Genomic DNA, 57,671 nt, shown 5'->3' on the forward strand with positions numbered 1-57,671 from the left:
GGGCGCTCGTGTACGGCCGCGGGCCGCACCGCGATCCGGTCTGCGGGGGCGACCGGATCGCCGGGGAACGGGCCCCTCGTCACGCCCTATGCGCCGCAGGGGGCTCGGTCAGGCCGCGCGGAGCTTCTTCAGCAGCTCGATGTCCTCGCGGTGCTTGACGGCCTTGCCGGGGGTCTCCACGCACAGCGGGACGCCCGCCGCGGCCGGGTGCCGCATGATCTCGCCGAACGCCTCGGCGCCGATGTGACCCGCGCCGATGTTCTCGTGGTGGTCGCGGTTGGAGCCCACCGGGTCCTTGGAGTCGTTGGCGTGGATCAGCTTCAGCCGCCCGGGCGCGATGGCGTGCAGCGCGTCGAAGGTCTCCCGCACGCCGTCCGGGCTCGCGAGGTCGTGGCCCGCGGCGAAGGCGTGGCAGGTGTCCAGGCAGACGCCGGCGCGCGGGTGGAAGTCGAGGGCGGCGAGGTAGGGGCCGAGGTCCTGGACGGCGGCGCAGAGCATCCGGCCCTGGCCCGCCATCGGCTCCAGGAGCAGATCGGGGCCGTCGGCCGGGATCTCGTCGAGCAGCGGGAGCAGGTGCTCGCGTACCTGGAGCAGGGCCTCCTCCTTGGACCGGCTCACCGCCGAGCCGGTGTGCACCACCACGCCCCTGGCCCCGATGGCGGCGGCCCTGGTCAGGGCGTGCCGCACGCTGTCCACCGACTTGGTGAGGGTGTCGGGGTTGGGCGAGCCGAGGTTGACCAGGTAGCAGGCGTGCACGAAGGTCACCGTGCCGGACTCGCGCAACCGGGCGTCTTCGGCCGGAACGCCCGGATTGAGCGCCCAGCCGCGCGGGTTGGACACGAAGACCTGGATCATCTCGGCGCCGATGTCTGCGGCGTAGGCGAGGCCGCCGGTGGCCAGGCCCCCCGCGACCATCACATGGCCGCCGATCAGTGGTGTCTCGCTCATGGTGGAAGCCAGTTTAGGGGCAGGTGGGCGAGGGCGGGCCGCCGGGCGGCACGAGAGGAAGCCGTTTGCCGTCACCGGTCCGTGATGTGCTGTGATGTAGGCCCCTACGCAACCGAGGAGCAGGTTCATTGGCCGAGGGTCATGTCATCATCGCGCCCGACAAGTTCAAGGGGTCGCTCTCCGCGGCGGAGGTCGCCGACCGGGTGGCGGCCGGTCTCGGGCCGGGCGTCGAAACGGTCCGCCTGCCGGTCGCCGACGGCGGCGACGGCACCGTGGACGCGGTCGTGGCCTGCGGGTTCACCCGGATCGAGACGGAGGTCACCGGCCCCGTCGGAGATCCCGTCAAGGCCGCGTACGCCTGGCACCCCGGCCCGCTCGGCGACGACGTGCCGACGGCGGTGGTGGAGCTGGCCGAGGCGTCGGGGCTGCGCCGCCTGCCCGCCGCCGACCCCGGCTCGGCGCGGCCCGAGGGCGCGCACGAGGGCGTGGCCCTCGCGCCGCTCACCGCGACCAGCAGAGGCACCGGCGAGCTGATCGCGCACGCCGTACGGCGGGGCGCCCGGCGCGTCGTCCTGGGGCTGGGCGGCAGCGCCTGCACCGACGGCGGCACCGGGATGATGGCCGGGCTCGGAGTGCGGTTCCTGGACGAACAGGGGGCCGAACTCGGGCCGGGCGGCGCCGCGCTCCGCGACCTCCACACCATCGACACCTCCGGTCTCATCGACGTCTCCGGTGTCGAGGTGATCGTCGCCAGTGACGTGGACAACCCGCTGCTCGGCCCGTACGGCGCGGCGGCGGTGTACGGCCCGCAGAAGGGCGCGACCCCCGCCGGCGTGGCCGTGCTCGAAGCGGGGCTCGCCCGGCTGGCCGCCGTCGCCGCGCACACCCACGGGGTGGTCGGCGCGGGCGAGCACGACGGCGTGGTCCGGCGGATGGGCGTGGCCGCCGAACCGGGCGCGGGCGCGGCCGGGGGAGTCGGCTTCGGCGCGCTCGCCTTCCTGGCCGCCGACCTGCGGCCCGGCATCTCCTACCTGCTGGACCTGCTCGGCTTCGCCCGCCACCTGGAGGGGGCCCGCCTGGTCGTCACCGGCGAGGGCGCGCTGGATGAGCAGACCCTGCGCGGCAAGGCCCCCGCGGGCGTCGCCGAGGCCGCGGCCAAGGCGGGCGTGCCCGTCGTCGCGGTGTGCGGACGCCGCTCGCTCGGCGAGAGCGAACTGCGCGCCGCGGGCATCGAGGCCGCCTACGCCCTCACCGACATCGAGTCCGACCCCGCCCGCTGCATCGCCGACGCCGGCCCGCTGCTGGAACGCCTCACCGCGGAGCGGCTGAGGGAAAGGGTCAGTACCAGATCGTGACGCGGCTGCCGCGGGGGGCGTGGCCCGACATCGGGAACTGACCGCGCACGATGCCGCCGCCCCGGCGCAGCTTGCGGGTCTTGACCGAGAAGCCCGCGGCCTGCAGCTCGCGCCGGGCGTCGCCGACGCTCTTGTTGAGCACGTTGGGGACGGCGAGGACGGCCCCGTCGCCGTCGATGTCGAAGCGCCCGCCGTCCCACGGCCACTGGAAGCCGGTGTTGCAGTTGGACAGCGTGAGCGTGACCTTCGTGTTGCGGTCGATCTCCGCCTTGGCGGCCGGGTCCTGGGCGATGACCGTACACGGCTGGGCGTCGTCGGCCTGCTCCCTGAACTCCACCTGGAAGCCCTGCTCGCGCAGCCAGGCGTCGGCCTGGTCGCGCGGGATGCCCTTCATGTCGGGCATCAGCAGCCCGGCGCTGAGCGTGATGTCGACCTTGCCGCCCTCGCGGACCTTGCCGCCCGCCTGCGGGGAGGTGGACAGGACCAGGCCGCGCGCGACCGTGTCGCTCTCGATGCGGTGCACGTCGTCGACCTTCAGGCCGAGCTTGGCCAGGCGCTCGCGCGCCGCGCCCTCGGTGCCGCCGGCCAGGTCGGGGACCGCGATCATCTTGGGGCCCAGCGAGGGGATCAGCGTGACCTTCGCGCCGTCGTCCACCTCGGTGCCGGCCACCGGGTCCATCCTGACCACGGTGTCCTTGGCCGCCTTGTCGTCGTGGACGCCCTGGCCGACCACCACGACGAACCCGCGGCCCTCCATCTGGGACCTGGCCAGGTCGATGTTCTTGCCGCGCACCTCGGGGACCTTGATCGGGTCGCTCTGCGCGAAGTACCAGCCGGTGAGGCCGATGGCCACCGCCATCACCGCGCCCAGCACGGTCAGGAAGCGCCCGGCGGGCGGCATGCCGCGCCACAGGCGCGAGGGGCCGCGGCCCTCGGGCATCTGCGGGCGCGGCTGGATCAGCGTGTGCCCTGGTGCGGCGGGGGCCGTCGCCGTGTTCGGGATCGAGACCGTGGCGTTCGGACCGGCCGCCCCTGGCGTGGACAGGCTCGCCACGGTCTCACCGGCGCGCGGGGCGGTGTCTCCGGCCAGCGCCCGGTGCGTCGCAACGGCCCGGATCAGCAGCGCGGTCGCGTCGGCGGGCCGCTCACCGGGGTCGCGGCAGGCCGCCGCGGCCACCAGCGCGTCGAGCGCGGGCGGCGCGTCCGGCACCACGGAGGACGGCGGCGGGACGTCCTCGTGGACGTGCTTGTAGGCGATCGTCATCGGCGCCTCGCCGGAGTAGGGCGGGCCGCCCGTGACCAGCTCGAACAGCATGATGCCCGCCGCGTAGACGTCGCTCCTGGCGTCGGTGCGGCCGGTGGTCACCTGCTCGGGCGACATGTAGCCGATCGTGCCGATCATGACGCCGGTGCGGGTCTGGTTGCTCGCCTCCACCGCGCGGGCCAGCCCGAAGTCGACCACCTTGACCCGGCCGTCGGCGGCCAGCAGCACGTTCTCCGGCTTCACGTCGCGGTGGATCAGGCCCTTCTGGTGGGCCGCCCCCAGCGCCGCGAGCACCGGGATCATGACCTCCAGCGCCTCCCGCGCGGTCAGCCTGCCCCGCTCGCGCAGCACGTCGCGCAGCGTGCGGCCCGGGACGTACTCCATCGACAGGAAGACGACATCGCCGTCGGTGCCCTGGTCGAACACCTGGACCACGTTGGGGTGGGACAGGCTGGCGGCCGACTTGGCCTCGCCGATGAACCTGCGCACGAACGCCGGGTCCTCGGCGAGGGACCGATGCATCACCTTCAGGGCGACGGTGCGGTCGAGCCGGATGTCCAGGGCGACATAGACCGTCGCCATGCCGCCCCTGGCGATCCGGGACTCGACGCGGTAGCGCCCGTCGAGAAGTCTCCCGATGAGGGGATCGGCAAGCGTCGTGTCCACAAGCCCGAGTTTACGGGCGTTTTGCGGCGGGCACCGCGTCTACGTCCCAAACCGATGCCGAGCCGTTCTCACAGGTTGGGCAAGAACGTTCAGGGGGTCATCGGCGAGGACGCCTCCGCGTACCTTCTGCGTGGAATGCGCCCCGCCCGGCGGGCCAGCCGCCCGGCCTCAACGGCCGACCGCATCGCCGCGGCCATCAGTTCAGGCCGCTGCGCGCGGGTGACCGCGGTGGCCAGCATGACCGCCTCGCAGCCGAGTTCCATGGCCAGGGCCGCGTCGCTGGCGGTGCCGACGCCCGCGTCCAGGATCACCGGCACCGAGACCGCCTCCACGATCAGCTCGATGCTGTGCGGGTTGCGGATGCCGAGGCCCGAGCCGATCGGCGAGCCCAGCGGCATCACGGCGGCGCACCCGGCCTGCTCCAGCCTCCTGGCCAGCGCCGGGTCGTCGCCGATGTAGGGCAGCACCACGAACCCGTCGGCGACCAGCCGTTCGGCGGCGTCGAAGGTCTCGATCGGGTCGGGCAGCAGGGTCCGCTCGTCGTTGATGACCTCGACCTTGACCCAGTCGGTGCCCAGCGCCTCGCGGGCCAGCCGGGCGGTCAGCACGGCCTCGCCCGCCGTGTAGCAGCCGGCGGTGTTCGGCAGGACCGCGATGCCGCGCCGCCGCAGTACGTCGAGCACGGACCCGGGCGCGGACGGGTCCACCCGCCGCATCGCCACCGTGGTCAGCTCGGTGCCCGAGGCGGCCAGCGCCCGATCCAGCACCTCCAGGGAGGGCGCGCCGCCGGTGCCCATGATCAGCCGGGAGCCGAACGTCCTCCCGGCGACGGTGAACCCGTCCTCCTCCGCCGCGCCGTTCACCGGCGGGGCGGTCACCTGCTCGATCATCTGGCCGGTCATCGTCATCCTCCCTGCACCGCGGTGAGCACTTCCACGCGGTCCCGCTCGGAGAGCGCGGTCGACTCCCACGCCCCCCTGGTGACGACCTCCTCGTTCAACGCGACCGCCACACCCGAGGTCGCGGTGGTGAGCGCGGTCACGGCGTTCGCGACGGTGGCCCCCTCGGGGAGGTCGTACGGGCTGCCGTTGATGGTCACTTTCATCTGCTGCTTTCCTCGAAACGCGATGGTGAACAGGGGTGGTCCACGATCGTCTCGCCCGCCAGCAGGCGGACGACCAGATCGGCGGTGAGGGGGGCGAGCAGCACGCCGCCCCGGTGGTGGCCCGAGGCGACCAGCAGCCCCGGCAGCGCGGTGGGGCCGATCGCCGGCAGGTTGTCGGGCGTCCCCGGCCGTAGTCCGGCCACGACGTCGGTGACCTCCCATTCGGTGACGCCCGGCACCAGTTCCCTGGCGTCGCGCAGGATCTCCCACAGGCCGCCCGCCGTGACGCGGGTGTCGAAGCCCATCTCCTCCTGAGTGGCCCCGAGCACCACCTCGCCGTCGCCGCGCGGCACCAGGTAGACGGGGGAGCCGTGGACGGTGCCGCGCACGCATCGGGTCAGCGCGGGGTAGGGGGTGCGCAGGCGCATGATCTGGCCCTTGACCGGGCGTACCGGGGGCAGCACGCCATCGGGCACCCCGGGCAGTGAGCCGGTCCACGCCCCGGCCGCCAGCACCACCTGCTCCGCCGGGATCGTCTCCGGGGCCTCGCCGGAGTCCTGTAGGAGGAGCGGGGCGCGGCCGGGCCGTACGCCGCCGGACGCGGGCCCGCCCGGCCCGCCGAGCCGTACGCCCTGGACCGTGCCACCGGCGACGACCACTTCGGCGACCCGGCGGCGCACCACCGGCACCCCGAGCCGGGACAGGGCGGTGAGCAGGGCACGGGTCACCCTGCGCGGGTTCACCCAGGAGTCGCCGGGGGCGAGGATGCCGCCGCGCACCGACGGGGCCAGCAGGGGCTCCAGGCGGCGGCACTCGCGGCCGGTGAGCCGTTCGACCGGCAGGTCCAGCTTGGCCATGAACTCCGCCAGCTCGCCCAGCGCCGCCAGGTCGTCCGCGCCGAAGGCGACGTCCAGCGTGCCCGCCGAACGCAGGTCGAGGTCGTCGCCACTGTCCTCGGTGAGTTCGGCGGCGAACCCCGGCCAGCGGGCGAGCGAGTCCACCCCCAGCCGCAGCAGCGACTCCTCGGTGTAGGTCACCTCGCTCACCGGCGCGAGCATCCCGGCCGCGGCGTACGACGCGCCGCCCCCGGGATCGGGGTCGATGACGGTGACGGCCGCGCCCTCCCTGGCCGCCCGCCAGGCGGCGCTCAGGCCCACGACGCCGCCTCCCACCACCACGACCCGCCCTCTGCGACCGGCGAGCCGCTTGGGGCGCTCCGCGGCCCTTTGCGGGCCGCCGTCAACCCCTGTTGAGGTGCTTCCGTGTCCGGCCGGTTTTTTCGGTCCCGGCGCGTCCGTGCCCGGGGGATCGGCGCGGCGCTCGCCGCCGGACGCCGACGGGCCTCCGGCCGCGCTCAGCGGCGGGGGAGCGGGGCCGCCCGGGGGCTCGCCGGCGGGTTTCGGGCCGTTCGCGGACCCGCCGGTGGACACGGCGTGCGGGTGATTCCCGGCTGCGGCCGGGAATTTCGGGCCGAACTCATCCCCGTCTGGGGGATCGACCCTCCGCATGCCTTCGCTTGGGGCCGCCGTCGGCGGGGTACCCCCTTCGTGGGTGGCTCCTTCCGAGCCGGTCTCCTCGGAGGCCCCTACCAGGTTCCTTCGCACTCGATCGACTGGTTGGTGGCGCTGTTGCTCGCTTCGGTGGTGCTCGCTTCGCTGTGGCCTCATGCGGCCGATCGCTCCCTTCGCCGGCATGACCCGGATCAGGTTCTGTTACGGTCGAGGGCCGTGGCAGCCCTCCTCTCAGCCCGGTTCGTCCGGACTCCCGTGCGTTTATCCCTTCTAGCGTAAGCGTCCGCAGAAGTGACCCCGCACGGGGTGCCTGCCGCGGGCCGTGTGCATTGGACTAGCGTTTTCGTCATCGAATCGCCATTGGCGCGCTTTCGATCGCGCCGACTTAGGGTCGTGGGTTGTGAATAGTGTCGTGGTGGTGGGAGCCGGGCTCGCCGGTGTGCGCAGCGTGGAGGCCCTTCGGGCCCACGGGTACGACGGCAGGATCACTCTGATCGGAGAGGAACGGCACCGGCCCTACGACCGCCCGCCGCTCTCCAAGGCCGTGCTGAACAGGGAGAAGGAGGTCGACTCGACCTACGTCGAACTCGACCTCGACGCCCTGGAGATCGACTGGCGTCAGGCCGTGGCCGCCAAGGGACTGCGGCCCGGAGTGGTCGAGACGACCGAGGGCGAGCTGCCGTACGACGGGCTGGTGATCGCGACCGGCGCCACGCCGATCCGGCTGCGCGGCGAGGGCCCCCAACACGTGCTGCGGACCATTGACGACGCCCTGGAGCTGCGCGACAAGCTCGCGCCCGGGGTCCGGGTGGCGGTCATCGGCGCGGGCTGGATCGGCGCGGAGGTCACCACCGCGGCGGCCCGCGCCGGGTGCGAGGTGGTCGTCGTGGAGGCGGGTCCGGCCCCGCTGAGCGCGGCCCTTGGCGACGACGCGGGCGCGTGGACCGTCCCATGGTACGCCGAGACCGGGGTCGAGCTGCGCCTTTCCACACGGGTCGCCTCGGTCGACCATGACGGGCTCACCCTCGCCGACGGCTCACGGATCGAGGCCGACGTCGTCGTCACCGGCGTGGGCGTCCGCCCGGCGGTCGGCTGGCTGTCCGGCTCCGGCATCGAGCTGGCCGACGGGGTCGTGACCGACGAGCACCTGCGCACCTCGCTGCCCGGCGTCGTCGCGGTCGGCGACTGCGCCGCCTGGTGGTCGCGCCGCTTCGCGCGGCGGCTGCGGGTCGAGCACTGGGACACCGCGCTCGGCGCGCCCGACGTCGCCGCCGCGGCCATCCTCGGCGAGGACGCCGTCTACGACCCGGTGCCCTACTTCTGGTCGGAGCAGTTCGGGCACATGGTGCAGTACGCCGGGCACCACGCGGGCCCGCGCGCCGCCCGCCGCGTCCTGCGGGGCGACCCGCGCACCGACGCCAAATGGGCCATCTGCTGGCTGACCGGCGACGACCGGCTGACCGCGATCCTCACCGTCGACCGGCCGCGCGATCTCGTCCAGGGCAGGCGCATCGTGGAGGGCGGCCGCAGGCTCGACGCCCGCCGCCTGGCCGACCCTGCCACGATGCTGCGCGACTGCGTGGTGGCCTGAAGGTGTTTGCAGGTCGTCCAGTCGTGGTAGTGGTGGATTCGTGACGCTTTCTGTTGCACAGATCGACCAGCAGACCGACGAGTTGGTCGGGGAGTGGATCCCGCTGTCGGAAGTGGCCAAGCGGCTGGGACTGCCGACCGGCCGGGCCAAGCAACTGCTGAAGGACCGCAAGATCATCGGAGTACGGCGCGACGGAGGCGAGCCCCAGGTGCCCGCCGCGTTCCTGGGCGCCGACGATGTGCTCAAGGGCCTGCCGGGCACGCTGACCGTGCTCGGCGACGCCGGATACGACGACGTCGAGGCGCTGCGCTGGCTGTTCACCCCAGACGAGTCCCTGCCGGGGGCGCCCGTCCAGGCGATAGCCGCCGGCCGGCACACCGAGGTCAAGCGCCGGGCACAGGCGCTCGCCTTCTGACCGGCCGCTCGATGTCCTCTCCTTCGTTCTCCGCCGGGCGCGCCGCGCCCGGCGCGAGCCGTACCTCACTGACCGAACGCCTGCGATCGGCCCGCCTCTACCTCTGCACCGACGGCCGCCGCGACCGCGGTGACCTGCCCGCCTTCCTCGACGCCGTGCTCGGCGCCGGGGTCGACATCGTGCAGCTCCGGGAGAAGGGGCTGGAGGCGCGCGAGGAGCTGGCCCTGCTGGAGGTGTTCCGCGACGCCTGCGACCGGCACGGCGCGCTCCTGGCCGTCAACGACCGGGCCGACGTCGCCTACGCGGCCCGGCCCGACGTCCTGCACCTGGGCCAGGACGACCTGCCGGTCCCCGTCGCGCGCGACATCCTCGGCCCCGACGTCCTCATCGGCCGCTCCACCCACGAGGCCGGCGAGGCCTCCGCGGCGGCGGCCGAAGACGGCGTGGACTACTACTGCTGCGGCCCGGTCTGGCCCACGCCGACCAAGCCGGGCCGCCCGGCCCCGGGGCCGGGCCTGCTCAAGCACGCGGCGAGCCTGCCCGCCACGCGCCCCTGGTTCGCCATCGGCGGCATCGACCTGGCCAACCTGGACGAGGTGATGTCCTACGGCGCGCGCCGGGTCGTCGTGGTCCGCGCCATCACCGACGCCGGCGATCCCGCCGCCGCGGCGGCGGAGTTCGCCGCCCGGCTGGCCGCCGCGCCGCCGCCGTGAGCCTTGTGGCCGGGGTCAGGTGTCGCGGGTCGTGGCGGCCACCGCGAGGTCGGCCAGGGCGGTACGCGCCTCCGTGGTGATCGGGGCGCGCTCCAGCGCCTCCAGGGCGTCGTGCAGGTACTGCTTGATCATCTCCTCACAGGCCGCCAGCGCCCCGCTCTCCTGGATGATCGTGCGCAGCGTGGCCACGCCCTCCGCGCCGAGGGCGGGGTCGCCGAGCAGCCGCCGGACCACGGCCGCCGCCTCGGGCGGCGCCGCGGCCAGCGTGCGGGCGATCAGCATGGTCCGCTTGCCCTCGCGCAGGTCATCACCTGCGGGCTTGCCGGTCTGGGAGGGGTCGCCGAAGACGCCGAGCACGTCGTCACGGAGCTGGAAGGCGATGCCCACGCCGGTGCCGTAGTCGGAGCACAGCGCGTCCGTCCACGGCGGCGCGCCCCTGGTCGCCAGGGTCAGGCCGAGCCGCAGCGGGCGCTCCACCGAGTAGCGGCCGCTCTTGTAGAGCGCGACCCGCAGCGCGCTCTCGAAGGTGTTCTCGCCGTGCGCCTGCTCCAGCAGGTCCAGGTACTGGCCGCACATCAGCTCGGTGCGCATGTGGTCGTGCGCGGGCTGGGCGGCGGCCAGCGCCTCCGCGGGCAGCCCGCAGGTGCGCCACATCTCGCTGGACCACAGCAGCAGCAGGTTGCCCAGCAGCACCGCGGCCCCCGCGCCGAACTGCTCGGCCGAACCGTTCCAGCCCTCCTTCTCGTGCAGGGCCTGGAAGCGGCGGTGCGCGGCCGGCATGCCGCGCCGCAGGTCGCTGTTGTCCATCAGGTCGTCGTGGACGAGGGCGCTGGCCTGGAGCAGTTCGAGGGAGGCCGCCGCGGTGAACACCGCCGGGTCGTCGCCGCCGCCCCCCGCCTTCCAGCCCCAGTAGCAAAAGGCCGGGCGCAGCCGCTTGCCGCCCGCCAGGAAGTCCTCGGCGGCGTCGAAGAGCGGTACGACATCGGGTCCGCCGCCCACCGCCCGCTGATGGTCGAGGAAGGTCTTCAGCGAACGGTCGACCTCGGTGCGGAGCATGCCGCGCGCGGCGCCGGAAACGGTCATGTTCCGAGCGTAACGGCAGGGAGGTGCGGGGAATGATCCCGACTGCCCGTTTCCGCATGGACTTCGGCGGGGACTTGACAGGACTCCGGCGGCGTGAGCGGCAGGGCGGATGGCCGGGTGGACGGCCGGGTGAGGGCTTAGCGTTTACCGGTGGCGCCCCGTACCCTGGTGGACATGTCTTTGGGTCGTCCGTCCGTCCGCCCCGGCCGTGTGCCGACCGTGCGCGAGTTGCTCGCGAGCGGCGACCGGTCGTTCTCCTTCGAGTTCTTCCCCCCCAAGTCCGAGGAGGGGGAGCGCCAGTTGTGGCGCGCGATCAGGGAGCTGGAGGCCCTCAGCCCCACCTTCGTCTCGGTGACCTACGGCGCGGGCGGCGGCAACCGCGACCGCACCGTCGGCATCGTCGAGCGGGTCGCCCACGAGACCACCCTCACCCCGGTCGCCCACTTCACCGCGGTCAACCACTCGGTGCGCGAGCTGCGCCACCTCGTCGGCCGGTTCGCCGACGCCGGGGTGCGCAACATCCTCGCGGTGCGCGGTGACCCGCCCGGCGACCCTATGGGGGAGTGGGTCCAGCACCCCGAGGGCGTCCTGTACGCCGAGGAGCTGGTCCGGCTCATCCGGCAGTCCGGTGACTTCTGCGTCGGCGTGGCCGCCTTCCCCTACAAGCATCCGAGGTCGGCCACGATCGAGTCCGACACCGACTTCTTCGTGCGCAAGTGCCGCGCGGGGGCCGACTACGCGATCACCCAGATGTTCTTCCGCGCCGACGACTACCTGCGGCTGCGCGACCGGGTGGCGGCCGGCGGGTGCGACACGCCGATCATCCCGGGCATCATGCCGGTCACCCGGATGAGCACGATCGCCCGCTCCGAGCAGCTTTCCGGCGCGCCCTTCCCCGAGGAGGTCGCCGCCCGCTTCGAGGAGGTCAAGGACGACCCGGAGGCGGTCCGGGAGCTGGGCATCGAGCACGCGGCCGAGCTGTGCCGCCGGCTGCTCGACGAGGGCGCGCCGGGCATCCACTTCATCACCTTCAACCGCTCCAGCGCGACCAGGGAGGTCTTCCAGCGCATCGCCCCCGTTCCGGCGGCGTCGCCGGTCTGACCTGTGGTGGTGGCGGCCTCCGGCGTCAGAAGACGTGGTGGCCGCGGATGTAGTGCGGCAGCAGGTCGAGGAAGGCGTGCAGCGCGCGCGCCGGAGTGCGCGAGGCCGAGGTCACCACGCTGAGCGTCCAGGACAACCCGCCGCCCGCGAGTGGTACGGCGCGCACGCGCGGCACGACCGACTCGGCGAAGGCGGCGGGCATGAACGCCACCCCGAGCCCGTGCGCGACGAACTGCGGGATCGTGGTGATGTCCGGCACCTCGATCAGGACATGGCGGGTCAGGTCGGCGGCGGCGAACGCCGCGTCGGCCGCCTCGCGCTGCCCGAACCCGATGGGCATCTCCACGAACGACTCCTCGGCGATCTCCTCCAGCCGCACCGAGCGCCGCCCGGCCAGCGGGTGGCTCTCGGCCACCAGCAGGTGCACGTCGTAGCGCTTTATCGGGGTGACCCGAAGCTGCTCGTCGTGCGGCTCGGCCCCCACGAAGGCCACGTCGACGTGGCTCTCCTTGATCCGCTCGATCAGCCCGTGGGTGCCGCGCTGCGACACCTCCATGCGCAGCCGCACGCCGGGATGCCGCCGATGGAACTCCCCGGCGAGGGCCGGGACGTCCACGAGCGTGAAACTGCTGAGCATCCCGATCGCCAGCCGCCCGCGCAGCCCGGCCGAGACCGGCTCGACGGCCGCGCGCGCCCGGTCCAGGGCCTCCAGCGCCGCGCGGGCCTCCGGCAGGAACGCCGAACCCGCCTCGCTGAGCGTGACGGACCGCGTCGAGCGGATGAGCAGCTCGGCCTTGAGGTCGCTCTCCAGGGCCTTGATGCCCGCCGACAGCGTGGACTGCGTGACGTGCAGGCGCTGGGCGGCGCGCGTGAAGTTCAGTTCTTCGGCCACGGTGATGAAGTACTCCAGCCGGCGCTGGTCCACCTCACCCTCCATTGATCGATAAATGCGATAGTGCGATCGTAACTCTTCGTTGGACACGATAGCCGGGCGCTGCCACCGTTGTCACGCGGCCTCATTCCCCTATCCGTCCAGGAGGAACGAACATGCGCGTCCTGCTCACCGGCGGCACCGGTCACATCGGCTCCGCCGTACTCGGCCGGCTGGTGGCCGCGGGCCACCAGGTGTCCGCTCTGGTCCGTGACGCCGGAAAGGCCGATGCCGTCAAGGCCAAGGGCGCCGGCGCGATCATCGGCGATCTGTCCGACGGCGATGCGCTGCACGAGCTGGCGGCCCGCAGTGACGGGGTGATCCATCTGGCCTCCCCCGGCGACGCGACCGGCCCGGCCCTCGACGAGACCGCCGCGACCGCGTTCCTGCGCGCCCTTTCGGGCACCGACCGGCCGTACCTGCACACCGCCGGCGTGTGGGAGCACGGCAGCGGCACGGTGATCAACGAGTCCACTCCCATGAACCCGCCGCGCCTGACGGCCTGGCGGGCCTCGATCGCCGAGCGGGTGCTCGCGGCGACGGACGTCCGGACCGCCGTGGTGGCCCCCGCCGTCGCGTACGGGCACGGCGGCGGCCTGGTGAACCTCGTGGCCGCGGGCCCGCGTACCGAAGGGCCCGAACCGGCGCTGACCATGATCGGCCACGGCGAGCAGCGCTGGAGCACCGTGCACGTCGATGACCTGGCCGAGCTGTACGTGCTCGCGCTGGAGAAGGCGCCCGCAGGGTCGTACTTCATCGGCGCCGCGGGCGCGAGCCCGACCGTCCGGCAGATCACCGAGGCCGTGAGCAACGCGGTCGGCCTGTCCGGCCGCGTCGAGCCCGAGCCGGTCGCACAGACCCTCGACCGGCTCGGCCTGCTCGGCGAGGCGCTGCTGCTCGACCAGCAGGCCCAGGGCGAGGCGGCGCGACGCCTGCTGGGCTGGGCCCCGGCCCGGCCGGACATCCTGCGGGACATCGCCCGGACCCACTTCGCGCCGGTCGCATGACCACCACGCCCGCGGGGCGGGCGGTCCCGGCCGCGCGGGCCTCGTCCCGCTCGCGCCTGCTGTCCGTGCCCGCCGCCATCGCCACCGGCATGGTGATCCCGGTGCAGGCCCGGCTGAACGGTGAGCTGAGCCAGCGCCTCGGCGACGGCATCGCCGCCGCGGCGCTCAGCTTCACCGGCGGCCTGATCCTGATGACCGTCCTGGCCGCCTGCTCGCCCGGGCTGCGCCGCTCGCTGCGCGCCCTCGGCACGGCGGCGATGCCGGGCCGCCTGCCCCGCCGGTACCTGCTGGCGGGGGTCTTCGGCGGCACGTTCGCGCTGGCCCAGTCCACGGCGGCGCTGCTCACCGGGATCGCGGTCTTCACGGTCGCGGCGATCGCGGGCCAGACGCTCAGCGGGCTGATCGTGGACGCGCGCGGCGTCGGCGGCGGCGTCAAGCAGCGTCCCGACGGGCGGCGCGTGGCGGGCGCCGCCGTCATCCTGGCCGCCGCCGTCATCTCCGCCGTACCGGGGCTGTCCGCCGCCCCGGCGGCCGGGGCCGTGGCGCTGCCCGCGCTGGCCGCCGCCGTCGCGGGCTTCCTGCTCGGCCTGCAACAGGCCATGAACGGGGCCATCGGCGCGGCGGCCGGGTCCCCGCTCGCCGCCACCTGGCTGAACTTCTTCGCCGGCGCGGTCTTCCTGGCCGCCGCCTGGGGGGTGAAGGCGATCCTCCAGGGGACGGCCGGGCACCCGCCGTCCACCGACTGGTGGACGTATCTGGGCGGCCTGTGCGGGGTGGTGTTCATCGGAGCGGCCACGTTCCTCGTACGGCGGATCGGCGTGCTGCTCCTGGGCATGGCGCTGATAGCGGGCCAGCTGGCGAGTTCGATCATGCTGGACGTGTTCGTCCCGTCGGGTGGCCGCTCACCCGGGGCACTCACCTACGTGGGCGCGTTGCTCACCTTCGCGGCGGTCTGGATGACCTCCCGGCGTCCGCGCCCATCGACCGGAAAATGAAAGGAACCACCCATATGTCGCACGACGGACCGCCGGACACCGGACGCATCCTGATCAAGGGCGCGTACGTGATGTCCCAGGATCCCGGCATCGGCAACATCGTCGGCGACGTCCTGATCGCGGACGGCAGGATCAGCGCGGTCGGCGCGGGCCTCCATGATGATCAGGCCCGCGTCATCGACGGCGCCAGGAAGGCGGTGCTGCCCGGCTTCATCGACACGCACCGGCACAACTGGCAGGGCGCGCTGCGCAACCTCGGCCCCGCCTGGACGTACCAGGAGTACCGCAGCACGGTGCAGATCGGACTCGGGCCGTACTTCACCCCCGAAGACGTCCACATCGGCAACCTCGCCGCCGACATGCTGTCCGTCGACTCGGGCGTCACCACGGTCCGCGACGAGTCGCACATCAGCAACAGCCCCCAACACACCGACGCCGCGATCGAGGCGCACTGGGAGTCGGGCATCCGCGCCGTCTTCGACCACGGGTGGCCCTCCACGGACGCCGAGGAGTGGCAGTTCGGCAGCTCCCGCACCCACCCCGAGGACATCCGCCGGGTCCGCGGCGAGGTACTGGCCGACGACTCGGCCCGGGTGACCCTCAACGCGATGCTGCGCGGCCCCGAACTGTCCACCCTCGCAGTGGCCCGGCAGGACATCCGCCTGGCCAGGGAACTCGGGCTGCGCATCAGCATGCACGTCGGCCTGGGGGAGTGGGGGACGCGGCAGCGGGCGGTCCGGCGGCTCGCCGACTCCGGCCTGCTCGGCTCGGACATGACCTTCATCCACTGCTGCACCTCGACCGACGACGAGCTGAAGATGATCGCCGCGCACGGGGCCACCGCGTCCGTGGCCTCCGCGCTTGAGGTCTTCATGCCCGGACTGGGCCAGCCGGCGACCAACCGGCTGCTCGCCGCGGGCATCCGGCCGAGCCTGAGCGTGGACACCGAGACGATCGTCAGCGGCGATATGTTCGGGGTCATGCGGGCCGCCCTCGCCTACCAGCAACTGATCATCGCCGGGGCCGCGGGGCCGATGGACCGCGAGCCGGGGCTGCCGACGTTCGACGCCGCCGACCTGATCGGTTTCGCGACCATCGAAGGGGCGCGGGCCTGCGGGATCGACGACCGTACCGGGAGCCTGACGCCCGGCAAGGAAGCCGACCTGATCATGGTCTGCCTCGACCACACGAACCTTCTCCCGGCCACCGACGTCGCGGCCTCGGTCGTGGCGGGGGGCCACGCAGGCAACGTGGATCTGGTCCTCGTGGGCGGCAGGGTCCTCAAGGAGGACGGCGTGCTCACGGCCGGCGAGGCCGTCTTCGAGGAGGCCGCCGCCTCCCGCGACCGGCTGTTCCACGCGGCCGGCCTGCCCCTCCCGGCCTGACCCCGCCCCATGGCCCTCCGGTCCCGGGTGCTTTCGGCCGGGTATGACCGCGGCCTGGGTGCGGGCGATCGGCTCGTGCGCCGGCGTGGGTCGTCATAGCGGCCCGCCCGCGTACGCAGGGCGGCCCGCCACCGCCGATTTCGCCGTCAGGAGGTGCCCCGTCAGCATCGGAGTCGCGGGCTGAAGGCGTCGTTCAGGCGTCGCGGGCCGCGTCCTGGGCGCCCTTGAGCGGCAGCGCCGCGCCCATGATCGCGTAGCGCTCGTAGCCGCCCGGGAACACGTACCGTGTCAGCAGATCGACGAACCCGAGGCTGTGGTACAGGTGCCGGGCCGCCGTCCGCCGGTCGTGCGTGGACAGCACCGACGTACGCTCCGGCCGCCCGTCGCACAACGCGTGCATCATCGCCCGGCCGGTGCCCTTGCCCTGGTAGTCGGGGTGCACGTGCACCTCGGCGATCTCCAGCGTGTCGCCGAGCCACCCCATCGCCGCCTCCGGCCCGCCCGCCTCGCTCAGTGAGCGGTAGATGACGTCGTGCCACCACTGGTTGGCCGCGCCGTGGAAGCCGTAGGCGAAGCCGACCGGCTCGCCGTCCTCGCGCTCGGCGAGCACGCAGGTGAAGTCGGGGTAGGTCGTGTGGTTGCGCATGATGCTCTTGCGACCGGAGAGCTGGTCGGCCGGTGGACGCATGGCGGCCGTGTAGATGGCGATCGCCGCGTCCAGTCCCGCGCCGAACTCATCTGGCCCGACATGCCGCAGTACGATCACTTCTCGCACCCTAGCAGCCGCCTGGACGGACTCACTCGACCTCGACCGGCGTCCCGCCGGTGATGCGGACCAGCTCCTCGAAGGTGGTGGGGAAGACGGTATGCGGGTGGCCGCCCGCCGCCCACACGACCTCGTGCTTGCTCAGCCAGGTGTCCACCAGCGTACGGACCGGCGCGGGGTGCCCCACCGGCGCGACACCGCCGATCGGCTGGCCGGTGGCGGCCCTGACGAACTCGGGCGTCGCCCGCTTCACCTTCGCGACGCCCGCCGTCCGGGCGATCAGGGCGGTGTCGACCCGGTGGGCCCCGCTGGTGAGGACGAGCAGGGGCGTGCCGTCCGCGTCGAAGATCAGGCTGTTGGCGATCGCGCCGACCTCACAGCCGAGCTGCGCGGCGGCCGCCGCGGCGGTGGGCGCCGACTCGGGTAGCAGCACGATCTCCCCTTCCGCGCCCACCTCGCGCAGCGCGGTCCCCACCTTTACCGCGTTGTGCGGCAACTTTTCTGGCATCCCGACACTCTAATCAACGCGGGGCGTACATATCGATTGATTACCGATCGATGGCACTTGTCGACCCTAGGTGACTGTTCCACTAGAGTCACTTGTTTTAGCACTAATATGTGTGAGGGGATGGTTTGACGTGGGGGCAGCGAAGCAGCTAGGAGTAGCCGCGTGCGCGACCGCGGCGGCCGTACTCATCGCCGGATGCGGCTTCACCGGCTCGAAGCCCGTGGCCGGGGCCGCGCCGCGCGCCGTACACGCGGAGTTCGTGAGCGCGCCGAGCGGCGGCGCCGTCGCCGGACTCGCTGCAGGCCGGGCCGAGCCCGCGCCGTTCACCGCGCCCGGCAAGACGCTGCGCCTCGGCGCCAAGGGCAAGGTCGTCAAGCTGCTCCAGACGCGCCTGAAGGAGCTGGGGTACCACCCCGGCAAGATCGACGGTCAGTACGGGGGCGGCACGCAGTTCGCCGTCTGGGCCTTCCAGAAGGTCAACGGCATCCCACCGACCAGCACGATCGCGCGCCGGACCTGGAACGCGCTGGAGGACCCCAAGGCGCCTAATGTACTGGCCCGCCGGGGCAAGGCCACCAGGGTCGAGATCAACCTCACCCAGCAGGTCATGGTCCTGTACGTGGGCGGCGTGCCGAAGCTGATCAGCCACACCTCCTCGGGCAGCGGCATCCCGTACTGCGAGACCACCACGTGGCAGGGCAAGGAGCAGCGCTTCTGCGGCAGCGCCCGCACCCCCACGGGCGACTACAAGACCACCTGGCGCAAGTCCGGCTGGCACAAGTCCTACCTGGGCCAGCTCTACAACCCGATCTTCTTCAACGGCGGCATCGCCCTGCACGGCGCCCTGTCGGTCCCGCTGGCCCCGGCCTCGCACGGCTGCGTCCGCCTGCCCATGCACATCGCCAAGATGCTCCCCGCCATGCTCGGCAAGGGCGTCCCCGTCCACGTCCGAGGCAAATTCCAGCGCTGACCCTCACCCCCCCAACCCGGCCGGTATGCCAAAGGGCGTCGGCGGGCCCAATGGCTCGGCCCTCGCTGACGCTCGGACGCTCTTCCTCATGCCCGGCTTCGCCCGACACCGCCGCCCAACGGGCCTCGGCTTCCATGCGACCAGGTCCCCTGCCCCCTCGCCCACCGTCCCCACCCCTCAGGCGGCCGGTGCGCAAGGGCTCGGCCCTCGCTGACGCTCGGACGCTTTTCCTTGTGTCGGGCTTCGCCCGACCTCGGGGCTCGCTCTGTGCCATGGGTTGCGTCCCGCCGAGTGGTGTAAATGGGAACATTCAAGTCGGGCACCGCGCAGGTCGGCCACTCCAGACGGCAGGAAAGCGCCGCGCCTACGCGGGTACGGTTCGGTGAGCCGCTGTCGGGGAGTCCGGGCATCTGCCTGGTGGCCTATGGGTACGGGGTGTTCGCCCTCCGGCCGTCAGTTGAGTACAGGTCTGATCGTGCCCGTGTGGTGATGACAGGGAAGAGTCCCCACCGGACCGTGCCCGGCTCCGGTGGGGGCTCGCTCATGTTCTCGGCGGAGCGCTCGCCCGGACGTCCCGCCAAGCGGTCAGGCCGCGCCCATCCGGGCGAGGATGCCAAGTTGCACGTTGAGTGCGGCCACCATCTCGTGCGGTCCAGGACGGGCGAACTGGGTCAGCACTCCGGCCGCCTTCTGCTCCCGCGTCGGCGGGGTGTGCTTGGTGGCCCACCACCACCCTCTTTCCACCACGATGTGCCAGCCGGGGTAGGTGGTCGCGATGGCGGTCAGGTAGGCCCGCTGGTCGGGCGTCAGCTCATCCACTGCACACCCCGGGGGAGAGGGCGCGGGCGGGCTGTGGGGTGCCCGCCCGCGCGGCACGAGGGGCTACCGACTCCCCGTGCGGGACGGTACGGCCCCGGGGCGATGGGGCGGGGCCGTACCGTGGCCTGGTCGGCGCGGGCAGCATGGACACCACCTCGAAGCCGCCCGCGCCGGCCCGCCGTACGGCACGGCGACGCGCAGGCCCTCGCCGCGCCGCCGTACCCGCTCACTGGGTGTCCTCCCACGCGTCCCCGGCGATGGAGACGGTCACGCCGTCCATCCGGTGGGCGGTGATAAGGGTCGTGCCGTACCGGTAGTCATAGACCGCGCGGGGCGCGGGGGCGAGCCGCGCGTACCGAACTCGGCCACGCCCATGCCGGAACGTTGCGAGAGCGCTCAGCATGTCCTTCTCGGCGGCGGCCTCGTCGTCGGTCACGCCGCACTTGCCGTCGCCACCTGCTTCCACCTCCCAGACGAGGAACAGGCCATCGTCTTGGGCGGTAGACCCGATCACGTCCCCTTTGGGCACTACGGGCGGTCTATCATCGCTCACGGGTCGCACTCCTCTGCGGCCAAGGCCCCGGCCGGTGGGTGAGATCACCGCGCTCGGGGCCGCCCTGCGTTACCGAACGAACACAATCAGTGAAGCGATGGCGGGAAGCAGTGGCGAGAGGCAGGATGGGTTAGGAAGGGGCCAGTCTAGGGGCTCCAACCCACCCCCCGGTGAAAGGTGCATCGGAATATGTCCCCCGATGAGACTTTTGCTGCTCGCCTTCGCAGGTTGCGCGAAGCACCCCCGTACTGGTCCCGAGCCGACCTCGCCCGCCGCATCAGAGCCGTCGCGCATGCCGACGACGACATTCCGCACGTATCTAGCCTCGTCGGCTCGATCAAACAGTGGGAAAGCGAAATCCACATGCCAGGGCGTAAATACCGCCCGCTGCTCGCTCGCGCGCTTGGTGCGTCCGAGGGCGACCTGTTCGGCGATATCGGGATATGGCATCCCCAAGGGCTCGAAGATGAGTTGAACGAGGACGACTATGACCGGCTCACCAGCGCCCTTGCGCGTTCATCACGTTTGGACAGGCCGGTCGTTGATGCGCTCGCGACGATCCTTGCCCAGCAACGGCGGCTTGACGACATGCTGGGACCTAACGCGATCATGGCCGCGACCGCTGCCGAAGCCGACGCTGTGGTCGCGTTGCTGCGCGACGCGCGTGGATCTGCTCGCGAGCTGCTGCTTCCCGTAGCCGCCGAGTATGTGCAATTCCATGGCTGGCTGAATGCGGAAGCACGGAATGATCAAGACGCACTGCACCTGCTGACGGACGCCGAAAGCCTGGCCGACGAAACCGGCGATGGGAAATTGGTGGCCCAGGCCACCAATTTCAAGGGATGGCTCGCACGCCAGCAGGGCGTAACGCGAGCCACCGTCCGGCACTTCCTTGCTGCACACCACACGCCCGGTGCGCACCCTGCCCAGCGGTTAGGGGATGCTGTGCAGGCGGCCCAGGGCCTGGCGCTGCTCGGGGACGCTGGTGAGGCCCGCCGAATGCTGGACGTAGCAACGGCACTTGAAGAGGACGCGCGGTCTCAAGCCCCAGGGACGGCGTACTGGCTGACCCCGGACTACCACTCCCTCAATATCGGCCTTGCGCTGCTGGCCCTCAAAGAACATAGGGCGGCTGTGGAGCATCTACGGCATGGCTTGGACACTCTGCCTGCCGATCAGCAAGGCGCGGAGTGGGCGCAGGAGTACCGCATGGCGTTGCACCGCACCGAGGCACGTACATAGCCCTCACACACGTGGGGATGGACCTCACTGATTGCCAGGCTATGGGGGCACGGCCGGTCCGGCGATCTGGAGTACGGGATGCGGCGTCGCGCGCCTGTTGTGCGGCGACCTCCGCAAGCGGCCAGTAGGGCTCGCCGTTGAGGGGACGATGCCGTGACCGACCGGCGGGGGCGACTGGCTGAGGGGCCGGGCCGGGGGCGATGGGCGGGAGTCAGCCCGCGAGGGGGATGGAGGTGGGCAGAGGGGGTTGTCCGGGCACGCCGAGGATGGCCTCAACGGTGGTGACGAACGTCTCCGCCTCCGCGATCAGCTCTTCCGCGTCGCGTGCGCTGACCGCCCGGACCATACCCGCCTCGGCGGCGGCGCGCTTGCCCGCGCTCACCGCGAAGTAGGCCGCCCATTCGGCCAGCCGTGGCTCGGCCTCTGGGAGCAGCTCCCAGGCGCTGCGCAGCCGTCGGCGCCTGCCGTCCATCGGCCGGGGCCGGGCGGCGAGCACCGCCGCCGCCGCACGCAGCGCGGCCAGGTGGGCGGATACATAACGCGTCGCCGGGGTGGTCGCCGACGCGGCCTGCGTCAGGCAGTCGCGCGCATCGGCCAGGTGTGCTCTGACCGTGGGCGACAATCGGGGCCCGCTGTCATCGCTGAGCCGTGGGGTCATGCTGCAGCCTCCCTCGCTCGTGGCGGCTCCGGCTCACTGCCGGTGATGCCACATTCGCATACAGCACCGACAATCTTGCCGGGCGGCCGGACGAGGAGCTTCCCCACTCCCCGCCCGGCCGGGCGACGCCCACTCGTCTCCGCCGACGACGAGGACGCCACCCACCGCCCATGGAACGGGCCGCGAGTCCCGTCCTCACCATCGAACATAAATTCGATCCGGCGTTGGTGTCAAGTCTTCTGCGAACACATTTTCGATCAAGGGCGCTGACCAGGCCGGAGGGCGTCGTCTGGAGTCAGGGCGCGCACGGGCCCCCAGTCAGACGAAGTACACGTCGCCAGCGTCAGGCCGTGATCGACTAAGACCAGTGCGTACGGCACACGACAAGCCCCAACGTCGGGCGAAGCCCGACATGAGGAAGAGCGTCCGAGCGGTAGCGAGGGCCAATGGGGAAGGGAGTTCGTGCTGGGGATTTCGAGGGTGGGAGGTGGCCTGCGGGAGCTGGGCAGGGGGCTTGCCGTACCGGGGGCAGGGACGGTGCGCAAGGGTGCAGTCGACGCTGGCGGCTACACCCGCCGCGAAGCCGAGCTGTTCGACGTGCTGCTCGTCGAGCAGGCCGCAGCATCCTTCAGCTGAAGGCCGAGCTGCGGCAGGTGTGGCTGCGGCTCGGCTCGGCGCTGCAACGCGTAGGCGGTGACGCCGCGGTTCAGCACCGTCCGGACCACGTCCCAGCCCTGAACATCGCGGTAGTAGGCGACCAGCCGCGGATACGGTCCGGTGCCGCGCCGTACCCATGTGCGGCCCTCACGCGCGGCGTGGTCCAGCGCCCACCATGCGATCAGGCACCCCGGTCGGTACTGCCGGTAGGCGGGGTCGGTGACCGTGGTCGCCAGGAAGAACGACGGTTGGAAGCGCTCGGCCTCCTCAGGCCACAACAGCCCAGACGTCTGCTCATACAGGCTGGTCACGCCGATGACCCGTTCATCGTGGGTCATCACCCAAACGGGCATCTCCTTCTCACCTGCCTGTCCGGCCAGCGTGTCAGCGCGGTCGTGCCATCCCTCCCAGCCCGGCAGGAGGCGCTCGTGCATCCACTCGGCGCGGGCCCGGATCAGCTGGGCGATCACAGGCCGGTCCCCGACGAAAGCACGTCGCATCTCGAACACGACTGCAACGCTAGCGGCGAGGTAGTGGACTGTCTCGGGTTTCCTGCTGGGGAGTATCGGTCGCGAGGGCGGGTGGTGGCCGCTGAGAGCGGCGGTATGGGGCCTGCTGTGCAGGGGCCAGGGCCGGTATGTGAGGGCGCGACCGGCGTCGTGCAGAGGGAAGTCGCTGCAGCCGATTTGGACCGGTACGTATGGCATACGGCGAGCCATGGCGTCGGGCGGAGCCCGACACGAGGAGAAGTGTCCGAGCGGTAGCGAGGGCCGAGCCCTTGGGCGCGTCAGCGCCCTTTGGGTGTACTGGCTGGGTCAGGGGTCGGGGTGGAGGGGGGCGGGGCTGCGGCGGAGGAGGAGCATGGCGGCGTCGTCGCTGAGGGGGCGGCCCACGTGCTTGAGCAGGTCGGCGCGGAGGGTGTCCAGGGAGGTCTGGGGGTCGGGGCCGGTCAGGAGGTGCACTCTGTCGGTCAGTGGGTAGAACGCGCCGCCATGGTCGCGGGCCTCGACGATCCCGTCGGTGTAGAGCAGGATCTGGTCCCCTTCGGCGAACCGTTCCACGAGCACCGTCGGCTCTTCGGGCTTGAGCCAGGCCAGCCCGAGTGGCGGCGTCTCCTCCGGAGGTTCGGCGAACTCCGCGCCGCCGTCCGAGCGGATGATCAGCGGGGCCGGGTGCCCGCAGTTGACGATGGCGATCTCGTCCTCGTCGCGTACCTCGGCCAGCACCGCCGTGACGAACTGCTCGCCGGTGAGCCGCCGCGACAGCGCGTTCTCCAGGCGGGTCACGACGCCGAGCAGGTCGAGTTCGTCGTACGCGGCCTCCCGGAACGCGCCGAGCACGATCGCCGCGGTCTCGACCGCCTCTAAGCCCTTGCCCTGTACGTCGCCCACGATGACCCGTACGCCGCGCGGATGGGTGACCACCTCGTACAGGTCGCCGCCGATGCGGGCCTCGGCGACCGCGGAGGTGTAGGACACCGCGACCCCGAGGCCGGGGCCGGCCCTGCGGGGCACCGGCCGCAGCAGCACCCGCTGGGCGGCCTCGGCGACCGACCGGACGTCGGCCAGACGGCGCTCGTGGCGGGTCCGGGCGGCGCTGGCGACCAGACTGGCCAGGGTCACCCCCGCGATGGCCGTGAGGGCCACGTGGAGCCGGTACTGGCCGCTCGGGCCTTGGGTGGACAGCGGCAGGCACAGGGCGACGGCGACGATGCCGACCATCCCGGTGCGCCGCAGATCGCAGGCGACGCTGGCGAACGCGGGGCCGAGGGCGAGCAGCGGCAGCAGGCCGATGTCGGGCACGATCAGCCAGTCGGCGAGGGCGACGATCGCCATGACGACGTAGGGGAGCACCAGCAGCAGTGAACGCGTGGTGGACGGCGTGGCGCGGTGCGCCGCCTGGCCGTGGCGAGGGCCGTCCCGCTCCCCGTCTGAAACGCGCGCCATACCCACCGATTCTCGTGCCCGTGCCTTGATCGTGCGCCCCTATGGCAAGATCTTGAAATCGCCGCCTGATGTTACCGGGCATGAAACGGGCACTGCGACCGTGCGGCGACGCGGCGCGGTGACGTGCGCCGGAGCCCGGCCCTGACGCGGACATGCCCCTCTAGGACGCGCCGAGGCGGCGGCGCCTCCTAAAGGGGCATCGGACGTGCGGCGAGCCGAGCCGGGGACGGATCAGAAGGACTCGACCGCGCGCCTCGCCTCGGCGTCGAGGACGCCCCAGCTGATCAGCTCCTCGGTCAGCTCGCCGGGCGACTTGTCATAGATCACCGCGAGCGAGCGCAGGTCTTCCTGCCTGATCGACAGCACCTTGCCGTTGTAGTCACCGCGCTGGCTCTGAATGGTCGCGGCATAACGGGCGAGCGCTCCGGCCTTCTCCTTGGGCAACTGGGAGAGCCGCTCCAGGTCGATGACCAGCTTCGGCGTCGGGCCGAGCGGGCTCGGCGCGGCGCCGCCGGGCAGCAGCTCCGAAACGGGCACGCCGTAGAAGTCGGCGAGCTCCGCCAGCTTCTGCACCGTGACCGCACGGTCGCCGCGCTCGTAAGAGCCGACGACAACGGCTTTCCATCGGCCGCGTGACTTCTCTTCGACTCCGTGCAGGGACAGCCCCTGCTGGGTGCGGATCGCGCGGAGTCGTGCACCCAGCGACTTGGCATACTCAGACGGCATCCTGTGGCCCCCCGGCTCTCTATGTAGCGCTCTCTCTAGATTGTCCTACCTCGCGGCTTATGCCCTGACCACCGGGGGTCGGTGCCAGGGGCAGGCACCAACGGTGACCATAGCGTTGGGGTTTAGCCCGGTACGCCACGAGGAGTGGTTACGCACAGTGACGGTAAAGCGGTGGACGCCGAAGGTCAAGCTGATTGGAAAAAAGATGCCGAATCCGGTCCGGTGAAGTACGCCGCATTCGTTACTCAGATCCCATATGAAACATGGGTTCGTCAGGGTTTGACATTCCTGCTTCTGCCGCTCGGCTCGGCCTTGGGGGTCCTGGGCAAGATCATAACAGGACGTGTGGCAGACCGAACGATCTTCAATGAGGTGTCCCCCAGAAACACCCGGCGCAGCGGCCCGGAGTCGCTGGAGGCGCAGATCAGCAGCTCGCCGGGCAGCCAGCCGACCGAGGCCAGCGCGGCTCCGACGTTCCTCGCCTCGGCCATCTCGGCCGAGATCTCCGGCGAGCCGGGCAGCTCCCCGTCACGGACGACCAGCGCCAGATCCTCGGTGTACTGCTCGCGCGAACGCCGCAGCATGTCCTCCTCAAGGGCCGCCCGCCGCGCGCCGCGCACCGCCGGGCGTGGCACCACCAGCGTGAGCAGCCGCAGCGGCACCCCCAGGCGGGCCGCCCCGGCCGCGGCCAGGCGGACCGCGGCGTCGCAGCCGGGGCCGCGCCGGTAGGCGACGGTCACCCGGTCGATGGCGGGCGGCGGACGTTCGCCGTACCCGGCGGGGGCCAGCGCGACCGGCACGGGGGAGGAGTGCAGCAACTGGTCGGCGGTGCTGCCGACGGCGATCCGCCCGCGCGCCGCGCGCTGCGGCGACCCGATGACGATGACCTCCGCGCCGCCCCGCCGGGCCATCGCGGCCAGTCCGTGGCCGCTGCCACGGTCCACGCCGATGACCCGCTCGGGCTCGCCCGGCCCGTCCCCGGGTACCAAGCCCGCGGCCTCCTCCAGCGCCTCCTCGGCCCGCTCGCGCAGGTACCGGGTCCACTCGGCATCGACCTTGGCGCTGCCCGGCGTGGTCCAGCCCGGCGGCCTGATGACGGCGACGGTGAGGGCGTGGGGGTCGTGACCGGCCAGCAGGGCGCCCAGGGCGAGCGCGTCCCTGCCGCCCCGGTCCGGCGTGTAGCCGGCGAGGACGTGGGCGTACCTCATCGCGGACCTCCGGCGAGGCGGGAATGGCGATAGCCGTACCCGAAGTAGACCAGCAGCCCGAACACCGTCCAGGCCAGGAACGTGATCTAGGTCGCCGCGTCCAGCCGGCTCATCAGGAACAGGCAGAACACCACCCCGAGGATCGGGGTCAGCGGGTACAGCGGCGTGCGGAAGGACCGGCGCAGCCCCGGCTTGGTGCGGCGCAGCACGATCACCCCGGCGTTGACCACGGCGAAGGCGAAGAGCGTGCCGATGCTGGTGGCGTCGGCCAGCCGGCCGAGCGGCACCAGCCCGGCCAGCAGCGCGATGAAGGCGGCCACGATGAGGGTGTTGGCGGCCGGTACCTGGCGGCGCGGGCTGACCCGCTGGAAGATCCGCGGGATCAGCCCGTCGCGGGACATCGCGAACAGGATGCGGGTCTGGCCGTACATGACGGTGAGCACGACGCTGAAGATCGCGATGACCGCCCCGGCCGAGAGCACCGCCGCGGGCCAGCCCGCGCCCGTGGTCTCGGTGAGGACCATGGCCAGCGACGCCTCCGAGCCCGCCAGCCGCTGCCACGGGATCGCGCCCACCGCCGACAGCGCCACCAGCACGTACACGACGGTGACGATGCCCAGGGACAGCAGGATGGCCAGCGGCAGGTCGCGCCGCGGGTTCCTGGACTCCTCACCGGCCGTGGAGGCGGCGTCGAAGCCGATGTAGGAGAAGAAGACCTTGGCCCCGGCGGCGCTGATCCCTGCCGCGCCCATCGGGGCGAAGGGGGTGAGGTTGCCCGAGTCGAACGCGCTGAAGGCCACCACGCAGAAGAACAGCAGGACCCCGACCTTGACGAACACCATGATCATGTTGGCGGTCGCGCTCTCCGACGCCCCGCGCAGCAGCAGCAGGGTGGCCAGCGCGACCACCGTGACGGCCGGGACGTTGACCACCCCGCCCGAGCCCGGCGGCCCGGCCAGCACCTCGGGGATGGCCACGCCGGCGACCTGCCGCAGGAACTCGTTGAGGTACTGGCCCCAGCCCACCGCGACCGCCGAGACCGACACCGCGTACTCCAGGATCAGGCACCACCCGGCCACCCACGCCACCAGCTCGCCCAGCGTCGCGTACGCGTAGGAGTAGGAAGACCCGGAGACCGGGATCGTCCCGGCCAGCTCCGCGTAGGACAGCGCCGAGAACAGCGCGGTCACCGCGGCCAGGACGAAGGACAGCACGACGGCCGGACCGGCCAGCGGGGTGGCCTCGCCGAGGATCACGAAGATGCCGGTGCCGAGCGTGGCCCCCACGCTGAAGAGGGTGAGCTGGGTGAGCGTCATCGTGCGGCGCAGCTCGCCGCCCTCGCCCCGCCCGCCCTCCGCGACGATCTCCTCCGCGGGCTTGGTGCGCAGCACCCGCCGCCAGCCGTTCACGCCGCGTCCGCCGATCCCCGGGCCGCTCAAGGGGGTCAGACGCCGTCGCGTTCCAGAGGGCAGCTCAGGCACCGGGGGCCGCCGCGCCCGCGGCCCAGTTCGCCGCCGGGCACGGTCACCACCTCCACGCCCCGCTCGCGCAGGAAGTTGTTGGTGGTCGTGTTGCGGTCGTAGGCGATCACCACGCCGGGCTCGATGGCAAGCACGTTGCACCCGTCGTCCCACTGCTCGCGCTCGGCGGCGTGGACGTCCTGCTGCGCCGTCAGGACCTCGATCTCGTCCAGGCCGATCGCGCTGCCGATCGCGCGGTGCATGTCCTCCGGCCGGTGGTCGGTGACCTTCAGCTCCTTCTCGTTGTCGCCCGGCTCGATCGTGTAGGAGGGGAGCATGCCCAGCCCCGCGTACTTCGTGAAGCGCCCGTCGTCGACCATCGTCATGACCGTGTCCAGGTGCATGAACGCCCGCGCCTTCGGCATGCTCAGCGCCACGATCGTGGTGGCCGAACCGGCCTTGAACAGGTTGCGGGCCACGAGTTCGACCGCCTGCGGCTGGGTGCGCTCGCTCACCCCGATCAGCACCGCGCCCCTGCCGAGCACCAGCACGTCGCCGCCCTCGATGGTGGCCGGGGCCATCGCCGTGCCCGGGTACCACACCCGGAACCCGCCATCGGCCTGCTCGGCCGCGAACATGGGGTGCCAGCGGTAGACGGCCTCCATGTTGACGGTCTCGTTCATCCGCGCCTTCTTGCGCATCGCGTTGATCGAGACGCCGTCGTAGATCCACGAGGAGTTGTCGCGGGTGAACATGTGGTTGGGCAGCGGCTGGAGGATGAAGTCGTCCGGGGCCAGGCAGTGGAAGGCCAGGCTCTTGGGGGCGCAGTCGTGCTCCATGATCTCGCGCTTGGTGATGCCGCCGGTCAGGTACGTCTGCAGCGCCGCCGAGTCGAGCGAGTCGAGGGTGTTGCGGATGGCGTCGGTGGCCAGCGGGCCGAACCAGCGCTCATCGACGATCTTGTCCAGGATGTGCTTGCGCGCCTCGGGGATCTCGACCGTCTCGCGCAGCAGGTCGGCCAGCAGATGGACCTCGATGCCGCGCTCGCGCAGCACCCGCTGCCACTGCTCGTGCTCCTCCAGCGCGCGCTGCACCCAAAGGACGTCGTCGAACAGCATGCTGTGCATGTTGCTCGGGGTCAGCCGCTTGAGCGCCAGCTCGGGCTTGTGCACGAGCACCCGGCGCAGCCGGCCCACCTCGGAATCGACGTGAAAGCTCATCTGACCCCCCTTGACGACTTACACACCCTCCCCGCCCGAGACGAGCGTCAAACGCCGCGTTCAGCGTGGTTTCGTGCATCGTGGCTGGTAGGGGTGCGTGAGGGCGATGTGGGGTGATTCCTTGGGGCTGCTAGGGTGATGGGACCACGAATCCTTTAAGACCCGTCCCGTGAGGCGGGAAAGGCGGTGACTTTCGCATGTCCGACGCCCCAAGGGCGGTCCTCGACGGACCGGACATCAACCGGGCGCTGACCCGTATCGCGCACGAGATCATCGAGCGCACCAAGGGCGCTGAGGGCGTCGTCCTGCTCGGCATCCCCACCCGGGGGGCCACGCTGGCGCGCCGGCTCGGCGACCGCATCGCCCAGTTCGAGGGACTGAAGGTCCCCGTGGGCTACCTCGACATCACGATGTACCGCGACGACCTGCGCCTGCGTCCCGCCCGGCCGCTGGGCCGCACCGAGCTGCCGCCCGACGGCATCGACGACAAGATCGTGGTCCTGGTGGACGACGTCCTGTTCTCCGGCCGGACCGTCCGGGCCGCCCTCGACGCCCTGGGCGACGTCGGCCGCCCCCGCGCGGTGCAGCTCGCGACGCTCGTCGACCGCGGGCACCGGGAGCTGCCGATCCGCGCCGACTACGTCGGGAAGAACCTCCCGACCGCCAAGAGCGAGCAGGTCAAGGTCCACCTCACCGAGATCGACGGGCGCGACGCGGTGCTGCTGTTCAAACCCGGGCCCGGACAGGGGCCCGGCGCGGCCGAAGGGAGCGAGCGGTGAAACGGCATCTGATCTCGGCCGCCGACCTCAGCAGGGACGACGCGCTGCTCATCCTGGACACCGCCGACGAGCTGGCCAGGGTCTCGGAACGCTCCATCAAGAAGCTGCCGACCCTGCGCGGCCGTACGGTCGTCAACCTGTTCTTCGAGGACTCCACCCGCACGCGGATCTCCTTCGAGGCGGCGGCCAAGCGGCTGTCCGCCGACGTGATCAACTTCTCCGCCAAGGGGTCCAGCGTCTCCAAGGGCGAGAGCCTGAAGGACACCGCGCTGACCCTCCAGGCGATGGGCGCCGACGCGGTCGTCATCAGGCACGGTGCCTCGGGCGCCCCGCACCGCCTGGCGACCTGGGTGGACGGCAGCGTGGTCAACGCCGGGGACGGCACCCACGAGCACCCCACCCAGGCGCTGCTGGACGCGTACACCATGCGCAGCAGGCTGGGCGCCCTGGACGGCCGCAGGATCGCGATCGTCGGCGACGTGCTGCACAGCCGCGTCGCCCGCTCCAACGTGCTGCTGCTGCACACGCTCGGCGCGGAGGTGACGCTGGTCGCGCCGCCCACCCTGCTGCCGGTGACGGTCCGGTCCTGGCCGTGCGAGGTCTCCTACGACCTCGACGCCGTGCTGCCCAAGGCCGACGCGGTGATGATGCTGCGCGTGCAGAAGGAGCGGATGAACGACGCCTACTTCCCCAGCGCCCGGGAGTACAGCCGCCGCTACGGGCTCGACCGCGACCGCCTGGCCAGGATGTCGGAGGAGGCGATCGTGATGCACCCGGGGCCGATGAACCGCGGCATGGAGATCGCCGCCGAGGTCGCCGACTCGCCCCGCTCCACCATCGTCGAACAGGTCGCCAACGGCGTGACCATCCGCATGGCCGTTCTGTACCTGCTGCTCGGGGGAGAGACCCAGTGATCCTGATCAAGAACGCCCGCGTGCTCGGCGGCGACCCCACGGACATCCTCGTCCGTGACGGCGTGATCGCCGAGATGGGCACGGGTCTGACCGCCGCGGGGAGCACCGTGATCGACGCCGGCGGGCTGATCGCCCTGCCCGGCCTGGTCGATCTGCACACCCACCTGCGCGAGCCCGGCCGCGAGGACGCCGAGACCGTCGAGTCCGGCACCCGCTCGGCCGCGCTCGGCGGGTTCACCGCCGTCCACGCGATGGCCAACACCTCGCCGGTCGCCGACACCGCCGGGGTGGTCGAGCAGGTCTGGCGGCTCGGCCAGGAGGCCGGGCACTGCGACGTACGGCCGGTCGGCGCGGTCACGGTCGGCCTGGCCGGTGAGCGGCTGGCCGAGCTGGGCGCGATGGCCGACTCCGCGGCCGGGGTGCGCGTCTTCTCCGACGACGGCAAGTGCGTCTCCGACGCGGTGCTGATGCGCCGCGCGCTGGAGTACGTCAAGGCGTTCGACGGCGTGATCGCCCAGCACGCGCAGGAGCCGCGCCTCACCGAGGACGCCCAGATGAACGAGGGCTCGGTGTCGGGCAGGCTCGGCCTGACCGGCTGGCCCGCCGTCGCCGAGGAGGCGATCATCTCCCGCGACTGCCTGCTCGCCGCGCACGTCGGCTCCCGGCTGCACGTCTGTCACGTCTCCACCGCCGGTTCGGTCGAGATACTGCGCTGGGCCAAGTCCAAGGGCTGGAGCGTCACCGCCGAGGTCACCCCGCACCACCTGCTGCTCACCGACGACCTGGTGGAGACCTCCCCGGTCGGCTCCTACAACCCGATCTACAAGGTCAACCCGCCGCTGCGCACCCGGGACGACGTGCTGGCCCTGCGCGAGGCGCTGGCCGACGGCACGATCGACTGCGTGGCCACCGACCACGCGCCGCACCCCGTCGAGGACAAGGAGGCCGAATGGGCCGCCGCCGCGATGGGCATGATCGGCCTGGAGACGGCGCTCTCCGTGGTCCAGGAGGCGATGGTGGACACCGGGCTGCTGGACTGGGCGGGGGTGGCCGACCGGATGTCGGCGCGCCCGGCCCGCATCGGCCGCCTCTCCGGCCACGGGCAGCCCCTGGTCGCGGGCCTGGCGGCCAACATCACCCTCTACGACCCCGCCCCCCGCACGGCCGTCGATCCACACGGGTTCGCGTCCAAGAGCCGAAACACCCCCTACGCAGGCATGTCACTGCCCGGCCGAGTGGTGGCCACGCTGCTGCGCGGCAGGCCGACCGTCATGGAAGGGAAGCTGGTCTGATGGCCGTCCTCGTTCTCGAAGACGGGCGTGTCTTCCGCGGCGCGCCGTACGGCGCGCGGGGTGAGACGTTCGGCGAGATGGTGTTCAACACCGGCATGACCGGCTACCAGGAGACCCTCACCGACCCCTCCTACCACCGCCAGATCGTGGCGATGACCTCCCCGCACATCGGCAACACCGGTGTCAACGACGAGGACCCGGAGTCCTCCAGGGTGTGGGTCGCCGGTTACGTGGTCAGGGAGCCCGCCCGCGTCCACTCCAACTGGCGGGCCACTCGCAGCCTGGACGACTACCTGGCCGACCAGGGCGTGGTCGGCATCGCCATGCCGGGCACCCGGGCGCTCACCCGCCACCTGCGCGAGCGCGGCGCCATGCGCGCGGGGATCTTCTCCGGCAAGGGCGCCGACGCGCCGGTCGAGGAACTGGTCGAGCGGGTGCGCCACTCGCCCGGCATGGTGGGGGCCGACCTCGCCGCCGAGGTCTCCACCCGCGAGCCGTACATCGTGCCGGCGGCCGGGGAGCGGCGCTTCAAGGTCGCCGCGGTCGATCTCGGCATCAAGGCGATGACCCCGCACCGGATGGCCCAGCGGGGCTGTGAGGTGCACGTGCTGCCCGCGTGGTCCACGGCCGAGGACATCCTCGCCCTCGACCCCGACGGGGTGTTCTTCTCCAACGGCCCCGGCGACCCGGCCGCCGCCGACGCCCAGGTGGAGGCGCTGCGCGGGGTGCTCGACGCGGGCCGGCCGTTCTTCGGCATCTGCTTCGGCAACCAGCTCTTCGGGCGCGCGCTCGGCCTCGGCACCTACAAGCTGCGCTACGGCCACCGCGGGGTCAACCAGCCGGTCCAGGACCGGCGCACCGGCAAGGTCGACATCTCCGCGCACAACCACGGCTTCGCCGTGCGCGCCCCGCTGGACGGGCCGTTCGACACGCCGTACGGCAGGGCGGAGGTCAGCCACGTCAACCTCAACGACGACTGCGTCGAGGGCCTGCGGCTGGTCGGCCGCCCGGCCTTCAGCGTCCAGTACCACCCGGAGGCGGCGGCGGGGCCGCACGACGCGGCGGGCCTGTTCGACGAGTTCTGCGACCTGATGGGGGCGAGGCAGGGTGCCTAAGCGCACGGACATACAGTCGATCATGGTCATCGGCTCCGGGCCGATCGTGATCGGTCAGGCGTGCGAGTTCGACTATTCGGGCACTCAGGCGTGCCGGGTGCTGCGCGCCGAGGGCTTCCGGGTGATCCTGGTCAACAGCAACCCGGCCACGATCATGACCGACCCGGAGTTCGCCGACGCGACCTACGTCGAGCCGATCGTCCCCGACATCGTCGAGAAGATCATCGCCAAGGAGCGGCCCGACGCGCTGCTGCCGACGCTCGGCGGCCAGACCGCGCTGAACACCGCGATCGCGCTGCACGAGGCCGGTGTGCTGGAGCGCCACGGCGTGGAGCTGATCGGCGCCGACGTCGAGGCGATCCAGGCGGGGGAGAACCGCGAGAAGTTCAAGGAGATCGTCGCCAAGGTCGCCGCCGAGCACGGCCTCAACGCCGAGTCGGCGCGCAGCGCGATCTGCCACACGATGGACGAGTGCCTGGCCGCCGCCGAGCAGCTGGGCTATCCCGTCGTCGTGCGGCCGAGCTTCACCATGGGCGGCGCGGGCTCGGGGTTCGCCCACGACGAGCGCGAACTGCGCCGCATCGCCGGGGCCGGGCTCGACGCCTCGCCGACCACCGAGGTGCTCCTTGAGGAGTCCATCCTCGGCTGGAAGGAGTACGAGCTGGAGGTCATGCGCGACCAGAACGACAACGTCGTCATCGTGTGCTCCATCGAGAACATCGACCCGATGGGCGTGCACACCGGCGACAGCGTCACGGTCGCGCCCGCCATGACCCTCACCGACCGCGAATACCAGAACATGCGCGACGTCGCCATCGCGGTCATCCGCGAGGTCGGCGTGGACACCGGCGGCTGCAACATCCAGTTCGCGGTCCACCCCGGCACCGGCCGCATGATCGTGATCGAGATGAACCCCCGGGTGTCCCGGTCCAGCGCGCTCGCCTCCAAGGCCACCGGCTTCCCGATCGCCAAGATCGCCGCCAAGCTGGCCATCGGCTACACGCTCGACGAGATCCCCAACGACATCACCAAGGAGACCCCGGCCTCCTTCGAGCCCACGCTCGACTACGTGGTGGTCAAGGTGCCGCGGTTCGCCTTCGAGAAGTTCGACGGCGCCGACGAGACCCTGACCACGCACATGAAGTCGGTCGGCGAGGCGATGGCGATCGGCAGGTCCTTCCCCGAAGCGCTCCAGAAGGCCCTGCGCTCGCTGGAGAAGAAGGGCGCCCCGTTCACCTGGGCGGGCTCGCCCGGGGCCCTCCCGGCGCTCCTCGCGGCCGCGGGCAGGCCGCACGACGGCAGGCTGGGCACCGTCATGCGCGCGATCAGGGCCGGGGCCACCCTCGCGCAGCTCCACGAGGCCACCTCGATCGACCCGTGGTTCCTGGACCAGCTCCAGGCGATCGACGAGGGGGCCCGCGCGCTGGCCGGGGCCGCCGACCTGACCGCGGCCGACATCCTCGCGGCCAAGCGGCTCGGGTTCAGCGACGCCCAGATCGCCGAGATCCGCGGCATGGACGAGGCCCGGGTACGCGACCTGCGCCACGCCCTCGGCCTGCGGCCGGTGTACAACACCGTCGACACCTGCGCCGCGGAGTTCGCCGCCCGCACGCCCTACCTCTACTCCACCTACGACGAGGAGAACGAGGTCCCCTACGGGGAGCGCCCCAAGGTCATCATCCTGGGCAGCGGCCCCAACCGGATCGGCCAGGGCATCGAGTTCGACTACGCCTGCGTGCACGCCTCCTTCGAGCTGTCGCGGGCCGGGTTCGAGACCGTGATGGTCAACTGCAACCCCGAGACGGTCTCCACCGACTACGACACCTCCGACCGGCTCTACTTCGAGCCGCTGACGCTGGAAGACGTCCTGGAGGTCGTGCACGCCGAGCAGCAGAGCGGCCCGGTGGCCGGCGTCATCGTGCAGCTCGGCGGCCAGACCCCGCTGGGCCTGGCGCAGGCGCTGAAGGACGCGGGCGTGCCGGTGGTCGGCACCAGCCCCGAGTCCATCCACCTGGCCGAGGAGCGCGGGGCGTTCGGCAGGGTCCTGGCCGAGGCCGGGCTGCCCGCGCCCAAGCACGGCACCGCGCTGACCACCGGCCAGGCCCGCGACGTCGCGGCCGAGATCGGCTACCCGGTGCTGGTGCGGCCCTCCTACGTGCTCGGCGGCGCGGGGATGGCGATCGTCTACGACGACGAGACCCTGACCTCCTACATGTCCAAGGCCGTGGGGGAGCACCCCGTCCTGGTCGACAGGTTCCTCGACGAGTCCATCGAGATCGACGTGGACGCGCTGTTCGACGGCGACGACCTCTACCTCGGCGGCGTCATGGAGCACATCGAGGAGGCCGGCATCCACTCCGGCGACTCGGCCTGCGCGCTGCCGCCGATAACGCTGGGCTCGGCCGACATCAAGCGCATCCGCGCGGCGACCGAGGCCATCGCGCGGGGCGTGGGGGTGCGCGGGCTGCTCAACGTCCAGTACGCGATGTCGGCGGGAGTCCTGTACGTGCTGGAGGCCAACCCGCGGGCCAGCCGTACGGTGCCGTTCGTGTCCAAGGCCACGGCCGTGCCGCTGGCCAAGGCGGCGGCGCGGGTCATGATGGGCGCGACCATCGCCGAGCTGCGCGCCGAGGGCATCCTGCCGGCCACCGGCGACGGCGGCACCCTGCCGCTGGACTCCCCGGTCGCGGTCAAGGAGGCCGTGCTCCCGTTCAACCGGTTCATCCACGCGGTCAACGACGGCGTGGACACCGTGCTCGGGCCGGAGATGCGCTCCACCGGCGAGGTGATGGGCATCGACGCGGTCTTCGGCACCGCCTACGCCAAGTCCCAGACCGCGGCGTACGGCTCGCTGCCCACCAAGGGCCGCGCCTTCGTGTCGGTGGCCAACCGCGACAAGCGGGCGATGATCTTCCCGGTCAAGGCGCTGGCCGATCTCGGCTTCGAGATCCTGGCCACCGAGGGCACCGCCGAGGTGCTGCGCCGCAACGGCGTCCATGCCAAGATCGTGCGAAAGCACAGCGAGGGAACGGGCCCGGACGGCGAGCCGACCATCGTGGGCCTCGTTCTGGACGGTCAGGTGGATCTCATCGTGAACACGCCCTTCGGCAGCCCCGGGCAGTCCGGGCCGCGCCTGGACGGATACGAGATCCGGACCGCCGCGGTGCTCCGCGGCATCCCGTGCATCACGACGGTCCAGGGACTCGCCGCGGCGGTTCAGGGCGTCCAGGCCATCGTCCGGGGCGATGTGGGCGTACGGTCCCTGCAGGAGTACGCGCGAGCGCTGCGGGGCTGACCGGCCCCGTCGCGGAGGTGATGGAAGACGGCTGCGACCCCGGTACAGGTGACCGGCACGGTGCTGACCACGCGCCGGGTCGATGCCTACCATGCCCTGACGGTGGTGGCCCCGGGGATCGCGGAGCACCTGCGGCCCGGCCATTTCGTGGCCGTGGCCGTGGGCGGCCCGCGCTCTTCGATGCTGACCCGCAGGTCGTTCTCCGTCCACGACGTCAAGCCCGACTACGGCGGCACGGTGGAGCTGGTCTTCGCGGTGCGCGGCCCCGGCACGTCCTGGCTGGCCGAGCGGCGCGCCCGGGACACGCTCGACGTGGTGGGGCCGCTCGGCCGGCCGTTCCCGCTGCCCCGTGACCCGGTCAACTGCGTGCTGGTCGGCGGCGACTACGGCTCGGCGACGCTGTTCGGGCTGGCCGACGCGCTGCAACGGCGGGGGTGCCGGGTCGACTTCGTGATCGGCGCGGAGTCGGCCGAGCGGGTCTTCGGCGCGCTGCGGGCCCGCAGGATGGGCGAGACCACGACGCTCACCACCGAGGACGGCTCTCTCGGCATGCGCGGCAAGGTGACCGACGTGCTGCCCGGCGTCATCGCCGACGTACGCGCGGACGTCGTCTACGCGTGCGGCCCGATGGAGACGCTGCGCGGGGTCACCGCGGTCGCCATCGAGTTCGACATCCCCGTGCAGGTGTCCGTGGAGGAGGCGATGGCCTGCGGGTTCGGCGTGTGCATGACGTGCGTGCTGCCGGTGATCGGAGAGGACGGGATCACCCGGATGGTCCGCGCGTGCGTGGACGGGCCGGTGTTCCGCGGTGAGCGGGTGCGGTTCGAGGACGTCGGGACGATCCCGTTCGACGCGGCGGGCGCTCCCGGCGCGCCGTCGGCTTCGACGTCGCCCGCGTCGGCGGGCGGAGGTGGCGGACCCCGAAATGTCAGTTGATATGCGGACATATCTGGCACATGTGGAGCTGGCCAACCCGATCACCACCGCGGCCGGCTGCGCCTCCTCCGGCCGCGAGCTGTCCCAGTTCTTCGACCTCAACCGGATCGGCGCGCTGGTGACCCGCTCGATCACCATGGCGCCCCGGGCCGGACGCCCCACCCCGCGCATGGCCGAGACGCCCTCTGGGCTCCTCAACGCCGTCGGACTGCAGGGGCCGGGCATAGACGCCTTCCTCGATCGCGAACTCCCCTGGCTGGCCCACAGGGGCGTGCGCACGGTGGTCTCCATCGGCGGGGGCACCGTCAACGAGTACGGCGCGCTCGCCCGGCGGCTCACCGACGCGCCCGGCGTCACCGCGGTGGAGGTCAACCTCGCCTGCCCCAACATCGAGGACCGAGGCAGGGTCTTCGCCAGGGACGGCGCGGCGGCGGCCGAGGTGGTCTCCTCGGTCCGCGCCCTGATGCGCTACGACGTGCCCGTGATCGCCAAGCTGTCCCCGGACGTGGCCGACATCGTCGCCGTCGCCCGGGCGTGCGTGGACGGCGGCGCCGACGCGCTGTCCATGATCAACACGCCGGTGGGCATGAGCATCGACACCGAGACGCTGCGCCCGGCGCTCGCCGCGGTGACCGGGGGGCTGTCGGGGCCCGCCGTGCGGCCCCTGGCGGTGCGCTGCGTGTGGCAGGTCTACGCCGCCCTGCCCGGAGTGCCGATCATCGGCGTTGGCGGCGTGCTGACCGGCAGGGACGCCTTCGAGCTGATCCTGGCGGGCGCCTGCGTGGTCGGCGTCGGCACCGCGCTGTTCCACGACCCCTACGCGTGCCTGCGCATCCTGCGCGAGCTTGAGGAGCTGCTGTCCGCCCGCGGCTTCCAACGCCTGGCCGACGCCGTCGGCCTGGCTCATCACCACCCGCCGGGAGGCGGCACGCGGCACCGCGCCGACGTCCTGCCCGACCCGGGCGCGCCCGGCTTCGGCGCCGCCCCCGGCGGATCGGATCTGGAGGAGAGTTCTCTTTGACGCCCGCACCCATCGCCGTCGCCTTGGACGCGCCCGACCTCGAAACCGCGGCCCGCTGGGCGGCCCTGGTGACCCCGCACGTGAGCACCATCAAGGTGGGTCTCGAACTCTACCTCCGCTACGGCCCCGACGTGATTGCCTCCGTACGCGGCGCCAGCGGCGTGAACATCTTCCTGGACCTCAAGCTCCACGACATCCCCAACACCGTCGCAGGGGCCGCCAAGGCCGTCGCCAGGTTGCGTCCCACGATCCTGACCGTCCACGCGGCGGGCGGCCCGGCGATGATCCGGGCCGCGGTGGAGTCCGCCCCCAACACCCGGATCGCCGCGGTGACCCTGCTCACCTCGCTGTCCGAGGCCGACCTTGACCGGATCGGCCTGGCCGGCCCGGCGATCGACGCCGTGCGGCGGCTGGCCGTGCTCGCCGTCGGCGCGGGCGCGCGGGCACTGGTCTGCTCGCCCCGCGAGGTCGCCGCGGTGCGCGCCGAGGTCGGCCCGGACGTGATGTTGATCACTCCCGGGGTGCGGCCGGACGGTGCCGCGAGCCAGGATCAGGCGCGCGTGGCGACGCCGGAGCAGGCTCTCGCGGACGGCGCGGACCTCCTCGTGATCGGACGGCCCATCACCGGCGCGGCCGATCCCGGTGCCGCTGCGGCAACGATAGCGGCTGCGCTGCGCCGTATGATCCCGACCCCCTGAAACCACGGTGGTGAGGGCCTTTTGATGAACAAAGGGTTATTTCTCCATCGCGGAGAGTGATGAAGAAGATTTTGTCGGCACCGAAACGCCCCTTGACGTTGCTTGAAGGTCAATGACCAGCTAGTTTCCCTTCCCGTCCGAGTACATCGACAGAAATTCGAGGTGACCCGGCGTGGCTCTTCCTCCCCTGACCCCCGAGCAGCGCGCCGCAGCCCTGGAGAAGGCTGCCAAGGCTCGCAAGGAGCGTGCCGAGGTCAAGAACCGGCTCAAGCACGGCGCGGTTTCTCTGGCTGAGGTGCTGAAGGATGGTCAGACCGACGACGTCATCGGCAAGATGAAGGTGTCGGCGCTGTTGGAGTCGCTCCCTGGCGTGGGCAAGGTCCGCGCCAAGCAGCTCATGGAGCGGCTCGGTATCGCCGAGTCCCGCCGCGTGCGCGGGCTCGGAGCCAACCAGCGCGCTTCCCTGGAGCGCGAGTTCGGCGCTTCCGAGAACTGATCTCGGAAGCGCCGGAGAGATTCATCGGGGGGTATGGAGTGACCGGTACGTCGTGGGCCCGGGAGACCCGGGACGACCAGGCCGCCGCCTCAGGCGGTCCTGGCACGCGTGACGGTGACTCCATGCCCTCCTTGGCAGGCCCCGGCCGTCCCGAGGATCTTCCCCGGGGCCCGGGGAGGCGCCTGACGGTCCTTTCCGGGCCGTCCGGCGTCGGCAAGTCCACCGTCGTCGCCGAGCTCCGGAGGGCGCACCCCCAGGTGTGGCTGTCGGTCTCGGTGACAACGCGGCGACCGAGGCCGGGCGAGACCCATGGCGTGGAGTACTTCTTCGCCGGCGACACGGAGTTCGACCGCCTCGTCGCCGAGGGGGAGCTGCTGGAGTGGGCCGAGTTCGCCGGCAACCGGTACGGCACGCCCCGCGGCCCCGTGCTCGAACGTTTGAACGCCGGAGTGCCCACCCTGCTGGAGATCGACCTCCAGGGGGCCAGGCAGGTCCGGGAGAGCATGCCGGAGGCCCTGCTGGTGTTCCTGGCCCCCCCGAGCTGGGAGGAGCTGGAGAACCGCCTCCGCGGCCGTGGCACCGAGCCCGAAGACGTCATCGCGCTCCGGCTGGAGGCCGGCCGGGTGGAGCTGGCGGCCGAGAAGGAGTTCGACGTGACGCTGGTCAACACGTCCGTCCCTGACGTGTGCCGCCGCCTGATAGCCTTGATGAGCGCGTAGCAGCTACCCAGACGAGAGGTCCACCAACGTGGCAGGCACTGCCCCGGTTGCCGAAGGCATCACCAACCCGCCCATCGACCAGCTTCTCGACGTGGTCGACAGCAAGTACAGCCTTGTGATCATGGGCGCCAAGCGGGCGCGCCAGATCAACGCCTACTACTCCCAGCTCGGCGAGGGCCTGCTGGAGTACGTCGGCCCGCTGGTCGAGACGCACGCCCAGGAAAAGCCGCTGTCCATCGCGCTGCGCGAGGTCAGCGAGGGTCTGCTCACCGCCGACCCGATCGAGGGCTGACATCGCCGGGGTGTTCCGCGTCGTCCTCGGAGTGAGCGGCGGCATCGCCGCCTACAAGGCGTGCGAGCTGCTCCGCCTGTTCACCGAGTCGGGGCATCAGGTCCGGGTCGTGCCGACCCGCGAGGCCCTGCGATTCGTCGGCGAGCCGACGTGGGCCGCGCTGTCGGGCAATCCCGTCTCCGCCGAGGTGTGGGACTCGGTCCATGAGGTGCCGCACGTCCGCATCGGCCAGGAGGCCGACCTGGTGGTCGTCGCGCCCGCCACCGCCGACGTACTGGCCAAGGCCGCGCACGGCCTCGCCTCCGACCTGCTGACCAACACCCTGCTCACCGCCCGGTGCCCGGTCGTCTTCGCGCCCGCCATGCACACCGAGATGTGGGAGCACCCTGCCACCCGCGCCAACGTCGCGACGCTGCGCGAGCGCGGGTCCGTGGTGGTCGAGCCCGCCGTGGGCAGGCTGACCGGCGCCGACAGCGGGCGCGGGCGGCTGCCCGAGCCGCGCGAGATCTTCGACCTGTGCGTGCGCGTCCTCGCCGGGCGCGACCGCGACCTGGCCGGCCGGCACGTTGTCGTCTCCGCGGGCGGCACCCGCGAGGCGATCGACCCGGTCCGCTTCATCGGCAACCGCTCCTCGGGGCTGCAGGGCCTGGCCCTGGCCCGTACGGCGCTGGCCAGGGGCGCGGAGGTCACCCTGCTGGCGGCCAACGTGGCGCTGCCCGACCCGCCGGGGGCCAAGGTCGTCCGCGTGGAGTCGGCCCTGGAGCTTCGCGAGGCCGTGCTCGCCGCGGCCGAGACGGCCGACGCGGTGGTGATGGCGGCGGCGGTGGCCGACTTCCGTCCCGCCGCGACCAGCGACTCCAAGATCAAGAAGACCTCGGGCGAGCCCGAGCCCATCCGCCTGGTCCAGAACCCGGACATCCTGGCCGAGCTGGGGGAGCGCCGCCGCACCGGGCGGCTGCCCGGCGCCACGGTGCTGGTCGGCTTCGCCGCCGAGACCGATGACGTGCTGGCCAACGGCGCGGCCAAACTGGCCCGCAAGGGCTGCGACCTCCTGGTCGTCAACCAGGTCGGCGCGGGCAAGGCGTTCGGCACCCCCGACAACGCGGCCACGATCCTGTCCACGGACGCGCCGCCGCTGGAGATCCCGCTGGGCCCCAAGGAGGGCCTGGCCGACACCGTGTGGGATCTCGTCTCCACCCGCCTGTCCTGACCACCCTGGCTCTGTACGGACACGGGGACGTTCCTTCTTTGTAGCGCTGTGGATGGATTGTCGGCTCTGTGCTGTGATATGAGCGAGCGCGGCCATTGCGGCATGCTGGGCGCAGGCGGATACTCACCGCAGGGCCTCCCAGCGGTGACGCCGGGTCTCGGGCCGCCCACGTGCCGGTTCGCTGCAGGTCGCGAGGAGGCTGGAAATGCCGGTGAGCAGCACGGTCCGCGCGCGCTGCCGGGCGCTGCTACGGCCGGGGGAGGCGATTCGCTACATCTTCCCCGCGCTGTCCGTCGGCTCCCCGGGAGAGGCGCACTTCCTGGTCATCGTCACCGACACGTCCATCCTGGTGATCTCCACCCGGATGTTCAGCAAGGATCAGCCGGTCGCGGTGTACGCGGCCCATCCCCGTCACACCCGCCTCGGGCCGGTGGACCACTCGCTCGGCCCGGTGATCAGCCTGGGCGGGCTGTCGCTGGAGATCGACGAGGAGTACGTCCCCGTGGTGTGCGCGGCCGACGCCGAGGTGTTCGCCCCGGAGACCCTGCCCGCCGACCCCCTGCCCGACCTTTGAGGGCGGGCCCATCGTGCCGCAGGGGCCGCATAGCGGGACGGATCGCCGGGCCACTCCGCGGATTCGGCCGAGGCCGTACTATCGACGTAACCGGACACAGGCCCGCAGGGCGTGACCTCATACGGCCGCGCTGGGTTTGATCCGGGTTTCGCCGTGCGACCTTAGGTCAAGCTAGACTGCGGCGAAGCATCGTGGCGTGCCCCCGCACGCCGCACCCCACCCGTCAGCAGCCGCTGCATGAGGAGCCACTCAGTTGTCCCGTCGCCTCTTCACCTCCGAGTCGGTCACCGAGGGCCATCCGGACAAGATCGCCGACCAGATCAGTGACGCGATTCTCGACGCGATGCTCAAGGACGACGCGACCAGCCGCGTCGCCGTCGAGACGCTGATCACCACCGGCCAGGTCCATGTCGCCGGCGAGGTGACGACGGAGACCTACGTCGACATCCCGGCCCTGATCCGCGAGAAGATCCTGGAGATCGGCTACGACGCCTCGCACAAGGGCTTCGACGGCGCCTCCTGCGGCGTGTCGGTGTCCATCGGCGCGCAGTCGCCCGACATCGCCCAGGGCGTCGATGACGCCTACGAGAACCGCGAGGGCATCGGCGTCGATGACCTCGACCGCCAGGGCGCGGGCGACCAGGGCCTGATGTTCGGCTTCGCCTGCCGCGAGACGCCCGAGCTGATGCCGCTGCCGATCATGCTGGCGCACCGGCTGGCCGCCCGCCTGTCGGAGGTCCGCAAGTCCGGCACCGTCCCCTACCTGCGTCCCGACGGCAAGACCCAGGTCACCGTCGAGTACGACGGCGTCGTCCCGGTCCGCCTGGACACCGTCGTGGTCTCCACCCAGCACGCGGCGGAGATCGACCTCAAGGAGATGCTGGCCCCCGACATCAAGGAGCACGTGGTCGACCCCGTGCTCGCCGGGCTGGAGATCCCGAGCGACGGCTACCGCCTGCTGGTCAACCCGACCGGCCGCTTCGAGATCGGCGGCCCGATGGGCGACGCCGGCCTGACCGGACGCAAGATCATCGTCGACACCTACGGCGGCATGGCCCGTCACGGCGGCGGCGCCTTCTCCGGCAAGGACCCGTCCAAGGTCGACCGCTCCGCGGCCTACGCGATGCGCTGGGTGGCCAAGAACGTCGTGGCCGCCGGGCTGGCCGAGCGCGCCGAGGTGCAGGTCGCCTACGCGATCGGCAAGGCCCAGCCGGTCGGCGTGTTCATCGAGACCTTCGGCACCGAGACCGCTCCGGTCGAGAGCATCCAGAAGGCCGTGCTGGAGGTCTTCGACCTGCGCCCGGCCGCGATCATCCGCGACCTCGACCTGCTGCGCCCGATCTACTCCCAGACCGCCGCCTACGGCCACTTCGGCCGCGAGGAGCCCGACTTCTCCTGGGAGCGCACCGACCGCGCCGAGGCCCTGCGCGCCGCCGTGGGCGCCTGACCGCCCGCGGTCACGAAGGACCCGCTCTACACCGCCCCGCCGCCCTCGCCGCCGCGAGGGGCGGGGCGGAAGTGCGCGCACGCCTGGACATCCGGCGGCCGGCGTTCCAGGATTGGACAACGCAGATCTTCGGGGAGTTGGTGACCTGCGCATGATGCCGAGTGGGCGGCCCGCCCTGCCCGCCGACCCGACGGCCTTCGTCGGCAGGCGGAGGGAGACCGCCGACATCCGGCGCACTCTGGAGAGATCCCGTCTGGTCACCCTGACCGGGATCGCCGGGGTGGGCAAGACCAGAGTCGCGTTGCGCGCGGCGGAGAGCATGCGCAGGGCCTTCGCCGACGGCGTGCTGTTCGTGGAGCTGTCCAGCCTGTCCGACCCCGACCGGCTGGCCCAGGTCGTCGCGCGCGCCCTGGAGATCCCCGACCAGTCGGTGCCCGATCTCGACATGCTCGCCGAATACCTCGCCGACAAGCAGCTCCTGCTGGTCCTGGACACCTGCGAGCACCTGGTCGAGTCCTGCTCGCGCCTGGTCGGCGGGCTGCTGACCGCCGCCAGGGGCCTGCGGGTGCTGGCCACCAGCAGGCAGCCGCTGGGCGCGCCCGGCGAGCACTGCCTGGTGATCCGGCCCATGGAGGTCCCGGCCCCGGAGACGGCCGGGTCCGTACAGGACCTGGCGCGCTGCGAGTCCGTGGCCCTCTTCCTCGATCGGGTTGGCGCGGTCGATCCCGGGTTCGAGCTGACCGAACAGAACGCCCCTGTGGTCGGCGAGCTGTGCCGCCGCCTGGACGGCATCCCGCTGGCGCTGGAGCTGGCGGCGGGCCGGGTGCGGTCGATGCCGGTCGAGCGCATCCTGACCCTGCTCGACGAGCGGTTCTGGGCCGAGGAGGAGGACACCTGCGCGGATGATCCGCGCCACCGCACCATGCAGGCCGCCATCGCGTGGAGCCACGGCCTGTGCACCCCCGCCGAGCGGCTGCTGTGGTCGGGGCTTTCGGTGTTCCCCGCCCGTTTCGACCTCGCCGCGGCCGAGGCCGTGTGCGCCCAGGAGGGCCTGCCCGCGCACGAGGTCTATCCGGCGCTGGACGGCCTGGTGGCCAAGTCGATCCTGGTCTGCGCCAAGGGGCCGGACCGCACGACGTACCGGATGCCCGACAGCCTGCGCGAGTACGGCGCGGCGCAGATGCCCGACCACGACCGCCGCCGGGTGCTGCTGGCCCGCCACCGCGACCACTACGCCGGGCTCGCGGAGGCGGCCTCGGAGGTGCCGCCGCGCGACGAGCAGGCCGAGGAGTGGAAGCGCGTCCGTGAGGAGTGGCCCAACCTGCGGGCCGCGCTGGAGTTCTGTGCGACCGACCCGGCCGAGACCGACGACGGGGTGCGGCTGGTCATCACCCTGACCTTCCTGTGGATCGCCTGCGGGATGGGCCGCGAGGGCCGGCACTACATGGAGTGGTTCGTCCGGGTGGCCCGCCTGGACGAGGTGACCCGGGTACGCCTCCTGCTGCTGCTCGCGTACGTGATGGTCGCCCAGGGCGACCTGCGCACCTCCAGGCAGACCCTCGACGAGTGCGCCGACCTGGTGTCACGTTCCGACGATCCGCTCAGCCACATCCACCTGGAGAAGATGCGCGGCACCCTGGCCTACGCCGAGGGCGACCTCGCCGCCGCCGACGCCCACCTGACCGAGGCGATCGGCCGGCTGCGCGCCGGAGGGTCCCCCGACATCACCGTGCTGGCCGCGATGGTGGAGCTGGGCATCACCCGGCTGTGGCTGGGGCGTCCCGACGACGCGGCCGAGGTGCTGCTGGAGTGCAAGCGCGAGTGCGAGGACTCCGGCCAGTCGTGGGCGCGCTCGTGGGCCGACCTCGGGCTCAGCCTGGTGCTGCGGGCGCGGGGCGAGCTGCCCGGCGCGCTCGCGCTGGCCAAGGAGGCGCTGCGCACCCAGCGGCGGCTGCACGACGCCAGCGGCGCGTCCCTGTGCCTGGAACTGGTGGCGTGGCTGGCCACCGGCCAGGAGGACCCCGCCTGGGCGGCCCGCCTGCTGCACGCCTCGCACGGCACCTGGCGGCAGGTCCGCAGGCCCCTGTACGGCTCGCCGCACTTCCTGGCCGAGCACGCCCGCTCCGAGGAGACACTGCGCCGGGCGCTCGCGCCCGCCGAGTACGAGGAGGCGGCGGCCGAGGGCGGCGCGATGTCGATGGACGAGGCCATCGCCCACGCCCTCGGCGAGCCCCCCGGCGCGCCGCAGGCCGCCCCCAAGGAGCGCGTGACCCCGCTGTCGCCGCGCGAGCTGGAGGTCGCCGACCTGGTGGCCGACGGCCTGACCAACAAGGAGATCGCGCAACGGCTGGTCGTCGGCCGCCGGACGATCGACACCCACGTCGAGCACATCCTGGCCAAGCTCGACTTCTCCTCGCGCAGCCAGATCGCCGCTTGGGCGATCGGGCATCGGGAAGGAGGCTGACCATGGCCGAGCGAAGACCCGGCGAGCTCCCGGCGGAGATGATCGGCTTCGTCTTCTCGTCGCGCGGCCTGAGCGCCGCTTGGGCGATCGGGCATCGGGAAGGAGGCTGACCATGGCCGAGCGAAGACCCGGCAACCTCCCCGCGGAGATGACCAGTTTCGTCGGCCGCTCCGGCGAGCTCGCCGCGGGCGGGCGGATGCTGATGGGCGGGCGGCTGCTCACCGTGACCGGCCCGGCGGGGGTGGGCAAGAGCCGGCTGGCGCTGCGCGTCGCCGACAGCGTGCGCAGGCGCTTCCCCGATGGCCTGTGGCACGTCGAGCTGTCCCAGGTGGCGCCCGCGCACCTGCGCCCGATCGGAGGGCCGGGCCCGGCCGCCGCCGTCGCCGCGGCCCTCGGGCGGCTCGGTGAGCACGCCGAGGACGGTGACGGGCTCGCCGCGGCCCTGGGCGACCGCAGGGCGCTGCTCGTGCTCGACACCTGCGAGCACCTCGCCGCCGAGATCGGCCCGCTGGTGGAGGCCGTGCTCCAGGGATCGCCGCGGGTCCGTGTGCTGGCCACCGGCCGCGGCCCGCTCGGCCTGCCCGGCGAGCGGGTGCTGCGGCTGGACCCGCTGCCGCTCACCGACCCGGCCGACCCCGATCCCGGCTGTCCCTCGGTGGCGCTGTTCGCCGAGCGGGCCGTGGCCGTCGATCCGGACTTCTCGCTCGACTCCTGCTCGCTCAGCGACGTGGCCCAGGTGTGCAGGTGCCTGGACGGCCTGCCGCTGGCGATCGAGCTGGCCGCGGCGCGCACGCGCTCGCTGTCCATCCCCGAGCTGCTGGAACGGCTCGACGACATGACCACCATGCCCGGCTGGGGCGCGCACACCGCCGCGCCCCGCCACCGCGACCTGCGCGCCGCCATCGCCTGGAGCCACGAGCTGTGCCGCCCGGACCAGCGCCTGCTGTGGGAGGCGCTGGCGGTGATCGAGGGGGAGTTCGGTGTGGAGGCCGCGCGCCGGGCGGTGACCCGCGAGGGCGTACTGGTGACCCGGCAGAGCCTGGACGAACTGGTGGACCGATCGATCCTGCTCAGATCGGGCGATCCGGGCAGACCCGGGCGTTACCGGATGCTGGAGACCTACCGCCGTTTCTGGCTCGACCCGAACTTCGGCCGTCCCGGCCGCGCGCTGCTCGGCCACCGGTTCGGCGCCGGGCGGTGGAGCCGCCTCCCGCAGGCCGCGGCGGCGACAGCGCCGGCCGCCGCGCCGCAGGCCCCCGCCCCCGCGCCGGTGCGGATCGGCAGGCCGGTGACCTCCACGCTGACGCCGCGTGAGCTGGAGGTCGCCGAGCTGATCGCCGAAGGGCTGTCCAATCCGCAGATCGCCGTGCGGCTGTTGATCGCCAAGCGTACTGTGGACGCGCACGTCCGGAACATCCTCGCCAAGGGCGGCCTCGCCTCCCGCACCCAAGTGGCCGCCTGGTTCGCCGAACGCACCCAATGGGCCGACGCCTAGGCACTTTTCCGGATGTGCGATTTCTCCCGGGCCACAACACTATGTGAGGCCAGTGGGTGACGAGATGTGCCAATGTGTTTCCGCAGCGCTCAGGCGCCGAGCGGGAGGGGTCCCCCGCCGCCTGAGGAAACTAGGGTGGATCGCTCCAGTTCCGGGCGGCACCCACTGGCCAAAACACTTCCCGCCTTCGCGGGTCTGGTAGGAACAGGTGCGTGAGCAAGGGGAGCGGCGCACCGGGCGCGACGGACGCCGGCGGGGGAGAGCAGGGCGAGCTGATCGCCGCCCCCGCGCCGCCCGCCGCACGGCAGGGTTCCGGGGCCGCCAAGGGCGCTGTGGTGCCCGCCCCCGCCTCGCCGGTCGCCAGGGTCGTGGTGGACAACCCGCTGCCGCACCTGGACCGCGAGTTCGACTACCTGGTTCCGGCGGCGCTGCACGACAGCGCCGTGCCGGGATGCCGGGTCCGGGTCAGGTTCGCGGGCAAGCTGCTGGACGGCTTCCTGCTGGAACGCGCCGAGGACACCGAGCACACCGGCAGGCTCACCCCCCTGGAACGCGTCATATCCCCCGAACCGGTGCTCACAGCGGAGATCGCCGCCCTGGCCCGCGCCGTGGCCGACCGCTACGCGGGCACCCGCGCCGACGTCCTGCGGCTGGCCGTCCCGCCGCGCCACGCCCGCGTGGAGGCCGAAGCGCCCCAGGAGCCGCCCGAGGAGACCGGCCTGCCCGCCGGCTCCGGGGCCGGGGTGTGGGACGCCTATCCCGCCGGGCCGTCGTTCCTGGCGGCGCTGGCCGGCGGCCGCTCGCCGCGCGCGGTGTGGTCGGCGCTGCCGGGCGAGTGGGGCGGCCGGCCGCACGCCGTCCCGGAGTGGGCGGTGGCCGTCGCGGCGGCGGCCAGGGCGGCGCTGACGGGCGGCAGGGGCACGCTGGTGGCGGTGCCGGACGGCAAGGACGTGGCGCTGGCCGATGAGGCGCTGACGGCCGTCCTGGGGCCGGGCAGGCACGTCGCGCTGACCGCCGACCTCGGCCCCGCCGAGCGCTACCGGCGCTGGCTTCGCGTGCTGCGCGGCCAGGTGCGGATCGTGGTGGGCACCCGCGCGGCGGTGTTCGCGCCGGTGCGCGACCTCGGCCTGGCGGTGGTGTGGGACGACGGCGACGACCTGCTCGCCGAACCGCTCGCCCCCTACTGCCACGCGCGCGAGGTGCTGGCCATCCGTGCCCACCGCGCCGGCGCGGGCCTGCTGATCGGCGGCTACGCGCGCACGGCGGAGGCCACCCGGCTGGTCGGCGAGCGGTGGGCCCGGCCGATCGTCGCCGCCCGCACGACGGTCCGGGCGCGCGCCCCACGGGTGCGCGCCGCGGGCGAGGACGCCGAGCTGGCCCGCGACGAGGCCGCGCGGGCGGCGCGGCTGCCCACGCTCGCCTGGCGGGCGCTGCGGCAGGGCCTGGAACACGGCCCGGTGCTCGTCCAGGTGCCGCGCCGGGGCTACCTTCCGGTGCTGGCCTGCCAGAACTGCCGGGCCGCCGCCCGCTGCCCGCAGGTGCCCGCCGCGCCGGGCGGTCCGCGCTGCGGCGGGCCGCTGGCGCTGCGCGGCGGGCACGCGGTGCCGTACTGCCGGTGGTGCGGCAGGATCGCCGGGCAGTGGCGCTGCCCCTCCTGCGGCGCCTCGCGGATGCGCGCCGCCGTGGTGGGCGCCCGGCGTACCGCCGAGGAGCTGGGCCGGGCCTTCCCACAGGTGACGGTCCGCACCTCCGGGCGCGACGGGGTGCTCGCGCGGGTCGGCGAGGGCAGGGCGCTGGTGGTGGCCACGCCCGGGGCCGAGCCGCACGCGGCGGGCGGCTACGCGGCCGGGGTGCTGCTGGACGCCTGGGCCCTGCTGGGCAGGCCCGACCTGCGCGCCGCCGAGGAGACCGTGCGCCGCTGGATGAACGCCGCCGCCCTGCTGCGACCCGGTGCGGAGCTGGTCGTGCCCGCCGACGCGGGGCTGGCCGCAGTGCAGGCCCTCGTACGCTGGGACCCGGTGACCCACGCCGAGCGCGAGCTGTCCGAGCGGATAGAACTCGCTTTCCCTCCGGCCGTGCGCCTGGCGGCGCTGACCGGGGTCCCCAAGGCCGTCAGGGAGCTGCTGGGCGAGGCCCGGCTGCCCGCCGCGGCCCAGGTGCTCGGCCCGGTGCCGGTGGACGCGCCACGCCGTGCGGCGGGCGAGGAAACCGCCAGGGAGCGCGCGCTGATCCGTGTTCCGCGCGGGGACGGCACGGCGCTCGCCGCGGCCCTTAAGGCCGTCGCGGGCGCGCGTTCGGCGCGCAAGGCACCCGACGTCGTCCGGGTATGCGTCGATCCCGTAGAAGGGATCTAGTCGGTGGGTTTTCCGGCGTATCGCGAATCGCCCCGATTCGCCGCGCCCTCGGTAAGCCGTTAGTTTCTCCCTGTGTCGATCGAATGGGTGAATAGGGCCATCGTCGATCTGCGAGCCTGGGGGCGCGCACACGGCGTCGACGTGGACGTTGACGAAGCGCGGCTGCTCTGCGACTACGCGAGCGACTATCTGGAGGTCAGGCGGCTCGCCGACTTCGCCCCCGAGACGTTCGAAGAACTACTGCTCAGCATCTACCCGCGCAAGGTGATCGCGCCGCCGGAGAGCGCGCGCGAAACGCTCGCCGCCGCCCGCACACTGGTCGACTTCCTGCAGACGGCCGGGCACGTTCCCGGCTCCACCGCGGTGCGGATGCGGGCCACGCTCGACCGCGTCGAGCCGGAGATGCCCGCGGCCCTCGCCGACACCTCGCGCTATGGCATGGCCAAGAGCATCTTCAGCGCGATCGGCCCCGAGGCGCTCGACGACCCGACGCCGGTGACCCTCGCGCCCGGGCCGCGCGCCGACGAGGCCCCGATCGGCGACGCCCACGAGCTGTGCGACTGCGCGGCCTGCTCGCCGCTGCCCGCCGTGCGTCTGGCCGGGCGCGCCGGCCTGGCCGCCGCGGCCCGCGAGGTACCGCTGCTGGCCGACACCCACCGGCTGGCCGAGTGGATGCTCGCCGAGGGCCGCGTGCCGACCGTCAAGGGCGGGCTGCGCGTGAAGGACGCCGCCGCGGCCTCCGCCGCGCTGGCGCTGCCCGAGCCCGCGCTGCTGTGGGGCCTGGCCGTCCACACGGGCGTGCTGACGGTCGCCGGGGCGTCCGTCGCGGCGGGCGGCGCGTTCGCCCCGCGTGACGAGGATCACCTGCTCGACCTGTGGGCGGGCACCGTGGGGTTCCTGGTCGAGCAGGCCACCGCCGGGCGGGTCACCGGCAGCGCCGCCCTGGACGACCGGCTCTACGACCTCTGCGACATGCTCTACCGGGTCCAGGTGCCGGTCATGACGCAGGTGGTCGCCGAGCACCTGGCCGAGTCCGGGGTGGGCGGCGACGGCGGCGAGGTCCCCGACCTGGGGCGGGCCGTCGCCCGGCTGGCCTATTGCGGGCTCGTCGAGGTCGTGCGGGGCGACATGCTGACGCTGACCCCGCTGGGGGTGTGGGGGATGCGCGAGCTGTACCGCGACCTCGGCATCGACGCGCCTGAGGCCCCCGACCTCGCCGGGGCGGGCGCGCACGACCTGATCGACGCGCTGCTCAGCGGGGTGCCCGCCGAACAGGCCGAGCACGACATCGCCCGGTGGCTCGCGCACCGCACGCCGGAGGGCGCGGCGGCCGACCTGCTCGCCGCCGCCGGGGGCAAGCCGGCCGTGGCCCGCGGCCTGGCGGTGACGATCGTCGACCGGCTGGGCGCGGAGGCCGAGCCCGCCGTACGCGGCCACCTGGCCGACCCCGAGCTGCGCCCGTACGTCATCCACTGGCTCACCTCGCGCCGCCTGCCCACGCCCGCGCTCACGCAGGAGGAGCTGCTGTGGATGAGCGTGGACATGCTGGCCCTCGCGATGCCGGCGGCCGGTGACGACCTCGACGAGTTCGCCGCCAACATCGCCGCCTCCGGCCCGCCCGCCCACATGATCGAGGAGATGTGGCGGGTCGATCACCCCGATGTCGCCGAGGTCCTGGAGTTGCTGGGCAGGGCGCTGACCGACGACACGGTGGCCAAGATCGCGCGCAAGGCGGCCTTCAAGGCGCGGTCCCGATCCATTGGATGACGTACGCGGGTGTGGCCGGTGTGCAGTAAGTTTCGTGAGTGGCAAAGAGCGCGAACAAGGGAAACGTCTTTGATCTCGGCGAGCTGCGGAGAGCGGCCGGCGACCTGGGTCTCGACGACCTGACCGGCATGCCGGGCGTACCCGGCGCCGGCGCGGAGGGCCCCGACCACGCCGGAGGCGACGCCGTGGCGTGCGGCTGCCCCGACTGCGACGCGGAGGTGCTCAGCTTCCCGCCGGTCGCGCTGGCCGACTCGGCCGAGCTCGCCGCCGCCGTGCCCGGAGTGCCGCTGGTCGCCGACGCCCGCCGCCTCGCGGCCTGGACGGGCACCAGGGAGCTGACCGCCGAGCGCCTGCTGCCGCTCGCCGAGGCCCGCGCCGCCGTGGCCGACCTCGGGCTGCCGATCCCCGGCGACGCGGTGGCCGCCGCGGGCTCCGCGCGCGATCTGCCGCTGCTCCACCTGCTGTGGGTGGTCGCGGTCAACACCGGCCTGGTGCGGATCACCGGGATGCTGGCCGAGCCCGGCCCGCTCGCCGACACCGCCACGATGGACTTCTGGGACGGCGTGGTCATGGACGTCCTGGACCGCGCCGACGAGGGCCTGACCGGATCGGCCGTCGTCGATGACCACCTCGCCGAGATGCTCGCCACGATGTACTCCGTCAGCGCGGGCATCGCCGAGCCGACCCTGGTCAAGGGCATCCTCCAGTCCCACGAGGTGGCCTGCGAGGCGCGTCCCGACGACATGCGCCGGCTGGCCGTGACGCTCCCCGGCGAGCTGTCCCGCGCGCTGGCCCTGCTGGCCTACTGCGGCCTGCTGGAGGAGACCGCCGGGGCCAGGCACCGGCTCACCCCGCTCGGGCTGTGGGCCGTGCGCCAGGACCTCCTGCGCGAGGGCCACGACGCGCCCACCGTCGAGGAGGTCGCGGTGTTCGCCGACCTCGGCGCGGCCGAGCTGGTGGACACCCTGCTGGCCGGCGACGGCGCGCCCAGCGCGGTCTCGGTGTGGCTGGAGCGGCGCACCCCCGAGGCCGCCGCCCGCGAGCTGATCGAGGTCGCCGCGTCCGGCACCCCGGGCAGGCGGGCGACCGCCGTGACCGTCCTGGAGGAGCTGGGCCCCGAGGCCGAGGCCCCGTTCCGCGCCGCGCTGGGCCACCCGGTCGTGTGGCGCTACGCCGCCTCCTGGCTGCACGTACGCGACCTGCCCGCGCCCGCCCTCAGCCCCGAAGACGGCGACTGGATCGCGGTGGACACCCTGGCCTCGCTGCTCTACGTCGAGGGCGGCCCCGAGGAGATGGCGGGCTTCGACGTGCTCGCCTCCCAGGAGGAGCTGGCCCGCCTGGTGGAGGAGATGCCGGGCGTCGACCACCCCGACGCCCTGCCCGCGCTCGACATGCTCGCCGCTCACCACCCCGACGGCGAGATCGCCAAGGCGGCCCGCAAGTCCGCCATGCGCGCCCGCTCCCAGGCGATCGGCTGACCCGCGCGGGCGGCACCGCCCCCGACGCGGCGATCGTCCGCCCGGGCTGCGGCCCGCCGTAGACTGGGCAGATCCCGATCGTCGTGATGTGAAACGGAGTGGCCCGTTGGCTATCCAGCCGATTCGCCTGTTCCCCGACCCCGTGCTGCGCACCCCTGCCGATCCCGTCGTCGACTTCGACAAGGAGCTGCGCAAGCTCGTCAGCGACCTCACCGACACGATGATGGACGCGCCGGGGGCCGGGCTCGCCGCCCCGCAGATCGGCGTCGGCCTGCGGGTGTTCACCTATTACGTGGACGAGCAGCTCGGGCACCTGATCAACCCCGACCTCGACCTGTCCGACGAGCTGGACGAGGAGGGCGAGGAGGGCTGCCTGTCCTTCCCCGGGCTGTCCTTCCCGACCCCGCGGGCGATCCGGGCCGTGGCCAAGGGCTTCAACATGTACGGCGAGCCGGTGACCCTTGAGGGTACCGACCTGATGGCCCGCTGCTTCCAGCACGAGACCGACCACCTCGACGGCGTCCTGTTCATCGACCGGATGGACCCCGCGATGCGCAAGCAGGCGATGAAGGCCGTCCGCGAGGCCGAGTGGAGCGGCATGGCCCCGCCCGCGGTCAAGCTGTCCCCGCACCCCATGCACGGGAAGGCGTTGTAGAACCTTGCGCCTGGTCTTCGCCGGAACACCGGAAACCGCCGTCCCGTCGTTGCGGGCCGTGCTCGGCTCGTCGCGGCACGAGGTGGCCGCCGTCGTGACGCGCCCCGACGCGCCGTCCGGCCGGGGCAGGAGGCTGCACCCGAGCCCGGTCGCCGAGGTGGCCGAGGAGGCGGGCGTGGAGGTGCTGCGCCCGGCCAAGGTCTCCGACCCGGAGTTCCTCGACCGGCTGCGAAAGATCGGGCCCGACTGCTGCCCGGTCGTGGCCTACGGCGCGCTGCTGCCGCAGTCGGCCCTCGACATCCCCCCGGCGGGCTGGGTCAACCTGCACTTCTCGCTGCTGCCCGCCTGGCGCGGCGCGGCCCCGGTACAGCACTCCGTGCTCAGCGGCGACGAGATCACCGGCGCGACCACCTTCCAGATCGTCAAGGAGCTGGACGCGGGGCCGGTGTTCGGCGTGGTGACCGAGGAGGTCGCCCCGGCCGACACCAGCGGCGAGCTGCTGGGCCGGCTGGCGATCTCCGGGGCCGGGCTGCTGCTGGCCACCCTCGACGGCATCGAGGACGGCACGCTCACCGCCCGCCCGCAGCCCGCGGACGGCGTCTCCTACGCACCCAAGATCAACGTGGTGGACGCGCGGGCCGACTGGCAGGCCCCCGCCTTCCGGGTCGACAGGCTGGTGCGCGCCTGCACCCCCGCGCCCGGCGCGTGGACCGAGTTCCGCGGGGCCCGCGTCAAGCTCGGCCCGGTGCGGCCCGCGCCCGACGCCGCCGCGCTGGGCCCCGGCGAGATCCTGGTGGCCAAGGACCGCGTGCTGGCAGGCACCGCCAGCCACCCGGTGGAGCTGGGCGAGGTCCAGCCGCAGGGCAAGCGCGCGATGACGGCCGCCGAGTGGGCCAGAGGGGTCCGCCTCGCCTCGGGCGAGCGCTTCGAGTAGTTTCAGCGGTTTCACGAGAGAGGTCGAGTGGGGACGGGAATGGCACAGCGAGGGGGACGTGGGGCGGGCAAGGCCGTCCGGTCCCGCAAGCCGGCCCGAGACGAGGCCCGCAACGCGGCCTACGACGTGCTGCGCGCGGTCGACGAACGAGACGCCTACGCCAACCTGCTGATGCCCCGCCTGCTCGCCGAGCGCGGGCTGAGCGGCCGGGACGCGGCGCTCGCCACCGAGCTGGCCTACGGCACGCTGCGCGGCCTCGGCGCCTACGACGAGATCATCGCGGCGTGCAGCGACCGGCCGCCCGAGGACATCGACCCGCCGCTGCTGGACGCGGTGCGGATCGGCGTACACCAGCTGCTGCGCACCCGGGTCCCCCCGCACGCCGCGGTGGGCACCACGGTCGAGCTGGTGCGGCTGCGGGTCGGCATCGGCCCGTCCCGGTACGCCAACGCGGTGCTGCGCAGGGTCGCCACGCGCACCCTCCCCGCGTGGCTCGCGATCGTCGCCCCGCACCCGGACGACGACCCCGTGGGGCACCTCGCGGTCTCCCACAGCCACCCCCGGTGGATCGTCTCGGCGTTCCGCGACGCCCTTGAGGCGGGCGGCGACGCGGACGGCTGGGAGGAGACCGCGGCGCTGCTGGAGGCCGACAACGAGCGGCCCCGGGTCACCCTGGTCGCCCGGCCCGGCCGGGCCTCGGTCGAGGAGCTGGTCAAGGACGGCGCGGAGCCCGCGCAGCTCTCCCCGTACGCCGCGTACCTGCCCGAGGGCGACCCCGCCTCGATCCCGGCGGTGGCCGAGGGCCGGGCCGCGGTACAGGACGAGGCGAGCCAGCTCGTCGCGCTCGCCCTGACGCGCGTGCCGGTCACCGGCGCAGACGGGCGCTGGCTCGACATGTGCGCCGGGCCGGGCGGCAAGGCCGGCCTGCTGGACGCCGTCGTGACGGGCGGCGGCGGCCGGCTGCTGGCCTCCGACGTGCAGCCGCACCGGGCCCGGCTGGTCCGGCAGACCACCGGCGAGGCGGCGGTGATCGTCGCCGACGGCGGCGAGCCCGCCTGGCGTCCCGGCGTCTTCGACCGGGTCATGCTGGACGCCCCCTGCACCGGGCTCGGCGCGCTGCGCCGCCGCCCGGAGGCCCGCTGGCGGCGCGACCCCGCCAGCCTGGCCGAGCTGACCGCCCTGCAGCGCGCGCTGCTCGGCTCGGCGCTCGACTCGGTGCGGCCGGGCGGCGTGGTGGCCTACGTGACCTGCTCGCCGCACCTGGCCGAGACCCGCGACGTGGTGGCGGCCGTGCTCGACGGCAGAGACGACACCGAACGGCTCGACGCGCGGGAGTTCCTGCCCGAGGTGCCCGGCCTCGGCGAGGGGCCCTACGCCGCGTTCTGGCCGCACCGGCACGGCACCGACGCGATGTTCCTCGCCCTGCTGCGCCGCACCGGGGCCTGAAACACGCCGGTAGGGACGCTCGTACGACGACATGGCGGCACTGAGCCGCCGTGGGCGCCGGCGAATGGGGGCCTTGACGCCCCGCCGGTGGGTACGGTGTGGCGGTGGATCTCTTAGAGGAGCTGCACCGGTGGGAGATCGGGACGGTCCTGTGGGTCCAGGACCTCCCCGGCTGGCTCACCCCGATCATGTGGCTGGCCTCCGCCGTCGGCACGGACGGCGCGGTGCTGGTGCTGCTGGCCACCGTGTACTGGTGCGTCAGCCCGCGGGTGGGCATCCGGCTGGGGCTGGCCGTCCTGCTGTCGGCCGGGCTGAACGCCGTGGCCAAGCTGGCCTTCCACGCGCCGCGCCCCGCCTGGATCGACCCGAGGGTGGAGGCGTTGACGGGGGAGCGGTCGTTCGGCATGCCGTCCGGGCACGCGCAGACCTCCGTGGTGGCGACCGGCGTCGGGGCCCGCGTACTGGACCGCCCGGCCGCCTGGTGGGGCGCGTTCGCGGTGGCCGCGCTCATCTGCCTGTCCCGGGTCCACCTGGGCGTCCACTTCCCGACCGACGTCCTCGGCGGCCTCCTGATCGGCGCGCTGGTCCTGGGCGGCCACCTGCTGTACGCCGACCGGCTCGGCGCCTGGTGGCGGCTGCGGTCACTGCCGCAACAGGTGCTGCTGTCGGCCGCGGCGGCGGGCGCGCTGCTGGGGGCCGGGCTCGTCGCCGAGGTCTTCTGGCAGGGCTGGACGGCACCGCCCACCTGGGGTTCGGTGAGCCAGGAGGGGCCGTCCGGCCTCACCCGGGTCACCGCCATGGCCGGGGCGCTGTTCGGCGCGCTCGCCGGTGCCTCGGCGATGCGGGCGCTGGGCTGGTTCTCCACGAGCGGCACCCTGCCCGGGCGGGCGCTGCGGCTGCTGATCGGCGGGGTGGGGGCGGGGGTGCTGTGGCTGGCGGCCTGGCCGCTCGGTACCTCGGTGCTCGCGGGCACCTTCAGGTACACCGTGGTCGCGGCGTGGATCGTGCTCGGCGCGCCGCTGGTGTTCCTGCGGCTGGGGCTGGCCGTCCCGGACCGCCGGGACCGGACGCCCGCCACGGCCCAATAGACTTCCCCCATCATGGCCGTACAGATCTCGCCCAGCATCCTTTCCGCCGACTTCGCCAGGCTCGCCGAAGAGGCCGCAGCCGTGTCCAATGCCGACTGGCTGCACGTCGATGTCATGGACAACCACTTCGTCCCCAACCTGACCATCGGGCTGCCGGTGGTCGAGGCCCTGCGCAAGGCGGCCGACACCCCGCTGGACTGCCACCTGATGATCGAGGACCCCGACCGCTGGGCGCCCGCCTACGCCGAGGCCGGGGCGGGCAGCGTGACCATCCACGTCGAGGCCGCCAAGGCCCCGGTCCGCACGCTGCGCCAGATCCGTTCGGCGGGCGCGCGGGCGGGGCTGGCGCTCAACCCGGCCACCGCGGTCGAGCCGTACGCCGACCTGCTCGGCGAGATC

The 57,671-nt window shown here is 72.8% G+C and carries 51 protein-coding genes, 1 pseudogene and 1 riboswitch (1 of these 53 running past the window's edge); of the genes and pseudogenes, 34 read left to right on the top strand and 18 right to left on the bottom strand.

The annotated features are described in order from the left end of the window. Positions 1-108: 108 nt before the first annotated feature. Positions 109-948: a deoxyribonuclease IV gene (locus DP939_RS10725; RefSeq protein WP_113980472.1), complete on the bottom strand. Its 840-nt coding sequence runs from the start codon at positions 946-948 to the stop codon at positions 109-111. A 128-nt stretch (positions 949-1,076) separates the two neighbouring features. On the opposite strand from DP939_RS10725, the gene DP939_RS10730 reads away from it, so the two are divergent. Next, entirely contained in the window at positions 1,077-2,303 is a 1,227-nt protein-coding gene (locus DP939_RS10730) for a glycerate kinase (protein WP_225878158.1), read from the top strand. On the opposite strand, the gene pknB is transcribed toward DP939_RS10730, so the two are convergent. The 4 genes from pknB to DP939_RS10750 all read right to left on the bottom strand — a co-directional run bounded on the left by pknB (position 2,287) and on the right by DP939_RS10750 (position 6,516). Next, positions 2,287-4,233, bottom strand: coding sequence for a Stk1 family PASTA domain-containing Ser/Thr kinase (pknB, locus tag DP939_RS10735; protein ID WP_113980473.1), 1,947 nt, complete (start codon positions 4,231-4,233; stop codon positions 2,287-2,289). The two genes, DP939_RS10730 and pknB, sit on opposite strands and share 17 nt — an antisense overlap. A gap of 89 nt (positions 4,234-4,322) precedes the next feature. Beyond that, entirely contained in the window at positions 4,323-5,135 is an 813-nt protein-coding gene (locus tag DP939_RS10740; RefSeq protein WP_113980474.1) for a thiazole synthase, read from the bottom strand. Positions 5,136-5,137: 2 nt separating this feature from the next. Beyond that, entirely contained in the window at positions 5,138-5,338 is a 201-nt protein-coding gene (gene thiS, locus DP939_RS10745) for a sulfur carrier protein ThiS (protein ID WP_113980475.1), read from the bottom strand. Then, positions 5,335-6,516 carry an FAD-dependent oxidoreductase gene (locus DP939_RS10750; RefSeq protein WP_225878159.1) on the bottom strand — a complete coding sequence of 394 codons (1,182 nt, stop codon included), beginning with the start codon at positions 6,514-6,516 and terminating at the stop codon, positions 5,335-5,337. The genes thiS and DP939_RS10750 overlap by 4 nt, the downstream gene beginning before the upstream one ends. A gap of 484 nt (positions 6,517-7,000) precedes the next feature. After that, positions 7,001-7,116, bottom strand: a riboswitch (TPP riboswitch). Between the two features lie 133 nt (positions 7,117-7,249). On the opposite strand from DP939_RS10750, the gene DP939_RS10755 reads away from it, so the two are divergent. Genes DP939_RS10755 through thiE form a run of 3 tightly spaced genes read left to right on the top strand, consistent with a single transcriptional unit; the run spans position 7,250 to position 9,568 of the window. Then, positions 7,250-8,440: an NAD(P)/FAD-dependent oxidoreductase gene (locus tag DP939_RS10755; protein WP_113980477.1), complete on the top strand. Its 1,191-nt coding sequence runs from the start codon at positions 7,250-7,252 to the stop codon at positions 8,438-8,440. 40 nt (positions 8,441-8,480) lie between these two features. After that, positions 8,481-8,855: an Rv2175c family DNA-binding protein gene (locus DP939_RS10760; protein ID WP_113980478.1), complete on the top strand. Its 375-nt coding sequence runs from the start codon at positions 8,481-8,483 to the stop codon at positions 8,853-8,855. 11 nt (positions 8,856-8,866) lie between these two features. Then, on the top strand, positions 8,867-9,568 hold the full coding sequence (gene thiE, locus DP939_RS10765; protein WP_113980479.1) for a thiamine phosphate synthase: 702 nt from the start codon (positions 8,867-8,869) through the stop codon (positions 9,566-9,568). A 15-nt stretch (positions 9,569-9,583) separates the two neighbouring features. Here thiE and DP939_RS10770 read toward each other — a convergent pair whose 3' ends face one another. Then, positions 9,584-10,651 (bottom strand): polyprenyl synthetase family protein, encoded by a 1,068-nt coding sequence (locus DP939_RS10770; protein WP_113980480.1) that lies wholly within the window; start codon positions 10,649-10,651, stop codon positions 9,584-9,586. 174 nt (positions 10,652-10,825) lie between these two features. On the opposite strand from DP939_RS10770, the gene metF reads away from it, so the two are divergent. Then, entirely contained in the window at positions 10,826-11,752 is a 927-nt protein-coding gene (gene metF, locus DP939_RS10775; RefSeq protein ID WP_113980728.1) for a methylenetetrahydrofolate reductase [NAD(P)H], read from the top strand. 25 nt (positions 11,753-11,777) lie between these two features. On the opposite strand, the gene DP939_RS10780 is transcribed toward metF, so the two are convergent. Next, positions 11,778-12,677 (bottom strand): LysR family transcriptional regulator, encoded by a 900-nt coding sequence (locus DP939_RS10780; RefSeq protein ID WP_113980729.1) that lies wholly within the window; start codon positions 12,675-12,677, stop codon positions 11,778-11,780. A gap of 122 nt (positions 12,678-12,799) precedes the next feature. On the opposite strand from DP939_RS10780, the gene DP939_RS10785 reads away from it, so the two are divergent. From DP939_RS10785 to DP939_RS10795, 3 genes are read left to right on the top strand one after another with little or no spacing between them, the layout of a single operon-like run. Next, positions 12,800-13,690 (top strand): NAD-dependent epimerase/dehydratase family protein, encoded by an 891-nt coding sequence (locus DP939_RS10785; protein WP_113980481.1) that lies wholly within the window; start codon positions 12,800-12,802, stop codon positions 13,688-13,690. Further along, on the top strand, positions 13,687-14,685 hold the full coding sequence (locus tag DP939_RS10790) for a DMT family transporter (protein WP_113980482.1): 999 nt from the start codon (positions 13,687-13,689) through the stop codon (positions 14,683-14,685). The genes DP939_RS10785 and DP939_RS10790 overlap by 4 nt, the downstream gene beginning before the upstream one ends. 14 nt (positions 14,686-14,699) lie before the next feature. Further along, on the top strand, positions 14,700-16,070 hold the full coding sequence (locus DP939_RS10795; protein WP_113980483.1) for an amidohydrolase family protein: 1,371 nt from the start codon (positions 14,700-14,702) through the stop codon (positions 16,068-16,070). A gap of 193 nt (positions 16,071-16,263) precedes the next feature. On the opposite strand, the gene DP939_RS10800 is transcribed toward DP939_RS10795, so the two are convergent. Together DP939_RS10800 and DP939_RS10805 are read right to left on the bottom strand one after the other, a co-directional pair. Beyond that, entirely contained in the window at positions 16,264-16,836 is a 573-nt protein-coding gene (locus DP939_RS10800; protein ID WP_225878160.1) for a GNAT family N-acetyltransferase, read from the bottom strand. Between the two features lie 31 nt (positions 16,837-16,867). Beyond that, positions 16,868-17,344: a YbaK/EbsC family protein gene (locus DP939_RS10805; RefSeq protein ID WP_113980484.1), complete on the bottom strand. Its 477-nt coding sequence runs from the start codon at positions 17,342-17,344 to the stop codon at positions 16,868-16,870. 130 nt (positions 17,345-17,474) lie between these two features. Here DP939_RS10805 and DP939_RS10810 point away from each other — a divergent pair, with 130 nt between their 5' ends. Then, positions 17,475-18,314, top strand: coding sequence for a L,D-transpeptidase family protein (locus DP939_RS10810; RefSeq protein ID WP_113980485.1), 840 nt, complete (start codon positions 17,475-17,477; stop codon positions 18,312-18,314). Between the two features lie 585 nt (positions 18,315-18,899). On the opposite strand, the gene DP939_RS10815 is transcribed toward DP939_RS10810, so the two are convergent. Then, a complete protein-coding gene (locus DP939_RS10815) occupies positions 18,900-19,133 on the bottom strand; it encodes a hypothetical protein (protein ID WP_113980486.1) in 234 nt (77 codons plus the stop codon). A gap of 226 nt (positions 19,134-19,359) precedes the next feature. Beyond that, positions 19,360-19,647 carry a hypothetical protein gene (locus DP939_RS46110; protein ID WP_158578535.1) on the bottom strand — a complete coding sequence of 96 codons (288 nt, stop codon included), beginning with the start codon at positions 19,645-19,647 and terminating at the stop codon, positions 19,360-19,362. A 228-nt stretch (positions 19,648-19,875) separates the two neighbouring features. Between DP939_RS46110 and DP939_RS10820 the strand changes: the two genes are divergently transcribed. Further along, a complete protein-coding gene (locus DP939_RS10820) occupies positions 19,876-20,928 on the top strand; it encodes a transcriptional regulator (protein ID WP_113980487.1) in 1,053 nt (350 codons plus the stop codon). A 211-nt stretch (positions 20,929-21,139) separates the two neighbouring features. On the opposite strand, the gene DP939_RS10825 is transcribed toward DP939_RS10820, so the two are convergent. From DP939_RS10825 to DP939_RS10855, 7 genes and pseudogenes are all read right to left on the bottom strand, one after another. Then, entirely contained in the window at positions 21,140-21,586 is a 447-nt protein-coding gene (locus DP939_RS10825) for an SAV_6107 family HEPN domain-containing protein (protein ID WP_113980488.1), read from the bottom strand. A gap of 566 nt (positions 21,587-22,152) precedes the next feature. Continuing rightward, positions 22,153-22,713 (bottom strand): hypothetical protein, encoded by a 561-nt coding sequence (locus tag DP939_RS10830; protein ID WP_199565081.1) that lies wholly within the window; start codon positions 22,711-22,713, stop codon positions 22,153-22,155. Between the two features lie 345 nt (positions 22,714-23,058). Beyond that, a complete protein-coding gene (locus DP939_RS10835) occupies positions 23,059-24,189 on the bottom strand; it encodes a PP2C family protein-serine/threonine phosphatase (protein ID WP_199565082.1) in 1,131 nt (376 codons plus the stop codon). A gap of 231 nt (positions 24,190-24,420) precedes the next feature. Continuing rightward, positions 24,421-24,915 (bottom strand): transcriptional regulator BldD, encoded by a 495-nt coding sequence (gene bldD, locus DP939_RS10840; protein WP_111165395.1) that lies wholly within the window; start codon positions 24,913-24,915, stop codon positions 24,421-24,423. 272 nt (positions 24,916-25,187) lie between these two features. Continuing rightward, positions 25,188-26,123: a universal stress protein gene (locus DP939_RS10845; RefSeq protein ID WP_113980489.1), complete on the bottom strand. Its 936-nt coding sequence runs from the start codon at positions 26,121-26,123 to the stop codon at positions 25,188-25,190. Next, positions 26,120-27,571: pseudogene (locus DP939_RS10850) on the bottom strand (amino acid permease). The gene DP939_RS10845 and the pseudogene DP939_RS10850 overlap by 4 nt, the downstream one beginning before the upstream one ends. Continuing rightward, entirely contained in the window at positions 27,568-28,803 is a 1,236-nt protein-coding gene (locus DP939_RS10855) for an arginine deiminase (protein WP_113980490.1), read from the bottom strand. The pseudogene DP939_RS10850 and the gene DP939_RS10855 overlap by 4 nt, the downstream one beginning before the upstream one ends. 197 nt (positions 28,804-29,000) lie before the next feature. Here DP939_RS10855 and pyrR point away from each other — a divergent pair, with 197 nt between their 5' ends. From pyrR to rpe, 24 genes are all read left to right on the top strand, one after another. Beyond that, complete coding sequence (pyrR, locus tag DP939_RS10860; protein WP_113980491.1) at positions 29,001-29,582, top strand: bifunctional pyr operon transcriptional regulator/uracil phosphoribosyltransferase PyrR; 582 nt, start codon at positions 29,001-29,003, stop codon at positions 29,580-29,582. After that, the gene (locus DP939_RS10865) at positions 29,579-30,496 is read left to right on the top strand and encodes an aspartate carbamoyltransferase catalytic subunit (RefSeq protein ID WP_113980492.1); all 918 of its coding nucleotides are present in this window, start codon (positions 29,579-29,581) and stop codon (positions 30,494-30,496) included. The genes pyrR and DP939_RS10865 overlap by 4 nt, the downstream gene beginning before the upstream one ends. Next, entirely contained in the window at positions 30,493-31,788 is a 1,296-nt protein-coding gene (locus DP939_RS10870; protein ID WP_113980493.1) for a dihydroorotase, read from the top strand. The genes DP939_RS10865 and DP939_RS10870 overlap by 4 nt, the downstream gene beginning before the upstream one ends. Continuing rightward, positions 31,788-32,903 carry a glutamine-hydrolyzing carbamoyl-phosphate synthase small subunit gene (carA, locus tag DP939_RS10875; RefSeq protein WP_113980494.1) on the top strand — a complete coding sequence of 372 codons (1,116 nt, stop codon included), beginning with the start codon at positions 31,788-31,790 and terminating at the stop codon, positions 32,901-32,903. The genes DP939_RS10870 and carA overlap by 1 nt, the downstream gene beginning before the upstream one ends. Next, positions 32,896-36,198, top strand: coding sequence for a carbamoyl-phosphate synthase large subunit (gene carB / locus DP939_RS10880; protein ID WP_113980495.1), 3,303 nt, complete (start codon positions 32,896-32,898; stop codon positions 36,196-36,198). Before carA ends, carB begins: the two co-directional genes overlap by 8 nt. A 48-nt stretch (positions 36,199-36,246) precedes the next feature. Continuing rightward, complete coding sequence (locus DP939_RS10885; RefSeq protein ID WP_113980496.1) at positions 36,247-37,134, top strand: dihydroorotate dehydrogenase electron transfer subunit; 888 nt, start codon at positions 36,247-36,249, stop codon at positions 37,132-37,134. Next, positions 37,124-38,155: a dihydroorotate dehydrogenase gene (locus tag DP939_RS10890; protein ID WP_113980497.1), complete on the top strand. Its 1,032-nt coding sequence runs from the start codon at positions 37,124-37,126 to the stop codon at positions 38,153-38,155. Before DP939_RS10885 ends, DP939_RS10890 begins: the two co-directional genes overlap by 11 nt. Continuing rightward, positions 38,152-38,853 carry an orotidine-5'-phosphate decarboxylase gene (pyrF, locus tag DP939_RS10895; RefSeq protein ID WP_113980498.1) on the top strand — a complete coding sequence of 234 codons (702 nt, stop codon included), beginning with the start codon at positions 38,152-38,154 and terminating at the stop codon, positions 38,851-38,853. The genes DP939_RS10890 and pyrF overlap by 4 nt, the downstream gene beginning before the upstream one ends. Positions 38,854-39,025: 172 nt before the next feature. Further along, a complete protein-coding gene (gene mihF, locus DP939_RS10900; RefSeq protein WP_111165406.1) occupies positions 39,026-39,349 on the top strand; it encodes an integration host factor, actinobacterial type in 324 nt (107 codons plus the stop codon). 122 nt (positions 39,350-39,471) lie between these two features. Next, the gene (gene gmk, locus DP939_RS10905; protein ID WP_113980732.1) at positions 39,472-40,068 is read left to right on the top strand and encodes a guanylate kinase; all 597 of its coding nucleotides are present in this window, start codon (positions 39,472-39,474) and stop codon (positions 40,066-40,068) included. Positions 40,069-40,096: 28 nt separating this feature from the next. After that, a complete protein-coding gene (gene rpoZ / locus DP939_RS10910) occupies positions 40,097-40,360 on the top strand; it encodes a DNA-directed RNA polymerase subunit omega (RefSeq protein ID WP_111165407.1) in 264 nt (87 codons plus the stop codon). Positions 40,361-40,370: 10 nt separating this feature from the next. Then, on the top strand, positions 40,371-41,570 hold the full coding sequence (gene coaBC / locus DP939_RS10915; protein ID WP_113980499.1) for a bifunctional phosphopantothenoylcysteine decarboxylase/phosphopantothenate--cysteine ligase CoaBC: 1,200 nt from the start codon (positions 40,371-40,373) through the stop codon (positions 41,568-41,570). A gap of 205 nt (positions 41,571-41,775) precedes the next feature. After that, on the top strand, positions 41,776-42,144 hold the full coding sequence (locus DP939_RS10920) for a hypothetical protein (protein WP_113980500.1): 369 nt from the start codon (positions 41,776-41,778) through the stop codon (positions 42,142-42,144). A 253-nt stretch (positions 42,145-42,397) separates the two neighbouring features. Continuing rightward, entirely contained in the window at positions 42,398-43,591 is a 1,194-nt protein-coding gene (metK, locus tag DP939_RS10925) for a methionine adenosyltransferase (RefSeq protein WP_113980501.1), read from the top strand. Positions 43,592-43,742: 151 nt separating this feature from the next. After that, positions 43,743-46,055, top strand: coding sequence for an ATP-binding protein (locus DP939_RS10930; RefSeq protein ID WP_113980502.1), 2,313 nt, complete (start codon positions 43,743-43,745; stop codon positions 46,053-46,055). A gap of 112 nt (positions 46,056-46,167) precedes the next feature. Continuing rightward, a complete protein-coding gene (locus tag DP939_RS46915) occupies positions 46,168-47,550 on the top strand; it encodes a LuxR C-terminal-related transcriptional regulator (RefSeq protein ID WP_199565083.1) in 1,383 nt (460 codons plus the stop codon). Between the two features lie 212 nt (positions 47,551-47,762). Beyond that, entirely contained in the window at positions 47,763-49,904 is a 2,142-nt protein-coding gene (locus DP939_RS10940) for a primosomal protein N' (RefSeq protein ID WP_225878161.1), read from the top strand. 141 nt (positions 49,905-50,045) lie between these two features. Continuing rightward, complete coding sequence (locus DP939_RS10945; RefSeq protein WP_113980503.1) at positions 50,046-51,671, top strand: hypothetical protein; 1,626 nt, start codon at positions 50,046-50,048, stop codon at positions 51,669-51,671. A 38-nt stretch (positions 51,672-51,709) separates the two neighbouring features. Next, positions 51,710-53,149 carry a hypothetical protein gene (locus tag DP939_RS10950; protein WP_113980504.1) on the top strand — a complete coding sequence of 480 codons (1,440 nt, stop codon included), beginning with the start codon at positions 51,710-51,712 and terminating at the stop codon, positions 53,147-53,149. Positions 53,150-53,255: 106 nt separating this feature from the next. Next, entirely contained in the window at positions 53,256-53,804 is a 549-nt protein-coding gene (gene def / locus DP939_RS10955) for a peptide deformylase (protein ID WP_113980505.1), read from the top strand. A gap of 4 nt (positions 53,805-53,808) precedes the next feature. After that, positions 53,809-54,738, top strand: coding sequence for a methionyl-tRNA formyltransferase (gene fmt, locus DP939_RS10960; protein WP_113980506.1), 930 nt, complete (start codon positions 53,809-53,811; stop codon positions 54,736-54,738). A 39-nt stretch (positions 54,739-54,777) separates the two neighbouring features. Continuing rightward, positions 54,778-56,184 carry an RsmB/NOP family class I SAM-dependent RNA methyltransferase gene (locus tag DP939_RS10965; RefSeq protein ID WP_113980507.1) on the top strand — a complete coding sequence of 469 codons (1,407 nt, stop codon included), beginning with the start codon at positions 54,778-54,780 and terminating at the stop codon, positions 56,182-56,184. Positions 56,185-56,288: 104 nt separating this feature from the next. Beyond that, positions 56,289-57,272: a phosphatase PAP2 family protein gene (locus DP939_RS10970; RefSeq protein WP_147267951.1), complete on the top strand. Its 984-nt coding sequence runs from the start codon at positions 56,289-56,291 to the stop codon at positions 57,270-57,272. A 12-nt stretch (positions 57,273-57,284) separates the two neighbouring features. Then, positions 57,285-57,671, top strand: the 5' portion of a protein-coding gene (gene rpe / locus DP939_RS10975; RefSeq protein ID WP_113980509.1) for a ribulose-phosphate 3-epimerase. The gene runs 276 nt beyond the window's last position; only the first 387 of its 663 coding nucleotides appear in the window; its start codon is at positions 57,285-57,287; its stop codon lies off the right edge, out of view.

Source organism: Spongiactinospora rosea (genome assembly GCF_003315795.1).
Taxonomy (GTDB): domain Bacteria; phylum Actinomycetota; class Actinomycetes; order Streptosporangiales; family Streptosporangiaceae; genus Spongiactinospora; species Spongiactinospora rosea.

Excerpts from the sequence above, each read along its gene's own strand:
- gmk (WP_113980732.1), top strand. The coding sequence starts at position 39,472 with ATGCCCTCCTTGGCAGGCCCCGGCCGTCCCGAGGATCTTCCCCGGGGC.
- DP939_RS10795 (WP_113980483.1), top strand. The coding sequence starts at position 14,700 with ATGTCGCACGACGGACCGCCGGACACCGGACGCATCCTGATCAAGGGC.
- DP939_RS10825 (WP_113980488.1), bottom strand. The coding sequence starts at position 21,586 with ATGACCCCACGGCTCAGCGATGACAGCGGGCCCCGATTGTCGCCCACG.
- DP939_RS10805 (WP_113980484.1), bottom strand. The coding sequence starts at position 17,344 with ATGCCAGAAAAGTTGCCGCACAACGCGGTAAAGGTGGGGACCGCGCTG.
- DP939_RS10785 (WP_113980481.1), top strand. The coding sequence starts at position 12,800 with ATGCGCGTCCTGCTCACCGGCGGCACCGGTCACATCGGCTCCGCCGTA.
- thiS (WP_113980475.1), bottom strand. The coding sequence starts at position 5,338 with ATGAAAGTGACCATCAACGGCAGCCCGTACGACCTCCCCGAGGGGGCC.
- bldD (WP_111165395.1), bottom strand. The coding sequence starts at position 24,915 with ATGCCGTCTGAGTATGCCAAGTCGCTGGGTGCACGACTCCGCGCGATC.
- DP939_RS10920 (WP_113980500.1), top strand. The coding sequence starts at position 41,776 with ATGCCGGTGAGCAGCACGGTCCGCGCGCGCTGCCGGGCGCTGCTACGG.
- DP939_RS46915 (WP_199565083.1), top strand. The coding sequence starts at position 46,168 with ATGGCCGAGCGAAGACCCGGCAACCTCCCCGCGGAGATGACCAGTTTC.
- DP939_RS10855 (WP_113980490.1), bottom strand. The coding sequence starts at position 28,803 with ATGAGCTTTCACGTCGATTCCGAGGTGGGCCGGCTGCGCCGGGTGCTC.
- DP939_RS10965 (WP_113980507.1), top strand. The coding sequence starts at position 54,778 with ATGGCACAGCGAGGGGGACGTGGGGCGGGCAAGGCCGTCCGGTCCCGC.
- pyrR (WP_113980491.1), top strand. The coding sequence starts at position 29,001 with ATGTCCGACGCCCCAAGGGCGGTCCTCGACGGACCGGACATCAACCGG.
- DP939_RS10740 (WP_113980474.1), bottom strand. The coding sequence starts at position 5,135 with ATGACCGGCCAGATGATCGAGCAGGTGACCGCCCCGCCGGTGAACGGC.
- DP939_RS10820 (WP_113980487.1), top strand. The coding sequence starts at position 19,876 with ATGTCCCCCGATGAGACTTTTGCTGCTCGCCTTCGCAGGTTGCGCGAA.
- DP939_RS10845 (WP_113980489.1), bottom strand. The coding sequence starts at position 26,123 with ATGAGGTACGCCCACGTCCTCGCCGGCTACACGCCGGACCGGGGCGGC.
- DP939_RS10890 (WP_113980497.1), top strand. The coding sequence starts at position 37,124 with ATGTCAGTTGATATGCGGACATATCTGGCACATGTGGAGCTGGCCAAC.
- DP939_RS10770 (WP_113980480.1), bottom strand. The coding sequence starts at position 10,651 with ATGACCGTTTCCGGCGCCGCGCGCGGCATGCTCCGCACCGAGGTCGAC.
- thiE (WP_113980479.1), top strand. The coding sequence starts at position 8,867 with ATGTCCTCTCCTTCGTTCTCCGCCGGGCGCGCCGCGCCCGGCGCGAGC.
- metF (WP_113980728.1), top strand. The coding sequence starts at position 10,826 with ATGTCTTTGGGTCGTCCGTCCGTCCGCCCCGGCCGTGTGCCGACCGTG.
- carA (WP_113980494.1), top strand. The coding sequence starts at position 31,788 with ATGGCCGTCCTCGTTCTCGAAGACGGGCGTGTCTTCCGCGGCGCGCCG.
- DP939_RS10930 (WP_113980502.1), top strand. The coding sequence starts at position 43,743 with ATGATGCCGAGTGGGCGGCCCGCCCTGCCCGCCGACCCGACGGCCTTC.
- DP939_RS10790 (WP_113980482.1), top strand. The coding sequence starts at position 13,687 with ATGACCACCACGCCCGCGGGGCGGGCGGTCCCGGCCGCGCGGGCCTCG.
- DP939_RS10725 (WP_113980472.1), bottom strand. The coding sequence starts at position 948 with ATGAGCGAGACACCACTGATCGGCGGCCATGTGATGGTCGCGGGGGGC.
- DP939_RS10835 (WP_199565082.1), bottom strand. The coding sequence starts at position 24,189 with ATGGCGCGCGTTTCAGACGGGGAGCGGGACGGCCCTCGCCACGGCCAG.